The following is a 47,380-nucleotide window of genomic DNA, read 5'->3' as shown; positions in this document are numbered from 1 at the left end:
CTTGGGGCGGGGAACGGGGGGCATGGTGGAAGGCCAGACCCCGACGGAGTGGGCGATCGCGCCCGCGGGGTCGGTTCTTCCCGAGGGGACCTTTCTACCGGAGGCTCCGTCGGCGGCGCCTGGTAAAAGCGACGCACCACCGCAGGGCGCGATCCTCGAAACCAGGTCGACAGAGGAGGGCGTTCCCTACATGAGCGGAGGGATCGGCGTCTCCGAACGCGAAGAACTCGCGCAGGTCAAGTCCCAATATAACCTTCGGCTCCTCTTCGCCGTGCAGGGCTCCGGGGAGTATCTGTCCAACATTCAGGTGCGGGTCGAGGAGGTCTCCGGTCGGACACGACTCGCGGCCGTATCCCAGGGTCCTTTTTTCTACGCTCGCCTTGCGCCGGGGCGCTATAACCTGACAGTCGACGCGGCCGGGCAGGTCCAGACCCGGCAGGTCACAGTGCCGGCGAACGGGGCGACCGAGCAGTCCTTCTATTGGGCATCCCACTATACAATCGGTGATGCGCCGCGCTGAGGCCGATCTAGATAGGAAGGTCGAAGAGCTTTATCGTCGGTTCGCGTCTTGGTCCGGACGACCGGTTCAACTATCTTAGACGCGAAGATTGCAATTGGACGTGCATAGGTGCAGAGGAAGCTAATAAAGCAACGACTCATTGAGTGGTTTTTTGCAATCTTTCGGCGATCAGTGTTTCGCTAGCAACGGATTGAATTTTTTGCGGTCTTCGCGGTTCGGCTGTTTTTTTAGGTTAGAACTCGGCAGGACGTACGCGGACCATCTGTACTCGCCCTTCAGCGGACCGAGGAGGCCAGGCCATGACCCAGGTTCACGCACGATTTGCTCGATACCGCGGCCGGGCGGCGGCGTATTCGCAGTCCGAAATCGACTGGGTGGAGCAACTGTCGATCCTTTCGGGCGTCTGGCAGGAATTTCAAAGCAGCCGGATCGGATTGGCCCTTCTCGACGTAGCCGTCGGTCGTGAGTCAAGCCTGGCGGTGATCTTGCAGCCAGCCGTGGCCGAAATGCGTCAAGCGCATCAGGCCCTACGACAGGAGGCGCTGGGCTTGCTGGATCGGCTTGCGGCCCTCATCGATGAGATGGGTCCTGCAACCGGCAACAACGACCAACCCCAGACCAATCTGCGTCCGAGGACTAGGCTCGATGTCGATCCTGCGACCCGGCGATTCTGGTCCCGGGATCAGGGCTCCGCGCATGAGGTTGCCCTCATTGACCGCGTGGAGTGGCGGGCCTTGTTGGCTCAGCCCAGGGGTCACCTGGTATCGGTTCAAAAGAAACGGGTGCATTTGTCGGGTTAGCGCAGCGTAACCCGACCGGGGGCCGAGTTGTAACGCCTATTGGTGAATCGTTCCCTAGAGAGTCGTAACTATTTACTTGGCCCCCTGAACGACTAGCCCCCAATTGGCGCCCTATGATGTCCCATGCTGTTGCGACCGACCAGGCAAGAAGAGGCTCGCGCAGAGACGCAGAGGCGCAAAGTGAAGAAAGCGCATTGGTCGATGTCACCAGTGCGCTTTTCTTCTCTCCTTCATGCTCCGCGCCTTTGCGTCTCTGCGCGAGCACTCTTTTTCGCGGTCATGCCCCCGTCATTCTTCCAGCCCGTTGACGCAGCGGACGGCTCCTTCTGTACGGATTTGAGCTCCAGCTTGAACGGATTGGGTTGTCTGCGTGATATGGCGCTTCCTGATGTACATTATTGTGCGGTCGCGCCCTCATTGCAGTCAGGATTTCCCACGAGAGAACATAAGAGATCGGGTGAGTTGTGCAAGCTCGGGACCTGATGTGTCAGGTATGGTGCTCGATGCGCGCCGTGACCGGACGTCGCCGCGGCCACCCTTGCTCCGTGGGCTTGCCGAAACCCCGTTCATCATGAGAACGCTCCTTAAGTTCGCTAGCGCACTGACGGCACGGCCCGTTCGGCATAGAGTTCGCATCACCGGGTGCAATCGTCGGTAGACAGAGGCGACAAGGCAAGACACGGAAAATAGGAGACCACGGCGACGTTGGGTTACGGCGCGCATCCAACGCTGTACGAAGACCTTAAGGCCCGAGATGGCGCGCCTAACCCAACCGACGTGGCACGTTATTTCGCGGGCCTTGCCTAAGCGCTCACCCTCGGCCCCACTCGATGCCACTGCAAGCGTCCTACTCCGCGATGAGCGAGACCGGCGCCAGTCTCGCCAATAGGCTTGGCGGCGGTGGCTCGGGAGCCGATGATCACCGGGCGGATAGGCTGTGGCACAAGGACATCGGATGGCATAGACACACGACTGGAGAAGGTGATGAACACTGTCATAGCACTGATTCTAGTGATCGCGCTCGGTGGGTTGAGCGCCTGTAATACCATCGAGGGCGCCGGTCAGGATATCCAAAGCGGCGGTCGAGCCGTGAGCGATACGGCTAGGGACGTCAAGGACGAGATGTGAAGCGCCACGGAGGCCAAGAAACATCCTAAACCACTGGAGCAATGATCATGAATTTCGATTTCACTAAGCACAACGTCGGCAACATCGATCGCCTGATCCGAGCGGCTCTAGGCGTTCTACTGATCGCCAGCGTCTTCTTCGGCAGTAGCTGGGTGATCGGGCTGATTGGCGCAGTGCTGCTTGGCACCGCCTATTTCCGGTTCTGCCCGGCCTACGCGCTCTTCGATTTCAGCTCCAACAAGGATGCGGCGCCCACGGGCAAGTAGCCCACCGCGCCGCCCACCGACCGGGCCATCGCGCCCGGTGGTGGTTAGACCTAGGCTGAAGTTCCAGAGCCTATCTCTGTAAATTGCCTTGTAGATCAATGCGGAGGTGTCGTCTTCGCTGCATTCCTCTGGGTACTGTACCCATGAATCGCTCGAATTTTGACCAAGTAGAGTTTATAGTCGGAACGGCGAATCAGAAGCTTAACTGGACCCAGGCGCGTGCGCGATAAAATCAGTTAATAGCTTGATTAAAAAACGATTTTTCTATTCAGCCTCTGGAACTTCAGCCTAGGCGGGAGACCGCCGAGGCCGATACTCCAAGAGCAGGGTTCACACTAGGAGGTGCCCATCCCATGACCAAAGAACGAAAAAGCAACAAAGAAGCGAAAAAGAAGCCCGGCCTCACCCTGAAAGAAAAGAGGGATGCCAAGAAAGATAAGCACGAAGCCAAGACCCTGCTGGGAAACGTCAAAGCCGGCTTGGTCTGATGCGCGAACGGAGACCGGCTCGGGTCTCCGCGTCACCCGCCGTCCGGCACACGAGCCGCTTCGAGCCTTTAGGCGGCACACGGAAAATAGGAGGCCACGGCGACGTTGGGTTACGGCGCGCATCCAACGCTTTGCCAAGACCTTAAGGCCCGAGATGGCGCGCCTAACCCAACCTACGTGGCTGCCGGCTTAATGATCGCGGCCGGGGACCGTTTCCTCGTAAGCGAGGCCGCTGGCTGGGTTTCCTTTCTCAAGCCCAGCCGGCGCCGGCGGGGTCCGTGCGCGGGCTCGCGGCTTAACCCATGCGCCCGCGCCCTCCAAGTTCTTCCAGGATATCCTTCACCTTTTCATGGCACTCGCAAGCAGATGCCTGGAGGCCTTGCCGATCCAGGAGCTGGATGTCGCCATGGCGGTATTGGATCAGGCCCCGTTGTTGAAGATTGCCGGCTGCCTGGGTTATCCCAACCCGTCTCACGCCCAATAGATTTGCCAGCCCATCATGCGTAAAGTGAAGCGAATTCGAATGGAGTCGCGCGCTCGCTAGCAGCAGCCACTGGGCCAGGCGTCCCTCCACCTGGTGGAACTGACTGCAACAGACGCTCTGGCTGATCTGGGCGATCAAGGCATGGGCATAGCGCCCGAGGGCGTGTTGCAATGCGGGATAGGCGTCGACGGCGGCACGGAAGTGCGGCCATTCCATCGTCATGGCCGTCCCCGTCGTCTGCACCACGGCCCGGTGGATGGATCGGCGACTCCCGAACGCCAAGGGCAGACCGACCATCCCCTCCGAGCCAACCTGCGCGACCTCGACCCGTTTGCGGCTGTTGTGGCTATTGCTGCCGTTCAGGGTCAATAGAGAAATCAGAAGGTCGTCGTCTGGAAAGTAGATACTGCGAATGAAGACCCCGGGCTCGAGGAGCACCTCTCCAATGTGGAGCCTGACCTGCTCGAGGCCGGTCAATAGGCACCCGTGATCCTCGCGGCAAAGGGTCGCCAGGAGCAGGTTGGTAGAGGCTCCAGCCTGAAAATTTGGCACGGCCCCCCCGTCGAAGACGTGATCGTCAAGGACGCAATGCGTCCGGTCCCGGCTGGTGCTGGCAGAGGGATACCTCGATTCCTGGACCCCGGGCGCTGCAGAATCCCAGCAATACCGATCAGTCAGCCAGACCAGGTTCTCGCCGTAACGCGCAAGCTGCGCGAGATCCAGCATCCGGCAGACGTCGAAATTATGAGCGCGAAATTCACCCCGCTCTGTGCGGCATCACACCTAAAGGCCCCCAGAAGAGTCAGCAGCGCCAGGTACGATCGGCGACAAAACCGGGCGGAGCATAGTAGGGACGCGGTTGGGGCTCGCGTCGGGGGTGCCGCCGGCGCCGTCCTGACGGAATGACGGACGGCAGCGCGCGCGGCATGATCGGTGGGGCCGCGGGTTGGCGGTGTCATCAGCCAAGAGGTCGGTTAGGGCGGGAACTGAGCCCTAAAAGGGCGTGTGGCCGCACGCACCCGAAGGGGTGCTGGCCGAGGGGAGAAGACTTGGCATCCCGGGCGCGGCTTTCGGGATGACGGGGATCGGCCTTGCCCGTACCCGGCTCCGACTGTCCGATATCGAACATATCGTGCGACAATCGAGTCACAACTGCGCGCTTTGAGGGCGTCCAGTGTCGGCGGGCGGAGACGTCCCTCGCCGGGATCCGACCAGCCGACGCCTCATGACCCCGGCGCAGCCGGAGGCAGGCTTGGCCGGCCTCGCGCGTGGGGGTGACCTTGACGGGCGGAGGCCGCGATCTAAGCTTCTCTTGATGGTTATTGGGATGCGGCTGAGAGGAGGCGGACAGATGAACTTGGAGGCTCATCATGACACCTATACTTGGTCCCCCTCCCCACGCACCGGGTCACGCGGGCCCAAGGCAGAACCATCTGCTCGCCGTGCTCCCCGAGCCCCTCTACGAGCGACTGCTGCCGCATTTGACTCTCGTGTCTCTGCCGCTTGGTGAGGCCCTGTACGAGTCGGGTGGGTCGTTGACGCACGTCTATTTTCCTACCACCTCCATCGTGTCTCTACTGTATGTGATGGAGAGTGGAGCATCCGCGGAGATCGCCGTGGTCGGCAAAGAGGGCCTCGTTGGCGTCGCCATCTTGCTGGGCGGCGAGACGATGCCGAACCGCGCCGTGGTTCAGAGTCAGGGCTGGGCCTATCGGATGAAGTCCGAGGTGTTCAAGCAGGAGTTCAACCGCTCCGGGCCCTTGCATCGTCTGTTGTTGCGCTACACCCTGGCCCTGCTGACACAGATGGCGCAGACTGCCGTCTGCAATCGCCACCATACGGTGGATCAACAGCTTTGTCGCTGGCTGTTGCTCAGTCTCGACCGGCTACCGTCCAACGAACTGACTATGACCCAGGAGTTGATCGCCAATATGCTGGGGGTGCGTCGCGAAGGCGTGACCGATGCGGCCGGGCGATTGCAGCGGGCCGGCTTGATTCATTACAGCCGGGGCCACATCCGAGTGCTCGATCGACCGGGCCTGGAGGCGCGGGTGTGCGAGTGCTACGAGGTCGTCAAGACGGAGTTCGATAGGCTCCTGCCCAATACGACCGCGGAGTGATCAGGCCGATCGGATTCTATTGGCGATCTTATCCGTGAACCGCCTGGTTTCCTCCACCTGGCGCTCGCTCGGAGGGGATTCCTTGCCGTCGGCCAGGCCGTTGGCGTGGCGACATGGGTCGGCGGGCGAGGATTCACCGGTGCGTATCCTCCGAGTGAGGTCCAGCCGATCGGCCTACAGACCGATCTTGGGTACCTCGGGAACTTGTTCTTCGCGTCCCGGCAATGCTACTTCGCCGAGCCAGGCGAGGAACAGCTTGTAGCTGAGCACCAGGACGACAGCCCCCACGAACAGCCCGATGATGCCGGAGCTCAGGAAGCCACCAAAGGCGCCGATGAAGACGACCGCCATGGGTACGGCGACGCCGCGTCCAAGCAGCAAGGGCCTGAGCACATTGTCGATGTTGGTGACAAATAGGCTCCAGACGAGAAAAAGCACGGCAGTGAGGGTGTCGGCGTTGAAGAAGACATAAATCACGATGGGGACCACGACCAGGAAGACCCCCAATTGCAGCACGCCCAAGAGCAGCGACAACAGCGCCCAGAGGCCGGCCGCGGGTACGCCGACCGCCAGGAAGCCGAGCCCGGCCAGCGTCGACTGAATCAAGGCCACCCCCAGGATGCCGCGGGTAACGCTGCGCACCGTGGCCTCTGCGAGTTCGGCATACGCCTTTCCTGGCGCTCCGGCCAACCGTCTAGCGATGGCATAGGCGATGTGTTGCGCCGATTCCGCATTGATCATGATCAGGCCGCTGATGATGATGGCAAAGAAGAATTGCAGGATGCCGAGACCGGCCCCCGCGGCCGCCGACAGGAGCCATTTCCCTGCGGCCTGGAGTTGGGGCGCAAGATCGATCAGGGCCGCCGAAAGGTTGCTCGATGCCTGCTCCCATAAAGGCTGAAGCCAGTCTCCGATGAGCGGCCATTCGCCAACGCCGGGCGGGGGCGGGGGTACGCCAATGGTGCCCGTATCCAGGCCCGCCACCAGGTTGCGGGCACCCTCAACGAGCGTGCCGCTCAGGAGAATCGCAGGGACGATCAGGCTGATCAGCGCGATCAGGATGAATGCCACCGCGGCGGCTATCCGGCGTCCGCCGAAGATCCCGCACAGTCGGGCGTAACCGGGATAGGCGGCCACCGCGATGATGATGCCCCAGACGATGGGAGCCCAGAAGGGACGGACGATGTCGAGACACCAGGCGACCAATAGGACAATAAGCCCGATGCGGATGGCGGACTCGACCATCTGCGACACGAACAGCCTGCTTTCTTCCTGGCGCGTTGCCTCGGTCATGGGGCGCTCCGGTGGGGACCAGTATCGTGCCAATCATAATGCGGCTTGGCGCCGACGATCCAGCCCAATAGGGACCTGATCAGGGTGGCGGCGTCTTGCCCAACCCTGTCCCAAGTCGTACGCGCCTAGGCCGCTGGACAATGAATGCTGCCGGGCAGGCTGGATGACGATGAAAATGCCCTGAGCGCCCCGGTCGTCGTAGTCGGTCCTGCGCGAGCAAAGGCAATGTACGACACCGCACAGACCGCGCTTGACCATGCGACTAGGATCGTCCCCGCATCGGACGTCTACTCTGGCGGTGTATCCGGGTGTCGTCACGCGATCTTCCCCAAGGGTCGTCTCGGCTCGAGGAGTGGCGGCGCTGAGGGTTGGCTGTGGGAGACGGCGATGCGGTCGGGTATTTTGTCAGTCATCCAAGTAACCTACCTTTGTGGATGGGGAATCAAAATGTATATAATGCCACGTAATCTTTTCGCGCTCGTGTTGGCAGTCGTCTCGATGAGCATGATGAGTCAGGCGATTGCGGCCACCGCCGAGGATCTAGATAAGGATTCCATGCAGGCATTGGAGCGGCTGTATGAAGCTGTGCCCACTGCCAAGACCCTGTCGCAAACGGCCAAGGGCGTGCTCGTCTTTCCGAACGTGGTCAAGGCCGGTCTGGTGTTCGGCGGCAGCTATGGTGAAGGCGTGTTGATCAAGGACTCGAAGGTCGTCGATTACTACAACTCCGTTACTGGATCCTGGGGTCTGCAAGCAGGCGCCCAGTCCTATGGATATGCGGTGTTTCTGATGACCGAAGAGGCCGTCAGCTATCTTGAAAAGTCGCGCGGTTGGGAGCTTGGCGTAGGTCCGACTGTGGTCGTCGCTGACGAGGGGGTCGCAAGGAATCTGTCGACATCCTCGCTGCAGAATGACGCCTATGCGTTTATTTTCAGTCAGCAGGGCTTGATGGCCGGCGTCAGCATCGAGGGAACCAAGATTTCCCGCATCGATCGGTAGGCCGACAATGGACGGCCGGGCCTTCGTAATAGGCCCGGCCAAGGTCGACTGCCATGATGGGGTGTCGGCGAGAATGCCTCTTAAGAACAGCGCGTTACCTTGGTCCGGCGGCGGGCAGCTCGTCCGGTGGGCAACGGCGTCATGAAGGACGATCGGTATCGAACTGGATCTGCATGCGGTGCTCGTCATGGCGTTCCGTTTTGCTTGATCTGGACGAAGGGCAGCGGCCCCCCGGCCAGGGCTTCGCGCACCCGCACCAACCTTTGCGCCAACTGATTGCGGTCATGTGGGGATCTGATGCTGCGTTCGGCCGTCTCGGCGATCTCGTCGACCTTTTGTCCGAGGGCTCGCCGCCTGCGTGGGCTTTGGGTCACACAGGCGATGGTTTGCAGTGCTCCAAGTAGCCGTAGCAGGGTGGCGACATTGCCTCCGGCGTGCTGTCGGATCTGGTCGAAGGCTTCGCCCAACAGGCCCTCGAAGCTCGGGCCGCGGCCAATCACGCGCACCGCCCCCTGATGCAGCCAATATGGAGGGGCAATCCGGCGTGTCGCCAGTCGGGTCAGGATCGCCGCCAACTGGTCTATGCACATCACCGCGGTCGTGGTGTCGTTGATGCCAGGCGACAGGGCCTTCATGGCGATGTCGACGAGTTGGCGGATGCCGAAGGCGACATCCTGCTCCACCGTGCGCTGGCGACCGATGACGTAGACCGCGTTCAGTCTGGCCGTGGTCGCCTCGTCCAGGTCACCCCGGTCGAGCAGTGAGACCAGCGGCGTGCCCGCAACGACGAAATCGCCGATGCCGTGCTCCATCCGCAGGAGGGTGTCCAGTCCTCGGGCGACATCGAGCAGCGCGTGGGCGTCGAGCGTCTCGATGTAGCCGGTCTTGCTAGCCGGGAGGGCCAGCCAGGGCTGCCTGGTGCGCGCGTTCGCCAGGGTGTCGTCCGCGCCTCTGTCGTCATCGTCTCCCAGCTCGTCGGGAAACAGCTGATCCACGGCCGCGAGCGTCTCCTGCGCGGCCGTGGCAACGATGCTCGACGCCTGGATGCTGGTTGCAATGTGATGAATGAAGTGGATCAGCACCGCGATGCCGACGAACGCCAGCATCAGTCCGGTCAGCACAGCCAGCGTCGGGACGAACGTCCCTCCGTCCCCCTCGCGAATCGTCCGCAGGACCACCAGGCAGTAGGCGAAGATGCCGAGGAAGACGCCGAGCACCCACTGGTTGACGCGGTCGCGCATGAAGTTGCGAATGACGCGCGAGCTGTACTGACCGGAGGTCAGCGACAGCGCCACGAGGGTGATCGAGAACACCAGCCCGGCCACCGTGATCATGGAGCTGGCGACGGTCGTGAGCAGCCCACGGGCGCCGGCCGCGCCAGCGCCGAAGAGCAGCGGCCAGCGCCCCTCGAGATGCAGGTCGACGCTCGAATCCAGGGTGATCAGGAGGATGGCCAGGACCACGGCATCGATCACCATCAGGGCGGGGACGAACCAGAAGCTCGACCGCATCGCTTGCCACCCATGGTGGGGTTTCTTGGTCATGCTCGGAGATGCTCCCGTGATGCGGCTGGCCCGCGCGACCCGCCTGGGTTGGGTGCGGGGTCGATTGTCTTTGAAGTCTTTGGGGCTGAAGGACCTCAAAGACAACAACGACTTCGAGGACAAGCGCCCTAGCGACCACTGAGACGATCGGTCCTTGGAGTCTTCGTGGTCATCAAGACTCACCGCGCCTCCCGCGCTGTCGAGCCCGCTCACCGAGCCGCGCCCGGGTCATCCGCTCGCGCATCCCGCCTTGCTCGACGAATGCCGTCTCGAGCGCCCGAAGCTGCCGACTCAAGAGTACGCTCGTTACCCGAATCAACCCGATGATGACGTTGGCGCAGATGGCCGGGTCGGGATGCTCGATGCCTTTGCGAAAGGTCTCGTACGTGGCGCCAGGATGCGGTTCAAGGCACGCAGACGAAGGGCGTAGGGGTGTTCTCTTGGCCATTCGGCAATCCCGCGCACGCGCAGGAAGTCCCGGTAGTCGGCCAGCAGCTCCTCCTGGCTGGCGCGGGCGACATTGGTCAGCTTGATCTCCATTTCCTTCGAGGTGCCGGATGCCATGCTGCCCTCGATGATGTTCTGCTTGCCTGATCGGGCGGCCTGCACCATCTGGTCGTGGGTACGGTCGCGCTTATCGACAAATCGTTGACAAAAATGGACTGTGGCGTCGTAGACGATCTCGGCCTTTTGATAGGAAAGCAGGTTCTTGTAGCCGCCATGGGGTGGGATGAAGCCGGTCGCCATGAGGTTGCTCCTTGGCAGAAAGGACTGGAAGGACAGTTAGGACTTCAAGGACTTCAAGGACTTCAAGGACTTCATATCGCTTTGTGCGGCACCGCACTGACGCCGGTCGGCGCGGCGACCAATCTATGGCTATATCATGACGTTGGAGTCCGCACCCATGCCGCTTGGTCTCATCGAACTGCCTTGGTGGGGGTATGTTTTGGTCACTCTGGGCTTGACCCATGTGACCATCGCCTCCGTCACCATCTTCCTGCACCGGCATCAGGCGCACCATGCCCTGGATCTGCACCCGATCGCCAGCCATTTCTTCCGCGCCTGGCTGTGGCTCACCACGGGGACCATCACGCGCGAATGGGTTTCTATCCACCGTAAGCATCATGCCAAATGCGAGACCCCCGAAGACCCGCACAGCCCGCAGATCTACGGGATTAACAAGGTCTTGTTCGACGGCGTCGATCTCTATCGCCGCGAGGCCGCGGTGGCGGAAACGCTGGAGCACTATGGGCACGGCGTGCCCAACGATGCACTCGAACGCCACCTCTATGCGCGGCACAGTCGCTTCGGCGTCGCCCTCATGCTGCTGATCGATCTGGTGCTGTTCGGTCCCATCGGGCTCACGGTCTGGGCGGTCCAGATGTTGTGGATCCCATTCTTCGCCGCCGGGGTCATCAACGGCCTCGGTCATTATTGGGGCTACCGCCGCTTCGCGCCCAACGACGCCTCCAGGAACATCGTCCCCTGGGGCATCCTGGTCGGCGGCGAGGAGCTGCACAACAACCACCATGCCTATGCCACCTCGGCCAGGCTATCGAATGCGTGGTGGGAGGTCGACATTGGCTGGCTGTATATCCGCCTCCTGGAGGCACTTGGGCTCGCCAAGGTCCGGCGGATGGCGCCCAAGATGCGCTTCGACCGGACCAAGCGGCACTGCGACGCCGATACCTTGCAGGCCATCGTCACGCACCGCTACGCCGTGCTGGCCCGGTTGGCTCGGAGCCTGGAGCCGACGGCTCGGCAAGAGGTCCGCGAGCGGCACGTGGGTGCCGCACTCGGGTTGAGCGAGAAGAGGACGCTGCGAGCGGTCCAGAATGGGCTGCAGCGGGGCGCGGAGAATCTGCCCGGGACGGAGCGTGTCATCCTCGAGAAGGCGCTCACGGCCAGCCCGCTGCTGCGCACCCTCTACGCGATGCGCCAAGAGTTGGTCGCCCTATGGGGCCGCTCCAGCGCCTCGCGCGAGCAACTGGTCAAGCAGTTGGAGAGCTGGCTCCAGCAAGCCGAGACGAGCGGCGTCATCGCCCTGCAGCAGTTCTCCCGGAAGCTCAGCGGCTTCGGCTGATCATCGAATCTCGACCGAGGCGGCCATGAGCGATTCCCTGCGGAAGGGCCTGTGCTCCTGCTCGGCGTCGTAGGCAACACACGGAAGATAGCAGACCAGGGCGATGTTGGGTTACGGCGCGCATCGAGCCGCGCATCGGCCTTGGCGGGCGCCGCGTGACCGGCCGTCGGGTTAGGCCCCGAGGGGCTAACCCGACATGGCATTTTATCTCGCAGGAGTTGCCTAAAGTCCCCGCATCGAAGTTGGTGGAGTCTGCGTGGTCGAGTGCGACGACGCAGGCGAGGCAGGTTTGTTAGCTCCGTAATTCGACGGATCTCTCTCCCAGATCGCCACAATACCCAATCCTCGACGGCCTTCCTAAGATAATCATCAAAGTCGGGAAAAGGGTTCCTAATCGAGCCCTTTCGGACCGCACCCATCGGCCTGACTGAATTCTAAATCGATGATCTTGGAGGCGGCCATGTCCATCATGCCCAGCCCGATTGCCCGCCCAGCGTGCGTCCCCCGTCCGGGGGCCCCGCATCGCTCAGGTGCCCGCCCGATTGCCGTGCCCGACCCACGCAGGACAGGGTTGCGACTGCGCGCCCCGACACCAGGGCAGAACCATCTACTCGCCGTCTTGCCCGACGCCACTCAGGGACAGATCTTCCCACTGCTCGAACTGGTCCCCTTGGCGCTTGGCCAGGCCCTGTACGAGTCAGGCGAATCCTTGTCTCATGTGTACTTTCCGACCGACGCGATCGTGTCCCTGCTGCACGTTACGAGAAACGGCGCGTCTGCCGAGATCGCCGTGGTTGGCAACGAGGGCCTCATCGGCATTGCCCTGTTCCTCGGCGGCGGCACCATGCCGAACCGGGCCGTGGTGCAGAGCGAAGGCCAGGCCTACCGGCTGAAGGGACACCTATTCAAACGGGAGGTCGCCCGATCCGGGCCGCTGCAGCGTCTGTTGATGCGCTACACGCACGCGATGTTGACGCAGATGGCGCAGACCGCCGTCTGTAATCGGCATCATACGGTGGACCAGCAACTCTGCCGCTGGCTGCTGCTCAGTCTCGACCGGCTGCCCTCGGACGAGCTGAACATGACCCAGGAACTGATCGCCAATATGCTGGGGGTGCGCCGCGAGGGCGTCACCGAGGCGGCCGGGGCATTGCAACGTGCCGGCTTGATCCACTATAGCCGGGGCCACATCCGGGTGCTGGATCGATCGGGTCTGGAGGCTCGCGTATGCGAATGCTACGAGGTCGTCAGGAAGGAGTTCGAGCGCCTCCTGCCAAATGTCATCGCCGAATGATCCGTACCGATACGCTGCGGCGTCTAGCGCCATGATCCGCGGAACGCTGCGGTTCACGGGCGGCCCCGCAGGGTGCCGGTAGCAACGGCCCGTCTCCGTGCGTTGGCGAACCGACCGCCATCCGTCGCGCGCGTATCGTTCCCCCAGCGATGGGAAATCACATTCCGCGCTGGGGCGATGGCTCAGTTCATTGATAGGACAGACCCATGAACGAACACCAAATCAAAGGTCGGCGCGAAGAGGCCAAAGGCAAAGTGAAAGCGGTCGTCGGCGATGTCGCCGGAAATGACGAGTTGGCAGCGGAAGGAATGATCCAGCAGGACGCCGGCAAGGTCCAGGCGGGCGCTGGGGATTTCAAGGCAAAGATCAAGAAAGACAAGAAGGACAAGAAGGACAAGAAGGACAAGAAGGACAAGAAGGACAAGAAGGACAAGAAGGACGGCTAAGGCAAGGCCCGCGAAATAGAGAACCAAGTTGGGTTGGGCGCGCAATCTCGAGGCCCGATGTGTTCGGTGTGGCGCCGGATGCGCGCCGTAACCGCGACCTCGCGGTGGCCTCCGATCTTCCGTGTACTGCCTAAGGGCCGATTGGAGGACAAGTGAACAACCGGCGGCAACGCTTCGCGGCGGTAACCCTCACCATGATGGGGTCCGGCATCTCGGTATGACGGGGTGCGGCCTCGACATGATGTCGCGCGCTGTTGCGACCTGGCAAGAAGAGGCTCGCGCAGAGGGACTGATAGAAGAAGCTCGCGCAGAGACGCAGAGGCGCAAAGTGAAGAAAGAGCATTGATCGATGTCACCAGTGCGCTTCTCCTCTTCACCGCGTCCAATGGAGGGCGTTCGAGTGCGACGATGGCGCGGTCTCGGTGTCAGGGCATGCCTGCGGGCGGTAGTGCTTGGATCCCTGTGCTGCGCGGTAATCTCCTCGGTCGTGGCGCAGGAACCGGTCGACAACGGAGGCACGCCGCAGAAACTGATCACCCCCAACAAGGAGGAGCTGTCCCCGGTCGCCGCCAAGGTCGACGTCACGCCCGTCGCGCAAGACGAAGAGATCCGCCAGCGACTTCAGACCGTGTTGAACGCCACCGATTGGTTCACCGACCCGCAGGTCAGGGTCGAGGAAGGCGTCGTCTTTCTCAATGGTCAGGTGGACTCCGATGAGCTGAAAAAGTGGGCTGGGGATCTCGCGCGCAATACTCAGGACGTCGTCGCCGTGGCCAATCGGCTCGATGTTTCGGAACCGTCGCCCTGGGATTTTCGCCAGGCATCCAGCGGGATCTCTGCACTGTGGCGCGACTTCATCCGTGCAATGCCTTTCGTCCTTTTCGGATTGCTCATCTTGGCACTCTCCGTGGGGGTCGCCCTGTTGGCGACACGAGGGGTCCGCGCCTTGCTTCGCCGAAGGATTCCGACCAAACTTCTGCAGAATGTGATCGCTCGTGCGGCGGGAGGTTTTGTTGTCCTCTGTGGCGTCTATCTGATTCTGAGGGTTTCGGGCCTGACGCAACTGGCATTGACGCTGGTCGGAGGTACCGGTCTGATCGGCCTGATCCTTGGTATCGCATTCCGCGACATCACCGAGAACTTCCTGTCCAGCATCTTCCTTAGCATCCAGCGGCCGTTCGAGACGGGCGACCTGGTCGAGATCTCCGGCGTGACTGGGTATGTGCAGCAGCTCAACATGCGCACGACCATCTTGATGACCCTCGATGGCAACCTCGCGCAGATCCCAAACGCCACCGTTTATAAGACGATCGTCAGCAACTTCACGACGAGCGCCAACCGGCGCGCGGACTTCGTTGTCGGCATCGGCTACGAGGCTGCGATCGCCGAGGCCCAGGAGATTGCTCGCAAGGTCCTGGCGGACCACCCCGCGGTACTGAACGATCCTGAGCCCTCGGTCTTGGCGGACAGCCTCGGCAGCGCCACAGTCAACCTGCGCGTCTACTTCTGGCTAAACGGCCGCGAGCACAGCTGGCTGAAGGTCCGCTCGTCGGTCATCCGGCTGGTGAAGCGCGCCTTTCAGAACGAGGGCATCTCGATGCCCGACGAGGCACGGGAGGTGGTCTTCCCGCAAGGCATCCCCGTCACCTTGCTCGACCAGAAATCGACGGACGCGCGGGGTGGCGCGCCGGGCAAGCGAACCCCCGCCGAGCCGCGGCACCCAGAGCTCGAAGTCGTGTCGACAAAGGCGGAAGCGGGCCTATACAGCGAATCGATCGTCATCGAAGAGCAGGCACGGGAGTCGAGACCCTTGACGGAAGGCGAGAATCTCTTGCCTGTGGCTCCCGATACGCCAGACCCAGAGAAGCCCATGAAAGAACGCAGGCCATAGGGACAAAAGTCGCATTGCCTGATGTCGGTCAAGGGCATACCACAGCCCACTACCCAAGGCCCTGCCCTGTGAACAGGGTATCCGCGGGGCTGAGTTTCGCGCCTTTCGCGCCTTTCGCGCCTTTCGCGTATTTCGGTGTCTCACCGTCCCGAGCCGCCTCCTTCGCATCCGACGCACATGATGAGAAGGCGTCGCCCCAAATGTGGGTAGGGGGCGATACGGAAGACCGCTTGGGGTTCGTCAATAGCCCCGACTGCGTGACAGCAGGGTCATGCGCACCAGCGCCGAGACGGAGTTGGCCTCCAGCTTGCGCATCAGGTTGGCGCGGTGGGTCTCGACCGTGCGCACCACGATTTTCAGTGTACGGGCTATCTGTTTGTTGGAGAGGCCTTGCACCAGCAGGTCCAGCACCTGCCGTTCCCGCTCGGTCAGGGTCCCGAGCAACGCCGCTGTCCGTTGCGGTTGACCGAACAACGCACGGTTTTGCCGATCTCGTTCGAGGGCCTGACGCACCCGCTCCAGCAAGTCCTGGTGATTGACCGGTTTTTCGATGAAATCCACGGCCCCGCTGCGCATCGCGCGGGTCGCCGTCGGCACGGTGCCGTATCCGGTGACCATGATCACCGGCAGGAAGGCGTGACGCGCGCGCAGCTCATCGAGCAGGGCCAGGCCGTCCATCCCGGGCATCCGCAGATCCAGCACCAGGCAGCCGGCCTGATCCGGCGCGAGGTCCCCGAGGAACGCCTGGGCGCTGTCATAGGCCGCCACCGGTAACTGAAGCGATTCGAATAGCCAGCACAGCGAGCGCCGGACATCGGGATCGTCATCGACGATGAACACCGTGGCACGTTCATCCATGGTCATCGGCTCCACCCCCCCCCCCGGTGCACAGGCAGGGAGAAACCGATGACGGCGCCACCCCCGCGCCGCGGTCGCGCCCACATGCGTCCACCGTGGGCGGCGACGATGGCCTGGCCGATGAAGAGCCCGAGCCCGGTCCCGCCGTCCTTGGTCGTGAAGAAGGGATCGAATAGCCGGTCGATGCCCTCGGTGGGCAGTCCGCTGCCACGATCCGAGACCTCCACCTGCACGTGCCCCGCCGCGGTGACGCTGACCCGGACCTGCAACCGGCGGAGCCTGGTCGGGGTCCCGGCCATCGCTTCGACACCGTTCAGCAGCAGGTTGATCAGCACCTGTTCCAACTGGATCGGATCGCCCAAGACCGAGGGTGGGTCCGGATCGCCGAGACGGATCAGCGACACGCCCTGTTCTTGTGCCTCCCCCCGGGTCATCGCGATGGCCGAGGTGAGTACCTGATTCAGGTCCAGGGCGCTCAGCTCCTGTGGTTGCTGGGTCGCGAGACCCCGCAGGTGTCTCAGGATACGGCTGGCACGCTCCGCCAGCCCGATGATCTGGATCAGGGCGTCGCGGGCCACCGTCTGGTTGTCGGGTGCGCGGTCCAGACGTTCGCAGGCGCCACCGGCAAAGGCGCCGATCGCCATCAGCGGTTGATTCAACTCATGGGCGATGCCCGCGGCGAGCGCACTCACGCAGTTGATACGACCAAGCCGGGCCAGGGCATTGCGGTGCTCGAGGAGCCGCTGCTCCAGATCTTTGTTGGCCTGGATGTCCTCGACGATCGCCATCAGATAGGGGGCGCGGCCGACTTGGTGGAGCAATGCGCTGGTCGTCAGGCGGCACCACCGGGTCTCGCCCCCACCGGTCAAGAATCGCACCTCGATGGCCCGATCGGATGCCCCGGCGGGGCGATCCCTGGCCTGATCGAGATGGTGCGCCAAGGCCCCGGCATCATGCGCATGGATCAGCCCGTGACAGGTCCGTTGCCGCAGCTCGGCTTCCGGATAATCGAGGATCGCGCAGAGCCGTTGGTTGGCCCGCAGAAAACCGCCGCTCGGGTCGAGGTGCGCGATCCCGACGGCGGCTTGCTCGAAGGCGGTCCGGTACCTTTCTTCGCTTTCGGCGAGGGCCTGACGCGTCGCGAGCCCGTCCAGGATCTGGCCGAGACGATCGGCGATGGCGGCCAACAGGGCCTGCTCCTCGTCGTCCCAGATCCGGGCGGTGTCGGACCAATGCAGACCCAAGAGCCAGGGGGGAGCGACGGTCGGGCGCACCGCGACGGCGATCAGCGGAAAGGCCGCGAGGGGCTGGCCGGCCGGCCAGCCGACCCGATCGCCGGGATGGGTCACCACCGGTCCGTCCCGCAGGGTCCGCTCCATCAGCGCGGCCAGCGCCGGCGTAGAGGCGATGGAAGGGCCGGTCGTGGCTACCTCCCCGGGTGCCGCGGGGTGGCCTGTCTCGGCGCGCACCTCCAGCGCCGTTGCCGCTCGATCGCAGGGATAGAGGAGCAAGGCGCCATCGACGCCGAACAGCGCGGAGATCTCTTCGAGGGTCCGCTCGAGCAGGGTCTCAGGTGCCGCGCCCGTCGCGGCCGGCGTCGAGATGCGCTCGAGCCCGCCGATCAGTCGCCGGCGGGTCCGTTCCTGGGTCGCCAGCTTGATCAGTCGCTGGCGTTCCTGCTCGGCGTCCCGATGCGCTGTGATGTCGGTTACGATGGTGCGCACCAGATCGCCCTGGTCGTCGCCCTCAGGGATGCTCTCCAGCATCAGGATGCGCTCGCGGCCATCCTTGGCGCGCAGGTGCACCTCGTCGGTCCGGCGGCCCCGCGTGGCGAGGGTCGTTAGGATATGGACCCGCAGGCGCTGGCGGTCCTCGCGGGGCAGCAGGCCACTGAGCGAGCGACCCACGAGCCGCTCGCGCGAGCGCTCGAGCAGGGTGGCGCCCGTCAGGTTGATGGTCTGGATCCGGGAGGCGTGATCCAGGACGAGATAGCCGACGGGCGCGAAATCATAGAGGTCGGCGTAGCGCTCGCGCGAGGCCTCCAGAACCGTCTGGAGTTGCCGCAGCTCCTGGTTTTGCTGTTCCAGCTCGATCTGGTGGACCTGGAGGTCATGGCAAAGCTGGGCCAGCCGGTCGTCCTGGGTCTCGCCCTTCGGCACCCGGGACTCGACCGGTTGAAAACCCGCGCCAGGATCATTGGCCATCGCCTCCGCGGTGGTCCGTACGGACGTGTCCGTCATGGTGGTCCTCCTCGTGTGGCCATCTTGTCGTTGCGCGCGACCTCTTAATGATGAGTCGGCACCCGGCGCCGCTGATCCGGCACGTTTCGTGGCTCGGATCGCGCGTGACAACGCATGCCCAAGCCCTATGCACCCAGGGCGGCAAGTTCCCCGGCCAATTTCTCGGCCGGGATCGGGGCCGAATAGAGAAAGCCTTGTCCCAGGGTGCAGCCCTGTTCATTCAGAAAGCGCTCCTGCCTTTTGGTTTCGACACCCAGGGCGATGACGTCAAGGCCCAGGCTCTGGCCCAACGCGAGGATCGCCCTGGCGATGGCCCCGTCGCGGTCGCTCTCCGGCAGGTTGGCGATGAAGGAACGGTCGATCTTCAGCCAGGTGACCGGTAGGCCCCGGAGGCAACCCAGAGACGAAAAGCTGGCGCGGGACCCATCGATGGCGATCGCGATACCCAGGTCTCGAAGCTCGCTCACGACCACCGCGGACTCGCTCGGATGGGCCATGATCGCCGTCTCCGTGATCTCTAGCCTCAACTGCCGCGGATCCAGTTCCAGTGAGCCCAGCAGGGTGCCAAGCTCGCCGATGAACGCGGGGCGCTTCAGCAGCCGGTTCGAGACGTTGACGGTCATGCGGATCTCGTCGGCCAGCCCGTCGCCTTGCCAGCGCTTGCGTTGCGCGCAGGCCGTGCGCAGGACCCAGGTGTCGATCTCCTGGATCAGGCCGGTCTCCTCGGCGAGCGGGAGGAATCGCGGCGGTGGCAAAAGCCCCAGGCGCGGATGCTGCCAGCGCACCAGCGCCTCGATCCCGACCCAACGCCGCGTGTCCAAGGCCAACTGCGGCTGATAGTGCAGCCGGAGCTCGCCGTTGGGCGCGGCCTGGCGCAGTTCCTGTTCCATGGCCATCCGCTCGCAGATCGATTCGGTCATCCCGGTGGTATAGAACCGGTAGCCGTCGCGTCCCGAACGCTTGGCCAGATACATCGCGGTGTCGGCCTTGGTCAGCAGTTCGTCGACATCGTGGCCGTCGTCCGGGGCGAGACTGATGCCGACGCTGATCGTCAAGGGGATGGTCTGGCCGCCGATCTGGTAGGGTTGGCCAAGGGTGTGGAGCAGCTTTTCGGCAACGATCGCGGCATCGCGACTGGCGCCCAGGTTCGCGATCAGCAGCGTGAACTCGTCGCCACCGAACCGCGACAAGGTGTCCCCGCTACGCAAGTGCCCGGTCAGCCGGGCGCTCACCTGTTTCAGAATCTCGTCACCGGCCGCGTGGCCATGGGTATCGTTGATCTCCTTGAAGCGATCCAGATCGACGAAGAGGACGGCGACCTTCCGACCGGATCGCCGACTCTGAAGGATCGCTTGGCTCAGCCGGTCGTCGAACACCAAGCGGTTCGGCAGTCCGGTCAACGGATCCTGATGGGCGAGACGCTGGAGCTGGCGCTCGCGTTCCCGAAGCTGATCGAGCAGACGCCGCGGTTCGGTGATATCGAGCAGCGCGCACTGGTAGTGAACGCCCTCGTCGGCGCGGGCGAGGTCGCAGTCCAGGCGCAGATGGAGGGCCTCGTCACCGGGCTGCCGGATCATGGCCACCTCGGCCCATTGGTGCTCGCCGGTCGCCGCGACGCGCCGCAGTAGGTCCCGCAGGGCAGGGCGCTGGCCGTTGGGTAGACGGCGCGCCAGCGAGGTGCCCAGGAGTCGCTCACGCGGCACCCCGAACAGGGTTGCGGCGGTCAGGTTGATCTCGGTGATGACCCCCAACGCATCCAGCGTACAATAGCCGACCGGGGCCCGATCATAGAGCTCGGCATAGCGATCGCGGGAGATCTCCAGTGCCCGCTGGGTCTCCCGCAGGGCGATGTTCTGCTGCTCGAGCTCAAGCTGATGGATCCGCAGGTCCCGCAGGGCTCGGTGCAGGGTTGCGCGGTCTTGCGGAACGTCCGCAGCCACGGCCCTGGCCCTGGCCCTGGCCTGGCCCTGCGCGCCTTCGCGGTGAGGATCCATATCGGTTTCCTGTCTCGGAATGCCCCCGTCCGGACGCCGGGATTCAGTGCCGGTCGTGCCGGCACGGCAACCGTACTCTGCTCCTTGGAGGCTAGTCGCCAGCGACGGATGCGCCTATTGGGATGACCCGAAGGCCCCTTCAGTAGTCTTACCGAGACACCGGCCAAGGCGAGGGTCTGCCTGCTTGCTGGCACGCCGTATCGCCAGGGGCACCGCCCAGCGATCTTGGCAAGGGTCCACCGATCTCGACGGGGGAGGATCGAGTCCGGCGCGGTGTGGCACGCAGGCTTCCGTGCGGGCGCGAACAGATGTCCGTTCGCCTGCGATGGTAGGTTCCTCGCGAACGCACCGTTCCCCAAGGAGCCACAACACCATGGCCCGAGTACGCAAGACCGATTCTCCCCTTACCGCGATTCTCCTGAGCGGTTCCCTGATCCTCGGACTCCCAGGCCCGGGACTCGCCCAGTTCACGACAGGGACACCCCCTGCGGTGACGGGTATGCAGGTCGCCCAGGGTTCCAGCACCGTACTGGACATCCAGCGCGAGCTGAATCGCCTGGGCTACAACGCCGGACCCGTCGATGGCGTCATGGGTGCCCGCACGCGCGCGGCGATCCAGGCCTACCAGCGGGACCACGACTTGCTGGTCGACGGCCAACCGACAGCGAGCCTGCTGTCTCATGTTCGCGACACGGCCGGAAGCGGAAGGTCCGGGCCGACGGGTCCCGCACCCGAACCCTCTTCACAGCAGATCGCGGACATTCAGGATGCGCTCCGCACCCTCGGCTACGAAGGCGGGCGCCCATCCGGCCGGCTCACCGCCGAGACCCGGGCCGCCATCCGCAGTTACGAGTCCGCCCACAATTTGTTGGCATCCGGTCAGCCCAGCGCCGCACTGCTAGAACACATGCGCCGAAGCATCCAAACCGCGCCGGGGGCGTCTGCGGCAGTCGATGCCGACACGATCGCCGGTATCCAGGACGAATTGCGCCTGCGCGGCTACCAGATTCCCCGCGTTACGGGCCAGATGGACGCCCAGTCCCGTCAGGCCATCCGCGACTATCAGCAGGGACAGGGCGTGGCCGTAACCGGCGAACCCAGTGCGGCCCTGCTGGCCGATCTCCGCGCCGTTCGCACCGAGCCGGTCCCTGCCACCGGCTTGACCCGCGAGCAACGGGCGGCGGCACAGCGGGCACTGAGCGCGCGTGGCTACCCGGCCGGTCCGCCGGATGGCGTCTTGGGTCCGCGCAGCCGTGACGCGATACGGGCGTTCCAGGCCGACAACGACATCAGGCCGAGTGGCGAACTCACGTCCCGCACGATGGCACAGCTCGGCCTCGGCAGGACAGAGACCGTTGCCGAGCCGCCGGCGATCCAGGCCAGACCTTACCGTGTAAGGGCCCGGGACGACTTCTCGGACGGCGACTACACCCGGAATCCGGCCTGGCGCATCGCCTCCGGCCGCTTCCAGGTGCGCGGTCGGGGGCTGAATTCGACAATGGTCCCGCCTTCGGAACGCACCGAGGCCATGGGCCGGCAGATCCTCGGCAGCCTGTTGCAGCAGCAGCTCGGGTTCACCCTTCCGGGGCAGGAGACGGCAGCGGCGGCCTACCTGCCGACCCGGTTCGGTCCAGAGTTCCGGATCACCACCCTGGTCTCCGGCTCCTCGGAGGCGCACAGTCACATCGATCTGGGCCCCTACCGGGGCGACAAGCTGAACCAGGGTTACCGCCTCAACTACCGCACCAGCCAGTCGCGGCCGCTGCAGCTCATCGTCGTGAACGACAGCGGCATCTCGGTCATTGCCAGCGCCAGGCTCTCGCTCGAGGGTGGCGGACCGCATCGGTTGGTCTGGACGCGTGATGCCGAAGGGCGGATGCGCGTCACACACAATGATGCGATCCTCATCGACCTGGTCGACCGAACCGCAAACGAGACCTTCGATGGCTTTTCGCTGATCAATGCCGGTGGTGACTGGACCCTCTACGAGGTGATCCTCGAGGATCGCGGCTGACGCAGCCGGGGAAACCCTCGCAGCCCACGCTACGCTCCGCGGGGTGCCGGCCCGAAAAAGGAAATGCCCCGTGTGAGCGGGGCATCCGTCGAAGGAATGGCCGACCGGCGCGGGATCAGTACTTGTACATCATGCCGTCGCCGATCCGAACGCGGTCACCGACCCGGAAGTCGGTGGCGTTGGAATGCGCCAAGGCCTGATAGCCACCGTCGTTCATTCGCACCGTGATTCGGTAGACGTCCGCGGACGATCCCCGCTGCCGCTTTTCGATCTCGTGCCCAAGATAGGCGCCGCCCGCCGCGCCGGCGATTGTCGCGACGGTAGTCCCCCTCCCGGAGCCGACCTGACTGCCCGCGAGCCCTCCGGCTACTGCACCGGCCACGGCACCCACGCCGATGCCACCCGGTTCCTGCTGCGTGTGTTCGACAGAAGTCACGACACCATAGCCGGCATACAGGTTTTGATTGACGGTCCGTGCCTGGGCGCCGGACGTGCCGTAACCCTCACCCCCGAAGGGCGAGCCGTTCGTCGTGGCACACCCGCCCAGCGCCAGGGCCGCCGCCACGGCGACGGTTGACCCGATGGCCCATGTCGCACGTACGCTTGTTGCTTTCATCGTATGTCTCCTTGACTCTACTGAGAAGGCCGCACGCCAACGGCGTCGGCGCCGCGATCGTCGAGAGGTGCCGGCTCACGTCAGTTGCCGATACGCATCGCGATACCGCCCCGGCGGCCCCGCCTTCGCTCGGCGTGGGCTTGCGTCCGCGCGTCGCATCGCACTGGATTACCGAGCCTTGGCGTCATCGTCCTCCTTACGGGGAGTCTCCTCTGTACGCTGACGCGCTTTGAGGGATCACTGCGCAAGAGCGCGCTTGACAGTCGAGCCTGTGCGATGGGTAGATGACCGGACATCCGTCCGAGGAATCTGACCATGGCGCGTGAGCAGAGACCGCCGCACTCGAACCCTGGCCCGGGGACCGCCCTCGTGGCCGCCGACACGCCGGATTCGGCGCCGCCGCCCGCGGGCGCTGACACCAGGGATGCGGGACGACCGGGACCGGGCGACGCGCCGACGGGTGCCGACCAAACCGGCGATGGGATCGACCCGGCCCCGTTCCCGATCGTCGGTATCGGCGCCTCGGCCGGGGGGTTGGATGCCTTCCGGCGCCTGCTCCAGCGGTTGCCCGTCGACGCCGGACTGGCCTACGTCTTGATCCAGCACCTGGCGCCGAGCCATGAGAGCCTGCTCGCGCCCCTGCTCGCGGAGGCCACGGCGATGCCGGTGATCGAGGCGCGCGACGGTCGGCCCATCGAGCCAGACCATGTCTATGTGATCCCACCCAATCGCACCCTCGGGGTCCATCACCGGCGCCTCGTGCTGCTCGAACGCGAGCTCGACTCCGGCCGGCATCTGCCGGTGGACTATTTCCTGAAGACCCTCGCCGACGACCTCGGCCGCCAGGCGATCGGCGTCATCCTCTCCGGTACCGCGTCGGATGGCACCCAGGGGCTCAAGGCGATCAAGGCCGCCGGCGGGCTCACCTTCGCCCAGGACACGAAGAGCGCCGAGTATTACGGCATGCCCGGCAGCGCCATCGCCGCCGGGTGCGTCGACCTGGTGTTGCCGCCGGCGGAGATCGCCGACGAGCTGGCGCGGATCGCCGTCCATCCCTATCTGCGGCACCCGCCGCCGGAGGTGTCTGAGGGTCTGACCGAGACGGAGGATGATCTGGCGAAGATCTTCCTGCTGCTGCGCTCGCGGACCGGCAACGACTTCAGCCTTTACAAGCGGCCCGCGATCCTGCGACGTATCCGGCGCCGGCTGGCCGTGCACAAGTTGGAGCGGCTTGCCGACTATATCCACTACCTTCAGACGCAGCCCGCGGAGATCGACCGCTTGTTCGAGGATCTGCTGATCTCCGTCACCGCCTTCTTTCGCGAGCCCGAGTCGTTCGACACGCTGCGCGAGCAGGTCTTTCCGCACCTGTTCGACGAGCGGCGCGCGGGGCGGCGCGTGCGGGTCTGGGTACCGGGCTGTGCGACCGGCGAGGAGGCCTACTCGCTGGCGATCGCGATGCAGGAGTTCTTGGGGGAGCGGGCCGCGGAGATCGGCATTCAGATCTTCGCCTCCGATATCGATGGCAAGGCCATCGCCAAGGCCCGGGCCGGGCAGTTCGACGAGTCGATCGTCGGGCAGGTTTCGCCGGAGCGATTGCGACGCTTCTTCGTCAAGTCTGCCGGCGGTTATCGGGTCACCAAGTCGATCCGCGACCTGTGCGTTTTCGCGGTCCAGAACCTGATCAAGGATCCGCCCTTCTCCAGACTGGATCTGATCTCCTGCCGCAATCTCCTGATCTATTTCAGTGCCCCCCTGCAGAAACGGGCGTTGCAGATCTTCCATTACGCGCTGGAGCCAAATGCCTTCCTGCTGCTCGGTGCCTCCGAATCGATCGGTGCCCAGGCCGACCTGTTCGCGTTGCTGGACAAGCAGCGCCGGATCTATGTCAAGAAGTCCCATGTCCCGCGGGTCGATTACAGTTTCATGCCGACGATCCACCAAGGACCCGACGACGGCGCCACCGCCAGCCCGGCGTCGACAGCCCGTGCCGGGCGGGAGCAGCCCGATTTGGCACGGACCGCCGATCGGCTGCTACTGGCCCATTACGCACCGCCCGGGGTCATCGTGTCGCGCGATCTGGAGATCCTGTACTTCCACGGCGAGACCGGCCCCTACATGGATCCGGCCCCGGGGGCCGCGACCCTGAACCTGATCAAGCTCGCGCACCAGGACCTCGCCGTCGAGTTGCGCACCAGTCTCCACAAGGCGCTGCGCACCGGGCAGGAGGTATACCGTCCTGGTGTCCGCTATCGACGCAATGGGGTGCGGGCCGAGATCAACCTGCGCATCCTGCCGATGAGGACAGGCGACGAGATCGATCACCTGATGGTGTTGTTCGAGGAGGTCAGTCTGATCACGGACGCAGAACCCGCGACCGACGCCGCTGCGCGGGCCGGCGATGACAGACCGCGCGTGGCCGATCTCGAACGCGAGCTGGCCGTGACCCGCGAGCAGCTTCAGGCGATCATCGCCGAGCTGGAGGGCACCAACGAGGCGCGGCAAGCGGCCAACGAAGAGATCCAGTCGGCGAACGAGGAGTTGCAGAGCGCCAACGAGGAGCTGGAGACGGCCAAGGAGGAGCTGCAATCGACGAATGAGGAATTGGCGACCGTCAACGACGAGCTGGAGGGCCGCAACCGGGATCTGGCCGAGGCCAACAGCGATCTCAACAACCTGCTGGCCAGCGTCAACCTGCCGATCCTGATCCTCGGACAGGACATGAGGATCCGCCAGTTCACACCGCAGGCCGGCAAGTTGCTCAACCTGATCGGGGGGGACCTCGGTCGTCCTATAAGCAACATTCAGGCCAATATCCTGGTGCCGGAGCTGGAGACACGGGTGGCGGCCGTGATCGAGGATATGGCGCCCCAGGTTCTCGACTTGCAGGACAATGCCGGCCGCTGGTACTCGGTGCGCCTGCGTCCCTACAAGACGCTCGACAATCGCATCGATGGCGTGGTGATCGCCTTCATCGATGTCGACGGCATCAAGGAGACCGAGCGTCTGCGCCAGACCCTAGCCCTCGAACGGCGGCTGGCCACCGTGGTGCGGGACGCCAACGACGCCATCATGGTACAGGGGTTCGACGGGCGCATCCTGGCCTGGAACCCGGCCGCCGAACGCCTGTTCGGGTACAGCGAGTCCCAGGCCATCGAGAGCGGCATCGAGCCACTGGTCCCGGCCGCCGCCTGGCCCGCCTACCGCGCCCTGCTGGCCCGCCTGGCGCGCGGCGAATCCGTTGAGCCACAGAGGTTGGAGCGGCGCCACGCCGATGGGCGAATCCTGCGCGTCCTGTTGACCGCCACGACCCTGCTCGACGAACATGGCCAACCCTATGCCGCCGCCACCACCGAACGGGTCCTTGGCGGAGAGTGATGCCGGACAGACGTGGGGTCATCGCCGAGACACCGCGTCGCCGCGGCGAAGTCGAGACCTTCGAGGGCCACCTCTCGACCAGTGAACGCCCGGGTCTGTAGCGCCTGTGGGGATGGGTCAGAGGGACGCGCGGCCCCTCGGCAAGCCAGTCGGTCCTTTTGGTCGATGAGCCTTGGGATCAGCCGCCCCGATGTCCCGCTGACGATTCGCACGCCGACCGCTCCCCGGCCCGTGGCTGACCTGAATGGGTCGGTCCTCTCGATCACAGGGGCGCGAATGCGCTCGGCGAGATCCCAGCGGGCGTCATGGCCCTTCGATTCCTGACCAGCAACGCGGCGTCGACGACCTTGTCGCAGGCGTCTGCGAAGGTGAGGGCCGGTGCGGGGTCGGCGCTCCGCCGTGCAGGCATGCCAGGGCCTGCTCACCGCCCGACCTGAACCGGATTGCCGATGCGAGAGACGACGATGATGAACGATGATGGGGTGCCGCAGGTCGGCTTCGTCAGCCTTGGCTGCCCGAAGGCGACCGTCGATTCCGAGCGGCTGCTGACGCAGCTGCGTGCCGAGGGCTACGGCATCTCACCGACCTATGCCGGGGCCGACCTGGTCATCGTCAACACCTGCGGCTTCATCGACGCGGCCGTCGAGGAGTCGCTCGAGGCGATCGCCGAGGCGCTGGCCGAGAACGGCCGGGTCATCGTCACCGGCTGTCTCGGGGCGCGCGAGGCGCTGGTGCGCGCCGCCCACCCGGAGCTGTTGGCGATCACGGGTCCGCACGCCGACGAGGCCGTCATGGACGCGGTCCACGCCCACCTGCCGGCCCCGCACGCGCCGTTCCTGAGCCTGGTGCCGGCGCAGGGCGTCCGGCTCACGCCGGCCCACTATGCGTATCTGAAGATCGCCGAGGGCTGCAATCACCGCTGCCGCTTCTGCATCATCCCGAGCCTGCGAGGCGACCTCGTCAGCCGGCCGATCGGCGAGGTCCTCGACGAGGCCGGGCGGCTCGTCGAGGCGGGCGTGCGCGAATTGCTGGTCATCGCCCAGGATACGGGCGCCTACGGCCACGACCGGCGCGGCCGACCGGGCTTCTGGGGTACCCGTCCGCTCGCGACCGATATCGTCACGCTGGCCCGCACCCTCGGTGAGCTGCCGGCCTGGGTGCGACTGCACTACGTCTACCCCTATCCGCAGGTCGACGAGCTGATCGCGCTGATGGCCGACGGCCTGATCCTGCCGTACCTCGACATGCCGCTGCAGCATGGCAGCCCGGCGGTCCTCCAGGCGATGCGCCGCCCGGCCGCCGCCGAGCGGGTCCTGGAGCGGCTCGCGCGCTGGCGCGGGCGCTGTCCCCAGCTTGCGCTGCGCAGCACCTTCATCGTCGGCTTTCCCGGCGAGACCGAGGCCGATTTCGAGCGCCTGCTCGCGTTCCTGCGCGACGCCCAGCTCGATCGCGTCGGCGCCTTCGCCTACTCGCCGGTGGCCGGTGCGGCGGCCAATGAGCTCCCGAATCCAGTCCCGGAGTCCGTCAAGGAGGAGCGGCTGGCGGCGCTGATGGCGGTGCAGGCCGAGATCAGCCGCGCGCGGCTCGCGGCGCGCGTCGGGCAGCGGCTGACGGTGCTGGTCGACGAGGTGGAGCCCGAGCGGGTCGTCGCACGCAGCGAGTTCGATGCGCCGGAGATCGACGGGGTGGTCATCGTGCCCGGGGCCTGGGAGCTGGAGCCAGGGGACTTCATCGAGGTCGAGGTCACCGCGGCCGGCGACCACGACGTCTGGGCCGAACCGATCGTCGACTGACGGCCGGCTCGGCCCGGCTGGATCGGGGCCTGATCAGAAGGCCGCGCCGGGCTTCTTGCCGAGGCGCTTGAGGATCACGGCCAGCGGGCAGAAGCCGGTGAAGGCCGATTGCAGCAGGTTGGCCCCGACGAAGGCCGTGAACCACAGCCAGTAGGGGCTGTGCAGCTGCGAGAGCGCGAGCGAGAGCAGGATGAAGGAGCCGGCGACGGCGAGGACGATGCGTTCGATGGTCATAGGCGTCTTTCTCTAAACTTGGGTGCGAGGGTTCGTTCGACCGGCGAAGGTTACTGAAGCCGGATGGGCCGATCAACCCGCGGTTCGACTGACCTTTTGGCCGTTCAGGCCGCCACAGCGACAGCGATGACGATGCCCACCACAGAGTTCGAAACCCTGATCGAAGGCCTGCTCGAGCCGGGCGCCTATCCCCATCCGGTGACCGAGGTCGAGCGGATCGAGACCCACATCTCGGTCGTCCTGTTGGCCGGCGATTTCGCCTACAAGCTCAAGAAGCCGCTCGACCTGGGCTTCCTCGACTTCTCGACGCTGGTGCGGCGCCGCACGCTCTGCGGCGAGGAGTTGCGTCTCAACCGCCGCCTGGCGCCGCAGCTCTATCTCTCGGTCGAGCCGGTCACGGGCACGCCGGCGCGCCCGCGGATCGGCGGCGACGGCGAGGCGATCGAATGGGCGGTCCGGATGCGCCGCTTCTCGCAGGAGGCCCTCCTGAGCCGCCGCACGGTGACGATGGATATCGTCGAGCGCATCGCCGTGCGGGTGGCCGACTTTCACGCGCACATCCCCGTGGCGCCGCCCGACAGCGACTACGGCCGCGAGGCGGCGGTGCTTGGCCCGATGCTCGAGAACTTCCGGCAGATCCGCGCGGGGCTCGCGGCCGATCAGGCGGGGCGGATCGACGCCCTCGAGGCCTGGACGCGCGCGCGCGCCGAGGCCCTCCGAGAGGAGATTACGCAGCGCCGGCGCGACGGCCACATCCGCGAGTGCCATGGCGACATGCACCGCGGCAACATCGCGATCGTCGCCGACGAGGTGGTGATCTTCGATGCCATCGAGTTCAGCCCCGAGCTGCGCTGGATCGACACCATGAGCGAGGTCGCCTTCCTCGTCATGGACCTCGACGAGGGCGGCTACGCGGTCCTCGCACGGCGCTTCCTCGACCGCTACTTGGCACTCACCGGCGACTACGCTGGTCTCCCGCTGCTCGATCTCTACAAGATCTATCGGGCCATGGTGCGGGCCAAGGTCATCGCCATCCGCCTCGGCCAGGCGCAGGTCCCGCCGGCCGAGGCCGCCGTCGAGCGGCGCGACCTTGCCCGTTACCTGGACCTCGCCGAGGGCTACACCCGGTCCCGGCGACCGACCCTGATCCTGCTGCACGGCCTCTCCGGGTCCGGCAAGAGCTGGCTGGCAGGCGAGCTGCTCGAGCACCTGGCGGCGATCCGGATTCGGTCGGACATCGAGCGCAAGCGGCTCTTCGGCCTGGCGGCCGACGCCGACTCGACCGCGACCGTCGGCGACATCTACACGGGCGAGGCGACGGCCTGGACCTACGAGCGGCTGCGCGCGCTGGCGCGCGCCGTGCTGGCGGCCGGCTACGATGTGCTCGTCGATGCGGCCTTCCTGCGGCGCGATCAGCGCCGGGCCTTTCTCGCCCTCGCCGAGGCGCTGGGCTGCCCGTGCCGGATCCTCTGCGCGCACGCGCCGGAGGCCGTGCTGCGCGAGCGCCTCGCGGCCCGCCGGCGCGCCGGCGGCGATCCGTCCGAGGCGGACGAGGCGGTCCTCGACTTGCAGCTCAGTGGCCAGGAGCCGCCGGCCGGGGAGGAGCTGACCCACCTGATCTCGGTCGACACGAGCGCTTCGCCGGACCTGGCGGACCTCGCTGCCCGACTCGTTGCCGGCAGCGGCTGAGGACCAGGCGCTGACAGGCGGCGCCGGCCTCGGGTCCCCGGACGGCGCCCTTGCGCGACCTTCGTCACTCGATGAGCTGGCGCAGGGCCTGGAGGTCCTTCGTGTCCAGATCGGCGACGGCCCAGTAGGCCCACTGGCCTTGGCGCCAGGCGATCAGGTTCGCGCCGCCTCGGGTGACACGGCGCAGGGGGCGGTCCGCCTTGGTCGCCGGCATCACGAAGACATTGATGGGATGTCCTTGGTGGCCGTAGACGAGCGCGGCGATGGTGCGGTGCTCGATGAAATCGAGCCGCCCCCCGAGCAACCGATAGCCCGCTCGGTCGAAGTCCGCGACCGGCGGGGCGCGGTCGAGCCTGGCGGCGAACCAGGCCGCGAGCATGGCCGGGTCGGAGGTGGCCAGGTCGGTCAGGTGGTCCTCCAGCAGGGAATGCTCGTGCCGCGCGACGAAGTCCTCGGCGAGGCCGTCCCGAGACGAGGACGCCGCGAAGTAGAGGATCGCGACGATCGCCAGCACCACCGCGGCGAGCGCCAGCCTGGCCCAGGACGCGCGTCGCTCCGCCCGCTGCGCCTGCGCCGTGCGTTCCTCGGCCTCGGCCCGCGCGAGCACCTGGCGCGACATGTCCGAAGGCGCCGGGTGATAGGGCAGGCGCTCGCGGACGCCCTGGCGGAGCAGCTCCAGCGCGGCGAGCCTCTCGCGGCACTTCGGGCAGCCGTCCAGGTGCGCGTGCAGCTTGGCCTCGATCTCCGCGTCCAGCGCCTCGCTGTCGATATACGCCTGCAGCCAGTAGAGGCAAGCGCGGCAGTTCATGTCGTCCATTCGGAAGCCAGTAGTCTGGTGCGTAACATCTCGCGCCCGCGGGCCAGCCGCGACATCACGGTGCCGAGCGGCGTGCCGATCACCTGCGCGATCTCCTTGTAGGACATGTCCTCCAGGTCCTTGAGGACGATGACCTCGCGATAGGTGGCCGGGAGCGCGTCCAGTGTCTGCGTCAGGAGCATCCGGTCCTGGGTTCGGCTCAGCCAGGTCTCCGGCGTCTCCTTGTGCGACAGGCGGGCCTGGTCGTCATCGTCGAGCCCGGTCTCGTCGTCGATGTCGACGAGACGCGGCCCCGCCGTCTTCTTGAGCCAACTATAGCTCTGGTTGCGCACGATCGTGAGCAGCCAGGCGCGTGCATCGTCGCCGCGAAAGCGCGGCAGGGCCTTCAGGGCGCGCAGGCAACTCTCCTGAACCACCTCTTGCGCCGTGGCGTCGTTGCGGGTCAGCCAACGCGCGAGGTTATAGGCCGCATCCAGGTGCGGCACGATCAATTCTTCGAATCGCAATGTCTCGTTCATATTCCCGTCACACAACCACCCGCCGCCGGGTTTTATTCCCGATCACGAAAAAATTTCTTCGTTGGGAATAAAGGCCTCGCCGCCTGGGTTACGGGTTCATGACAGCACACCGACGTGTTCCGTCATGGAGCCAAGGGGTAAGCCAAGACTTGACCACCAGCCGGCGAGACGCTCGAACCCACGGGGTTCGGTCCGGGGCCACCCGCGCCCGGGCAGCGGCGCTCGGCAGGCTCCGGTTCCTTCAACTGTGACGAAGACATTACCGAGGTTTGACGATGAAGACATTGATGACTGCCGCCGCCCTCACCCTGGCCAGCCACGCGGCGCTGGCCGACGACATCTATGGCGGCTTCAACAATCCCGATCTCGACACCCGCTACGGCAGCCAGTTCATCAGGGCGGTGCCGAAGACGGCGTCGAGCGATGTGCAGGTGTCGCTGTACACCCTGTACCGGGGCAATCCCGACCTCACCACGGAGATCGAAGGCTATGTCCCGCGCGAGTCCTCGGACGGATACCGGCTGACCTCCTACGATACCTTCATGCTGGACAACCCCGACGCCAGCCCGCTGCCGCGCTCGGCGGTCATGCGCAACGAGTACCTCAATCAGCGGACGGCCGCGGCCGAGTCGCGCGAGGACGGCGAGATCTGAGTGCCGATGTCGGGCTGCACGGCCGTGCGGCCCGAGGCTCGAACCCCGGATTCGTCCGGGGTTCGGGCGCGAGGGGAAGCGTCGTTCGACCCGGGCCGGACGTTCTCGGGCCTGCCCAGAGGAGGCGAGCCCTGCCAAGTGGAACGCCAAGGATGATCCGTCGCTTCACCCCGGCGGGAGGCGCTCGGCCGCGCCGTCTAATTCGATCTCAGACGCCTGGCCATATCGGCCTTGCGGGCGATCATCTTGTCGGTCAGCCGGCGACTGCCGCCGCTATCGATGATGGCTTGGCGAATCGAGTCGTCGGGGATCCGCACCACGACCGCGATGGCCTCTGCGATGTCGTCGGGACCCATGTCGGCGAAGAGTTTGACGGCGTGTGGGTTGCGATCATCGCTTCGCATGACCTCGATCTCGTCGACCTGGATGCCGAACGCGCGACCCTTGGGGTCGCCGCGCGCCCGAAAGGCCAGCGCTCCGCCCACATCGAGCGTCAGCACCCGTCCGGCGACGACACCCTGATTGTCGCCATCGAAGCCGGCGGCGTCCCAATTGGCCGTCCAGGCATGCACCCCGAACCATCGCTGCGCCTGTTTGCGTTCCCCTTCGGTGAAATGGGCGATGCGCCTCTTCTCGAGCAGGACCCATTCCGTCGCGATCTGGTCGGGCTGGGCCGTGCGCACATAGGTCAAGGTCGGGGCGCCCGTCAGTTGGTAGAGCCGGGCGGCGACCGCCTCGTTGCGGGCGTGCTCTGGTGACTCCAGCGTCTTGACGTAGTAGCGGCGCCCGCGGTCGTCTTGAAAGACGCCGGCCGGGTTCGTTCCCAATTGTCCGCCGACGCGCTGCATGGTGGCGGTATCGATCGGCGGCAGGCCGCTGTGCATCCCCGGTCCCCGCTCAGCGACTGGGCAAGGTTCGACGCACCACCGCGAGTTGCGACGGCGTCTCGATGGCGCCCCGGCGTTCGCGGCGGACGTAGCGGATGGCGTCCTCGGGTTCCATGCCCAGCTCGACGAGCAACCGCGCGGCGATCATGCCCGCCCGGCCCAGGCCTCCCCGGCAATGGACGAGCACATCATCCCCGTTGCGCAACAGCGTGCGGATCTCGCGGCCATCCGTCGCCCACTGCCGTTCGAACGCCTCGGTCGGGACCGAATAGTCGGCGATCGGCAGATGACGCCAGGCGATGCCTCGGCGCTCGATCTCCCGACCGAGCCCCGGCACCTCGAGGGTCACCAGTTCGGCCGGCTCGACCAGCGTCAGCACCAGCTTGGCCCCCCAGGCGGCGATGGCGTCCAGATCGACGCCCAGATCGCGCTCCCAGGCCCCTGTGCGGGCGAAACGGTCGCGCTTGCCCGGGCAGAAGGTGATCCCGATCCGGCCATGCGCCGGGCTCGCGCGGACCACCGAGATCTGCAGGGGGTGTGTCAAGCTGGTCCGGGCCGCCGCCATGGGACATCTCCCGCCGAGAAATTTCCGTTTATGGAACAGATTCTTGGGTGATGCCTTGACGTCCTGCGCCGACCCTCGTCGGTCAGTCGCCCGGGTGCGAGGCCCCCATCTTCGGCCTCGTCAGGCGCCGGAGGACTACCCGGCCGCCGGATGCTCCGGACGGAGGACGGGATCGATCAGGGGGCCTTCGGGGCGTCGCGGCACTGAACTCAAAGCAACAGCAGTGCCGTCAGCAGCCCGACCCCCACGCCGCCGATCAGGACGGGCAGGCAGCCGGAAGGGGCGCGGCCGGCGCGGGGCTGGGTTTGCTTCGTCGGGGCCTTGGGTGGCGCGGCCGGTGCCGGCGGTGTCGCCTCCGGTATCGGTTCGGGCTCGTTCGTTGAGGCGGACGGGGCGGTCTCCGTCTCCCGGGGCTCGCTTGCCGCCGATGCGGCGTGCGGCGTGGGCGCCGGCGGCGCGATGGGATCCGGCCCGGCTGGGCTGGTCGAAACAGGCGGGGTCGGGGTCATCGGGGGCGCCGATTCGATCGCCACCGGCGCGATAGGCGGTGGGGCCTTCGACCGTCTCTCGGCGCCGGCCTCCTTGACTGCGGCGCTTTCGGCCCTGGCATCGCTGGTCGGTGACTGAGTCGCGCCGGGTGCCGCCGTCTCGTTCGTGTCCGGCGGGGCCTTCACGGTCTTTGGGTTGGCGCCCGTCTTCTTGGGTGTCTTCTTGGGCGCTGCTGGCTTGGTCGATGCCTTCGCGGTCGCCGGCTTCGGCTTGGGCGCCGTCGAGGATTCGGTCTCGGTGGCCTCCCCGGCGGCGAGCCGGACCGATTCGACGAGGGTTCCGTCGGCCTCGGCCTTCGCGCGCGCCTCGTCGGCGGTCGCGGCGACGTAGGTTCGCTTGCGCTTGCGATGGGTCTCTCGGCCTTCGCCCTGTATCTCAAAACGCGGCATGCCCCCTCTCCTCGGATTGATGGGTGGATGGGTTTGAACGATCTTGGGTACAGGATTCGGTGCGGCCAGTGGTCATCTCCGTGCCCGTGAGGCCCGAATCTGTGCGCTGTCGGTGTCGACTCGGGAGACGCTCGCCCCCTGGCGTGCCTGGAGGTGGACGACCAGATTCCCGCGATGGTAACCCTCGGGAAATCCGTGGGCAACCGACCCAGGCGGCGCGGATTGCTCCGCGCGCGTCCTGCGGCCTGGCTTACGGGCGAAGGATGGGCGGGACGCGCTGGCCGCCGTTCAGCGCCGCGCGATCGATCTGGCCGCTGCGCCGATAGGGCAGAGGGAGGGTCAGGCCCGCGGCGCGGATCCAGACGGTGCCGGTGACGGTCCAGTCGAGCGGTTCGCCGGCCAGCAGGCGTTGCGGCAGACCGGGGAGCGCCGTCAGCAGGTTGCTCTGGACCGGGAAGTCGACCTGCTCGGTGCCCCCGGGCGGGATGAGCCGCTCGAGCTCGGTCCGGCCTTCGGCCAGTTGCCGTCCCTCGAGCTGGATCCGGTAGCTCATCGCGGTGACCGGCAGGGTCCGGTCGTTGGGATTGCGTAGCCAGAGGCTGACGAGGAAGGCCTGTCTGCCCAAGGCGATGGCCCTCGGTTGCACCCGGGCGAGTTCGACCTCGGGGGGGATCCAGGCCCCGCCGAGCCCGGCGCAGCCAGACAGGGCGAGGAGCCAGCCGGCGAGCGCGAGGAGGCCGGCGGTGCGCGCGAGGTGGCCGGCCGGGATGGCCCTGCGCCCTTCGTTTGCGGGTGTCATGGCAAGCCAGTCCACTGGTGCGTTATAGGTTCCTGATCGCGGCCGTCCGCGCGGTTCGATTATCGATGTCCGCGTCGTCGTCCGGCAAGGCGCACGGGGCGGGCGGCGACGCGTTGGCATTTCCCCGTCGGCGCCGCCGGTTGCGACCGGCCGGCCCATCTCCAGTATCATGCCCGTCAACGTCACCCAGCACAGCGAGAGCCGATCCCATGCTCGTCCTCCGGGGCGCCCCCGCCCTCTCCGCATTCCGTATCGACAAGATCGAGCGTCGCCTGGCCGAGGTGCTCGGTCGGTCCATCCGCGTCTATGCCGAGCTGATGCACTTCGCCGACCTGGCCGAGGCGCTCACGGGCGCCGAACGGGAGGTGCTGGAGCGGCTGCTGCGCTACGGGCCGAGCATCCCGGCGCACGAGCCCACCGGGCGGGCGCTGCTGGTCGTGCCGCGCCCCGGGACCGTCTCGCCCTGGTCGTCGAAGGCGACCGAGATCGCCCGCAACTGCCGCCTCGCCAAGGTGCGCCGCCTGGAGCGTGGGACGGCCTACTATCTCGGCGGCCTCGAGCCGCACGAGGAGCTGCCGTCGATCCAGGCCGCCGCGGCCCTGCTACACGATCGGATGACGCAGAGCGTCCTCTACGATCAGGAGGAGGCCGCCTGCGTCTTCGAGCGGTCCGAACCGCGCCCGCTCGAGCGCATCGCGCTGCACGCCGCTGGGCGCACCGCGCTGACGGAGGCCAACGCGCGCCTCGGTTTGGCCCTCTCGGACGAGGAGATCGACTACCTCGCCGAGAGCTTCCAGGCGCTCGGACGCGACCCGACCGACGTCGAACTGATGATGTTCGCCCAGGCCAACTCGGAGCACTGCCGGCACAAGATCTTCAACGCCGACTGGGTCATCGACGGCAAGCGTCAGCCCCAGTCGCTGTTCGCGATGATCCGCCACAGCACCGAGCATGCGCCGGACGGGGTCCTCTCCGCCTACCGCGACAATGCGGCCGTGATCGCCGGCTGGCCCGGCCGGCGCCTCGTCGTCGACCCGGCGAGCGGCCACTATCAGGAGCGGGCCGAGGACATCCACATCCTGATGAAGGTCGAGACCCACAACCACCCGACCGCGATCGCCCCGGATCCGGGCGCGGCGACCGGTGCCGGCGGCGAGATCCGCGACGAGGGGGCGACCGGCCGCGGCGCCAAGCCCAAGGCGGGCCTCACCGGCTTCTCGGTCTCGAATCTGCGCCTGCCCGGGGCCGAGCAGCCCTGGGAGCGGGACTTCGGCCGGCCGGGGCGGATCGTCTCGGCGCTGGAGATCATGCTCGAGGGGCCGATCGGCGCGGCCGCCTTCAACAACGAATTCGGCCGCCCCAACCTGGCCGGCTACTTTCGCACCTTCGAGCAGGAGGTGCCTGGGCCGCGCGGCCCGGAGCTGCGCGGCTATCACAAGCCGATCATGCTCGCCGGCGGCCTCGGCAACATCCGCGACGGGCACGTCGCCAAGAAGGCCTTCCCGGCCGGTACGCCGCTCATCGTACTCGGTGGTCCGGCGATGCTGATCGGCCTCGGTGGCGGCGCCGCCTCCAGCCAGGCCACCGGCACCTCGGCCGAGGACCTGGACTTCGCCTCGGTGCAGCGCGCCAACCCCGAAATGCAGCGTCGCTGCCAGGAGGTCATCGATCGCTGCTGGGCGCGCGGCGCCGACAACCCGATCCTCTTCATCCACGACGTCGGCGCCGGCGGGTTGGCCAACGCGCTGCCCGAGCTGGTCCACGACGCCGGGCGCGGCGGGCGCTTCGCGCTGCGCGCGGTACCGAGCGACGACCCGGGGCTCTCGCCGCTGGAGATCTGGTGCAACGAGGCCCAGGAGCGCTACGTGCTGGCGGTCGCCGCCGAGCGGTTGGACGAGTTCCGCGCGATCTGCGCGCGCGAGCGTTGCCCGTATGCGGTCGTCGGCACCGCGAGCGAGGCCGAGGAGTTGGTCGTCGAGGACGCGCACTTCGGCGACCGGCCGATCGACCTGCCACTGTCGCTCCTGTTCGGCAAGCCGCCGCGGATGGTCCGCGACGTCACCCGGCTCGCCGCGCCACGCACGCTGCTCGATCGCGCCGCGATGGATCTCGAGGAGGCCCTGCTGCGGGTCTTGCGGCTGCCGACGGTCGCGAGCAAGACCTTCCTGATCACGATCGGCGACCGCACGGTGTCGGGCCTCGTCGCCCGCGACCAGATGGTCGGCCCCTGGCAGGTCCCGGTCGCCGACTGCGCGGTGACGCTGAGCGACTACCACGACTACACGGGCGAGGCGATGGCCATCGGCGAGCGCACCCCGGTGGCGCTGCTCGATGCCCCGGCCTCGGGGCGCATGGCGGTCGGCGAGGCGATCACCAACATCGCCGCGGCGCCGATCTCGGCGCTCGGCGACATCAAGCTCTCGGCGAACTGGATGGTCGCCGCCGGCCATGCGGGCGAGGATGCACGCCTCTACGATACGGTGCGGGCCGTCGGCGCCGAGCTCTGTCCGGCCCTCGGGATCGCGATCCCGGTCGGCAAGGACTCGATGAGCATGAAGACGGTCTGGCGCACGCCGGGCGGCGAGGCGCGCACGATGACCGCGCCGCTCTCGTTGATCGTCTCCGCCTTCGCCCCCGTCGGCGACGCCCGCGGTACCTTGACGCCGCAGCTGCGCACCGGCTGCGGCGCGACCGATCTGGTCCTGATCGACCTCGGCAAGGGCCGCAACCGCCTGGGCGGCTCCTGTCTGGCGCAGGTCTTCGCCCAGCTCGGCGATGAGCCCCCGGACCTCGACGACCCGGCGCAGCTCCGCAGCTTCTTCGCGGCGATGCAGGATCTGCGCGTCGCCGGCCTGTTGCTCGCCTATCACGACCGCTCCGACGGCGGCCTGCTCATCGCCGCCTGCGAGATGGCCTTCGCCGGGCGCTGCGGCCTGACGATCGACCTCGACCGCCTCGGTCCGGACGACCTCGCCGCCCTCTTCGCCGAGGAGCTCGGTGCCCTGGTGCAGGTCCGCCACGAGGACACCGATCGGGTCCTCGCGATCCTCGAAGGGCACGGGCTCGGCCTCTACGGGCGGGTCGTCGGCACCGTCGAGGCCGGCGACCGGATCCTCGTGCGCCGTCGCGAGATGACCGTCCTCCAGGCCGAGCGCTCGCGCCTTCAGCAGGTCTGGTCCGAGACCACGCTGGCCCTCCAGTCGCTGCGCGACGACCCGGCCTGCGCCGCCGAGGAGCACGCCCGCCTGCTCGATGCCGCCGATCCCGGTCTCTGCGCGCAGCTCCCCTTCGACCCGCAGGAGGACATCGCCGCCCCGTTCATCGCGACGGGCGCGCGCCCGCCGGTCGCGATCCTGCGCGAGCAGGGCGTCAACGGCCAGGTCGAGATGGCGGCCGCCTTCCGCCGCGCCGGCTTCGAGGCCGTCGATGTGCACCTCTCGGACATCCTCGCCGGCCGCATCGACCTCGCCGCCTTCCGCGGGCTGGCCGCTTGCGGCGGCTTCTCCTACGGCGACGTCCTCGGCGCCGGCGAGGGCTGGGCCAAGACCATCCTCTTCAACCCGCGCGCCCGCGAGCAGTTCGAGGCCTTCTTCGCCCGCCCGGACACCTTCGGCCTTGGCGTCTGCAACGGCTGCCAGATGCTCGCCAACCTGCGCGAGCTGATCCCCGGCGCCGAGCATTGGCCGCACTTCGTGCGCAACCGCTCCGAGCAGTTCGAGGCGCGCCTGGTGATGGTCGAGGTCTGCCCGTCGCCGTCGGTGCTCTTCGCCGGGATGACCGGCGCGCGGCTGCCGGTCGTCGTCGCCCACGGCGAGGGGCGGGTCGAGGTGCGCGACGACGCGCACCTGGCCGCGGTGCGCGATCGGACCGTGCTGCGCTACATCGAGCACGACGGGCGTCCGGCCGAGCGCTACCCGGCCAACCCCAACGGTTCGCCCGAGGGGATCACCGGGCTCGCGAGCGCCGACGGGCGCGTCACCATCCTGATGCCGCACCCGGAGCGGCTGTTCCGCACCGTCCAGCACTCCTGGCACCCGCGGGAATGGGGCGAGGACGGCCCCTGGCTGCGGCTCTTCCGCAACGCCCGGGCCTGGGTCGGCTGAGCGATGGCCCGCCGGCGCGCGCTTCATCGAATCGCCGCGCCGGCGTGCTAAGATCCGCAGCCATGCTGACCTACCCGAACATCGACCCCATCGCCCTGTCGCTCGGCCCGCTCCAGATCCACTGGTACGGGCTCATGTACCTGATCGGCTTCGTCGCGGCCTGGCTGCTCGGGCGCTGGCGGGCGGCGCGGCCCGGGTCGGGCTGGACCCGGGAGATGGTCGACGACCTGATCTTCTACGGCGTCATCGGGACCATCGCCGGCGGGCGGCTCGGCTACATGCTCTTCTACGGCTGGGACAACCTGGTCGCCAACCCGCTCAACCTGCTGCGGGTCTGGGAAGGGGGGATGTCGTTCCACGGCGGCCTGATCGGCGTCATGCTCGCGTTCTGGCTCTTCGGCCGGCGCTACAAGCTCGGCTTCTTCCGCGTCGCCGACTTCGCCGCGCCGCTCGTGCCGCTCGGCCTGCTGGCCGGGCGCATCGGCAACTTCATCAACGGCGAGCTTTGGGGGCACCGCACCGATGTGCCCTGGGGGATGAGCCTGCCCTGCTGGCGCTTCCCGGAGCAGTGCCGGGACCTGCCGGCCGGCGCCGACTGGAGCCTGCCGGTGCACGCCTCGCAGCTCTACGAGGCGGCCCTCGAGGGGCTGGTCCTGTTCCTGATCCTGTGGTTCTTCTCCAGCCGACCCCGGCCGACGATGGCCGTGTCCGGCCTCTTCCTGATGGGCTATGGGCTGTTCCGCTTCGGCGTCGAGTTCGTGCGCCTGCCCGATGCCCACATCGGCTATCTGGCCTTCGACTGGCTGACGATGGGGCAGGTCCTGACGCTGCCGATGGTGCTCGGCGGGGCGGTCCTGCTGGCGCTGGCCTATGGGCGGCGTAGCGCCTGAGTCGCGCGGCCGTGCCGGCCGTCGCCGGGCCGTAGGCCGTAGGTCGGGTTAGGCGCGCCAGCACCGCGTTCGCTGCGAATGAACAGGCTCGCGCGCGCCGTAACCCGACACCGGCCCTGAGGTATCCCCACGAGATCGGCCGCGACGGCGAGTCGGTACGAACTGGGAGCGCCGGCTTTCGGCCGGCTTCGCGCGCGGGGGCTCGATGACCCCGGCGCGCGACCTTCGGCGCTGGAGCCAGGAGATCACCGATAAGCGCCACTGGATGGCCGCTGCGCACGTGCCCTTCTACCGTTCTACCGGCCCAGACGCCGCCAACGTGGCATCGAGCCGCGACGGCGACGAGCCGGCTGGAAAGCCGGCGTTCCCAGTGAGCCGCACGACGGCGAGGTGGCTCAGATTGCGAGAGCCGGCTTCCGTCGGTCAGTCGACCTACGCCACTGCGGATGCCTCTTATCCGGGGATACCTCAGACACCGGCCTCGGTAGGCGCCGCGTCGCCGGCCGTCGGGTTACGCCCTGAGGGGCTAACCCGACCTACGGGCCGCGTCGGCGGGTGGTGTCGGGAGCGGCGCGCCGCGACCGTAGTGCCGCCATGTCTGGCCGTCCCAGGCCTCCAGCGGACGGAAACGCCCCTTGTAGCGCATCTTGCGGCAGTCCTCGATCCAGTAACCCAGGTAGACCTGGTCGAGGCCGCGCCGGCGCGCCTCGGCGATCTGGCAGAGGAGGGCGAAGGTGCCGAGGGAGCGCTCGGCCTCGTCGGGATCGAAGAAGGTGTAGATCGCCGATAGGGCGCCCGGGACGACATCGGTGACGGCGACCGCGACCAGCCGCCCAGCCCGCGGTGCCGCGGTGCGCAATTCCAGCAGCTCCGTCTCGCCGCCCCAGGGGTCGAGCAGGAAGCGGCAGAAGTCATTGGCGTCACCCTCGGCCATCTCGCCATCGGGGTGGCGGGTCGCGAGGTAGCGGCGGTAGAGCGCGAAGTGTTCGGGGACGAACTCCGCGGGTCGCAGCGCGATGCGCAGGTCGGCGTTGCGTCGGGCGCAGCGGCGCTGGGCGCGGTCCGGGGCGAAGGCGGCGACCGGGACGCGCACCGCGATGCAGCGGCGGCAGCCGCGGCAGGCGGGCCGGTAGACGAAGCGCCCGCTGCGACGAAAGCCCTGTGCGAGCAGCCAGCGGTAGTGCGCCCCGTCGAGCCGCGCGAGCGGGTCGACGAAGAGCGAGCGGGCCTGGCGTGCGGGTAGGTAGGAGCAGGGCTGCTCGCCGGTCAGGTAAAGGCCGAGTCCCGCCGGGCGGTCGCCGTCGCGGTTCATGTCGCTGTCGCCCCGCCGGCGGCCTCGGCGCTCGGGTAGTGCAGTGCGCCGTCGTCCCAGAGGCCCGGGCGGCCCGGCAGCTGGCACCCGTGTTCGAGTAGTGCGGCAAAGTCCTCGCGGGCCAGTTCGTCGGCACCCAGGCGCACCAGGTGCGCGGACATCACCTGGCAGTCGATGAGGCCGAAGCCCCAGTCGGCGAGCTGTCGGCAGAGGTGGACGAGGGCGACCTTGGAGGCGTCGTCGGCGCGGCTGAACATGGACTCGCCGAAGAAGACTCCGCCCACCGCGACCCCGTAGAGCCCGCCGACGAGCTCGTCGCCGCGCCAGACCTCGACCGAATGGGCCAGCCGATGGCGGTGCAAGGCGCGGTAGGCCGCGACCATCTCGGGCACGAGCCAGGTGCCGGCGCCGTCGCGGCGTGGTGCCGAGCAGGCGGCGATCACGGCGTCGAAGGCGCGATCGAGGGTGACCCCGAGCTCGCGTCGGCGCAGGCGCTTGCGCAGGCTGCGCGAGACGTGCAGTCGCTCGGGGAAGAAGACGGTGCGCGGGTCCGGCGACCACCAGAGGATCGGGTCGCCGGCGTTGAACCAGGGGAAGATGCCGTGGCGATAGGCATTGACCAGGCGCGTGACGCTGAGGTCGCCGCCGATCGCGAGCAGCCCGTTGGGCTCGCGCTCGGCCAGCGCGATATCGGGGAAGGGGGCGGCCGGATTGTAGGGGTCGAGCCGAAACAGCATGGCGACTCAGCTGGCCTCGGCCCGGGAGTCGACGCCTTTGTAAGGGCTGTGTGTGTACATCTCGGCGAGATAGTCGCGCATCCCGGCGCGCTCCTGGGCGAGGAAATCGCCGATCGCCCGACGGAAGCGCCCGTCGGCGATCCAGTGGGCCGACCAGGTCGGGGTCGGCAGGAAGCCGCGGCTGACCTTGTGCTCGCCCTGGGCGCCGGGCTCGAAGCGCGCCAGGCCGCGGGCGATGCAATAATCCAGACCCTGATAATAGCAGGCCTCGAAGTGCAGGCTGTGATACTCCTCGAAGCAGCCCCAGTGGCGGCCGTAGAGGGTGCGCGCGCCGATCAGGTCGAAGGCGGCGGCGACCAGCCGCCCGCCGCGGTAGGCGAGGACCAGCAACAGCTGCTCGCCCATCGTTCGGGCGATCTCGTGGAAGAAGGGCAGGGACAGGGTCGGGATGCCGCCGCGCTTGTCGAAGGTGCCCTCGTAGAGGCGGTGGAAGAGCGCCCACTCGGCCTCGCTCGCCTCGTGACCGTGGCGCAGCCGGATCTCGATCCCGGCCTCGGCGACGCGGCGCCGCTCGCGCCGGACCTTCTTGCGCTTCTCGGCCGAGAAGGCCGCGAGGAGGTCTTCGAAGTCGCGGTAGCCCAGGTTGTGCCAGTGGAATTGGCAGCCCATCCGGCGCAGCAGGCCTTGGCCCTCGAGGAGCTGCGTCTCCTCCTCGGTCGGGAACAGCCAATGCAGCGACGAGACCCCGAGCCGTTCGGCGAGCGCCTGCGCCGCCGCGGCGAGGGCGCGCCGGTGCTCGGCCTGGCCTGGGCCGGGCGCGGCGAGCAGACGCGGACCGTTGGCCGGCGTGTAGGGGCAGGCGACGACGAGCTTCGGGTAGTAGCGCAGGCCGGCGCGGTGGTAGGCGTCGGCCCAGGCCCAGTCGAAGACCAGCTCGCCGTAGGAGTTGTGCTTCAGGTACATGGGGGCCGCGGCGACGAGGCGCCCCGCCTCATCGTGCAGCGCGAGGTGTCGGGGGAGCCAACCGAGCGCCTCGCCGACGCAGCCGTGGCGCTCCAGCGCGGCGAGGAACTCGTGGCGCAGGAAGGGGGTATCGGCATCGACGAGCCGGTTCCAGTCGGCGGCTGGGATCGCCTCGATCCGGGGGTGGACGGACGGCGTCAGCATTGCGATACGGCGGGACCTCGGGCGCAGTCGGTAGGGGGCGGGTCAGAAACAACCGACACAAGCGCACGGACGATAAGGAACGGCGACATGCCGGAAGTCGCCAAAAAACGGCAAATGCCCCTGCGTCTATTCGCGCTCTTTCGTAGTTCCACGAAGATGTACCGGTCGTTCTCGAATCGTCGGCAAGGAGCGTCGAGCGGTGCGGCGGGGGCCCTGCCGTTCGCGGTGGAGGATCGACGCTTCGCCGTCCCGAGATGAGGGCGGCCTGTGCGGAGCCAAGCCCCGTGCTGGTGAGGGGGCGTGCGGCCTCGGCGATCAAGTGCACGAGTGGAGGGGACCTTGAAAAATTGCCATTCGGGCAATTTTTCAACACGCGAAGCGAAAATGCGATTTCCGCTTCGCTTCATTTTCAGTCGCTTAGGCGACTGAAAATGGACGCCGCTTGCCGAATGACTCGAGGCGAGGACCACGTTACTTCAAGGTGCCCGGACATACTGCGGCCGGCGTCTCGCGGAGGGTGGAAAGCTCGAGGCGATTGCCGGAAAAAGCATCCCCGATGCGGCCGGATTTTCGTTCGTCTTCAAGGGGCGAGCGCAGGAGCATAGCCAAGCTATGTGACCGCAGTCGCGACACAGAAGACGGGCGAAAGGACAAGTCAGACCGTATGTTGACAGAGATCGCCTAAGTCCAGGATCTGATCATTCAGCCGGTCTTCGATCCAGTCCATCTTGCAGACGCCGCGCCGCATCTAGCAGGCGAGGCCCATGCACGCTTGCGGCGTCCCACAGGATTTCCGTATCGAGACCGAAATACTGGTGCACGATGATGTCGCGGAGACCCGCCGCGCCACGCCAGTTGACTGTCGGTTCCGCTTCGCGCAGCGATCGAGGGATCTGTTTGGTGGCCTCTCCGATGGCCAACAGGCTGAACAGGATCGCCTGACGCAAGACTTCGTCTTCTTCGAAGTCATCCCATTCCCGGCCGCGCAGAAGGCGCGCCACGCGCTCGCCATGCTCGACGATATCGGCCAGATAGAGCGGCCAGATAGAGCGGCCAGTCACGGGACACGGATCAGGTCCTGTTCGACGCTGGCCCGCGCCAATGGCTTCAGTCCACGTTCGGTGACCAAATCCACCGGTTGCCCGAGGGCCTGTTCCAGGTAGCCCTTCAGTCCGAAGTAGCCGTCGAGCGTGGCCCGCCCACGGAAGGTCACGAGCAGGTCGATGTCACTGTCGTCGCGCAACATATCGCGCGCAGCGGAGCCGAACAATGCGATACGCTCGACCGCGAAGCGGTCCGTCAACTCGGGCCGCAGTCGCCGCAGTTGTTCCAGAATGCTGTCGCGACTCGAGCGTCTCTCGGGCATGGCATCGTCTCGATGGGTGCCAAGTCACAATTCAAGGAGAACCGGTAAATGTTCTTGGAACTACGAAACACGCGAAGTACATAGTTTCTCGTCGACGGCGCGCTCGTGTCGGTTGTTTCTGAAACGTTCCTGGCGAAGAACGGATTGATCGGCCGTGCTGGCCGAAAAATAGACGGCAGCGGAGGGGCGGTCCCCTGCTTTCTTCATTTCGGTTGCTGAGGCGCCCGACGACGGCGGCGCATCCCGCCCCACGCGGGAGGCGCTGATCGATCAGCGCCTCCCGAAGGGCTTCATCCCGCAGACCGGCGCGTGCATGTCGGCGAGGCGGCAGACCTCCTGGGATGCCGCAACGCCCTCTCAGCCCCCGGTGACGGCCAAGGCGTCGAGGTATTTTTCGGCGTCGAGTGCCGCCATGCAGCCGGCCCCGGCCGAGGTGATCGCCTGGCGGTAGACGTGGTCCATGACGTCGCCGGCGGCGAAGACCCCAGGCAGCGAGGTGGCGGTGGCGTTGCCGTCGCCGCCGCCCTTGACGCGGATGTAGCCGGCGTTCATCTCCAGCTGCCCGTCGAAGAGCGCGGTGTTCGGCTGGTGGCCGATCGCGATGAAGACGCCATGCAGCGCGAGCTCCTCGGTGGTGCCGTCGGCGACGTTGCGGATGCGGATGCCGGTCACGCCGCTCGCATCGCCGAGCACCTCGTCGAGGACGCTGTTCCAGGCGATGCGTACATTGCCCGTCTGCGCCCGCTCGAAGAGCTGCTGCTGGAGGATCTTCTCGGCGCGCAGCGCGTCGCGGCGGTGTATGAGCGTGACCTCGGCGGCGATGTTGCTGAGATAGAGGGCCTCCTCGACGGCCGTGTTGCCGCCGCCGATGACGGCGACCTTCTGGCCGCGGTAGAAGAAGCCGTCGCAGGTCGCGCAGGCCGACACGCCGCGGCCGCGGAAGGCCTGCTCGGAGGGCAGCCCGAGGTACTGGGCGCTGGCCCCGGTGGCGATGATCAGGGCGTCGCAGGTGTAGACGCCGGAGTCGCCGGTCAGGCGGAACGGGCGCGTGCCGAGCTCGGCCCGGTGGATGTGGTCGTGGATGATCTCGGTGCCGAAGCGCTCGGCATGGCGGCGCATCCGCTCCATCAACTCGGGGCCCTGGACGCCGTCCGGGTCGCCGGGCCAGTTGTCGACATCGGTCGTCGTCATCAGCTGGCCGCCCTGCTCCAGGCCGGTGACCATCACCGGGTTCAGGTTGGCCCGCGCGGCGTAGACGGCCGCCGTGTAGCCGGCCGGTCCGGATCCGAGGATCAACAGACGGCAGTGTTTGGTATCGGACATCGGTGGGCTCCTGCGATACGGGCCGACGGCTCCGGGCGGGAGCGCGATCGGGGGACTCGGCGCCGCGCGCCGCCGGCCATGGTACCGGCTCGCACGGACCTCGGCAAAGGCCCCCGCTTGCCAATTGCAGAAAATGCCCGAAGAATGTTGGGGAAGGCTATAATCTGCTGAATTTATCGGAGGCCGTCTCTACCGTGAATCAGGCGACTCGTCAGGGGCATCTCTCGCTCGGCGACTATCTGGAGCGGGCACTGCGCGAAGGGGCCATGTGGTCGCTGGTGTGCGCGGCCGTCTACTTGGTCATCGCGCTGGCCAGCTATGCGCCCGAGGACCCCGGCTGGTCGTATCTGGGGACGCACGAGGAGGTCGCCAACCTCGGTGGCCGTTTCGGCGCCTGGTTCGCCGATGTGACCCTGTTCCTGTTCGGCCTCTTCGCCTACCTGATTCCGCTGATGGTCGCCTGGAGTGGCTACCTGCTGTTCCGTCGGCGCGAGCCCGAGGTCAGCACCCACGCCTATCTGCTCGGGCTGCGGTGGGTCGGTTTCCTGCTGACGCTGGCAGCCGGCTGCGCCCTTGCCGCGACCCATCTCTCGGACCTGGGGCTGGCACTGCCGAACGGCGCCGGCGGCGGGCTCGGCCAGTTGATCAGCGGCACGCTGACCGCCTCGTTCAAACCGGCCGGTGCGACCATCTTCACCGTCGCCCTCTTCCTGTTGGGCTTCGGGCTCTTCAGCGGCGTCTCCTGGCTGAGCGTCGTCGACGGGGTCGGCGATCTGGTCCTGGCCGCGGCGCGCTGGTCGAGCCGGCGGCTCGGGCCGCTCGTCGCACCGCTGTTCGCCGGGCGTCAGCGGCGCGAGGCGACCGCACCGCAGGTCGAGGCGGCGTCGCCGCGCGGGGCCGGCCGCAAGGCCCCGCGTGTCGCGGCAGACGCGCGGCGCGAGCCGGCGCTCGGGCTGCCCGAGGGGCCGTTCGCCCCGACCCAGCAGGCCCCTGGTCTGACCGCGAACCCTGGCGCGGACCCTGGCGCGGACGTCGGGGGCGGCGAGTCGGGCTGGATGTCGGCGGAGGCCCTGCTGCGGCTCGTCAAGGGCGGGCGCTCGGCGCCGCCGAAGGCCAAGGCCCGACCCGCGCCC

The 47,380-nt window shown here is 66.8% G+C and carries 41 protein-coding genes; 19 read left to right on the top strand and 22 right to left on the bottom strand.

The genetic code is table 11. The features are described 5' to 3' along the window. Window positions 1–190 precede the first annotated feature (190 nt). The 5 genes from CKO41_RS11000 to CKO41_RS18930 all read left to right on the top strand — a co-directional run bounded on the left by CKO41_RS11000 (window position 191) and on the right by CKO41_RS18930 (window position 3,202). Complete coding sequence (locus CKO41_RS11000) at window positions 191–520, top strand: peptidase associated/transthyretin-like domain-containing protein (RefSeq protein WP_200382266.1); 330 nt, start codon at window positions 191–193, stop codon at window positions 518–520. A 299-nt stretch (window positions 521–819) separates the two neighbouring features. Next, window positions 820–1,320 (top strand): hypothetical protein, encoded by a 501-nt coding sequence (locus CKO41_RS10995; protein WP_200382265.1) that lies wholly within the window; start codon window positions 820–822, stop codon window positions 1,318–1,320. Between the two features lie 984 nt (window positions 1,321–2,304). Next, window positions 2,305–2,448, top strand: coding sequence for an entericidin A/B family lipoprotein (locus tag CKO41_RS10990; protein ID WP_200382264.1), 144 nt, complete (start codon window positions 2,305–2,307; stop codon window positions 2,446–2,448). Between the two features lie 47 nt (window positions 2,449–2,495). After that, window positions 2,496–2,714 (top strand): YgaP family membrane protein, encoded by a 219-nt coding sequence (locus CKO41_RS10985; protein WP_200382263.1) that lies wholly within the window; start codon window positions 2,496–2,498, stop codon window positions 2,712–2,714. 353 nt (window positions 2,715–3,067) lie between these two features. Further along, the gene (locus CKO41_RS18930) at window positions 3,068–3,202 is read left to right on the top strand and encodes a hypothetical protein (protein ID WP_276568938.1); all 135 of its coding nucleotides are present in this window, start codon (window positions 3,068–3,070) and stop codon (window positions 3,200–3,202) included. Window positions 3,203–3,497: 295 nt separating this feature from the next. Here the strand turns inward: CKO41_RS18930 and CKO41_RS10980 are convergent, their stop codons facing one another. Beyond that, the gene (locus CKO41_RS10980) at window positions 3,498–4,412 is read right to left on the bottom strand and encodes a Crp/Fnr family transcriptional regulator (RefSeq protein ID WP_200382262.1); all 915 of its coding nucleotides are present in this window, start codon (window positions 4,410–4,412) and stop codon (window positions 3,498–3,500) included. A 644-nt stretch (window positions 4,413–5,056) separates the two neighbouring features. Between CKO41_RS10980 and CKO41_RS10975 the strand changes: the two genes are divergently transcribed. Continuing rightward, window positions 5,057–5,806, top strand: a complete 750-nt coding sequence (locus CKO41_RS10975; RefSeq protein WP_200382261.1) for a Crp/Fnr family transcriptional regulator — start codon at window positions 5,057–5,059, stop codon at window positions 5,804–5,806. Window positions 5,807–5,980: 174 nt separating this feature from the next. On the opposite strand, the gene CKO41_RS10970 is transcribed toward CKO41_RS10975, so the two are convergent. Next, window positions 5,981–7,099, bottom strand: coding sequence for an AI-2E family transporter (locus tag CKO41_RS10970; protein ID WP_200382259.1), 1,119 nt, complete (start codon window positions 7,097–7,099; stop codon window positions 5,981–5,983). A 144-nt stretch (window positions 7,100–7,243) separates the two neighbouring features. On the opposite strand from CKO41_RS10970, the gene CKO41_RS18675 reads away from it, so the two are divergent. Then, window positions 7,244–8,098, top strand: a complete 855-nt coding sequence (locus CKO41_RS18675) for a lipid-binding SYLF domain-containing protein (protein ID WP_242464265.1) — start codon at window positions 7,244–7,246, stop codon at window positions 8,096–8,098. A gap of 185 nt (window positions 8,099–8,283) precedes the next feature. On the opposite strand, the gene CKO41_RS10960 is transcribed toward CKO41_RS18675, so the two are convergent. The 3 genes from CKO41_RS10960 to CKO41_RS10950 all read right to left on the bottom strand — a co-directional run bounded on the left by CKO41_RS10960 (window position 8,284) and on the right by CKO41_RS10950 (window position 10,389). After that, window positions 8,284–9,642: a DUF2254 domain-containing protein gene (locus CKO41_RS10960; RefSeq protein ID WP_200382257.1), complete on the bottom strand. Its 1,359-nt coding sequence runs from the start codon at window positions 9,640–9,642 to the stop codon at window positions 8,284–8,286. A gap of 172 nt (window positions 9,643–9,814) precedes the next feature. Next, complete coding sequence (locus tag CKO41_RS19130; protein ID WP_420826473.1) at window positions 9,815–9,937, bottom strand: four helix bundle suffix domain-containing protein; 123 nt, start codon at window positions 9,935–9,937, stop codon at window positions 9,815–9,817. A 20-nt stretch (window positions 9,938–9,957) separates the two neighbouring features. Beyond that, window positions 9,958–10,389 carry a four helix bundle protein gene (locus CKO41_RS10950; protein WP_200382255.1) on the bottom strand — a complete coding sequence of 144 codons (432 nt, stop codon included), beginning with the start codon at window positions 10,387–10,389 and terminating at the stop codon, window positions 9,958–9,960. A 157-nt stretch (window positions 10,390–10,546) separates the two neighbouring features. Between CKO41_RS10950 and CKO41_RS10945 the strand changes: the two genes are divergently transcribed. The 4 genes from CKO41_RS10945 to CKO41_RS10930 all read left to right on the top strand — a co-directional run bounded on the left by CKO41_RS10945 (window position 10,547) and on the right by CKO41_RS10930 (window position 15,356). Next, a complete protein-coding gene (locus CKO41_RS10945) occupies window positions 10,547–11,725 on the top strand; it encodes a DesA family fatty acid desaturase (protein WP_200382254.1) in 1,179 nt (392 codons plus the stop codon). Window positions 11,726–12,185: 460 nt separating this feature from the next. After that, the gene (locus CKO41_RS10940) at window positions 12,186–13,019 is read left to right on the top strand and encodes a Crp/Fnr family transcriptional regulator (RefSeq protein WP_200382253.1); all 834 of its coding nucleotides are present in this window, start codon (window positions 12,186–12,188) and stop codon (window positions 13,017–13,019) included. Between the two features lie 206 nt (window positions 13,020–13,225). Beyond that, window positions 13,226–13,465, top strand: coding sequence for a CsbD family protein (locus tag CKO41_RS10935; protein ID WP_200382252.1), 240 nt, complete (start codon window positions 13,226–13,228; stop codon window positions 13,463–13,465). Window positions 13,466–13,952: 487 nt separating this feature from the next. Further along, on the top strand, window positions 13,953–15,356 hold the full coding sequence (locus tag CKO41_RS10930) for a mechanosensitive ion channel domain-containing protein (protein WP_338115568.1): 1,404 nt from the start codon (window positions 13,953–13,955) through the stop codon (window positions 15,354–15,356). A gap of 240 nt (window positions 15,357–15,596) precedes the next feature. Here CKO41_RS10930 and CKO41_RS10925 read toward each other — a convergent pair whose 3' ends face one another. The 3 genes from CKO41_RS10925 to CKO41_RS10915 form a co-directional block, all read right to left on the bottom strand. Further along, on the bottom strand, window positions 15,597–16,214 hold the full coding sequence (locus CKO41_RS10925; RefSeq protein ID WP_200382251.1) for a response regulator transcription factor: 618 nt from the start codon (window positions 16,212–16,214) through the stop codon (window positions 15,597–15,599). A gap of 2 nt (window positions 16,215–16,216) precedes the next feature. Further along, on the bottom strand, window positions 16,217–18,454 hold the full coding sequence (locus CKO41_RS10920; protein ID WP_200382250.1) for a PAS domain S-box protein: 2,238 nt from the start codon (window positions 18,452–18,454) through the stop codon (window positions 16,217–16,219). Between the two features lie 125 nt (window positions 18,455–18,579). After that, the gene (locus CKO41_RS10915; protein WP_200382248.1) at window positions 18,580–20,394 is read right to left on the bottom strand and encodes an EAL domain-containing protein; all 1,815 of its coding nucleotides are present in this window, start codon (window positions 20,392–20,394) and stop codon (window positions 18,580–18,582) included. Between the two features lie 553 nt (window positions 20,395–20,947). Here CKO41_RS10915 and CKO41_RS10910 point away from each other — a divergent pair. Next, on the top strand, window positions 20,948–22,462 hold the full coding sequence (locus CKO41_RS10910; RefSeq protein ID WP_200382246.1) for a peptidoglycan-binding domain-containing protein: 1,515 nt from the start codon (window positions 20,948–20,950) through the stop codon (window positions 22,460–22,462). Between the two features lie 115 nt (window positions 22,463–22,577). Here CKO41_RS10910 and CKO41_RS10905 read toward each other — a convergent pair whose 3' ends face one another. After that, the gene (locus CKO41_RS10905; RefSeq protein WP_200382244.1) at window positions 22,578–23,078 is read right to left on the bottom strand and encodes a glycine zipper 2TM domain-containing protein; all 501 of its coding nucleotides are present in this window, start codon (window positions 23,076–23,078) and stop codon (window positions 22,578–22,580) included. Window positions 23,079–23,393: 315 nt separating this feature from the next. Between CKO41_RS10905 and CKO41_RS10900 the strand changes: the two genes are divergently transcribed. Both CKO41_RS10900 and rimO read left to right on the top strand, forming a co-directional pair. Next, on the top strand, window positions 23,394–26,456 hold the full coding sequence (locus tag CKO41_RS10900) for a chemotaxis protein CheB (protein WP_200382243.1): 3,063 nt from the start codon (window positions 23,394–23,396) through the stop codon (window positions 26,454–26,456). A gap of 464 nt (window positions 26,457–26,920) precedes the next feature. Beyond that, on the top strand, window positions 26,921–28,249 hold the full coding sequence (gene rimO, locus CKO41_RS10895) for a 30S ribosomal protein S12 methylthiotransferase RimO (protein WP_242464261.1): 1,329 nt from the start codon (window positions 26,921–26,923) through the stop codon (window positions 28,247–28,249). A gap of 33 nt (window positions 28,250–28,282) precedes the next feature. Here rimO and CKO41_RS10890 read toward each other — a convergent pair whose 3' ends face one another. Further along, a complete protein-coding gene (locus CKO41_RS10890) occupies window positions 28,283–28,483 on the bottom strand; it encodes a YgaP family membrane protein (RefSeq protein ID WP_200250813.1) in 201 nt (66 codons plus the stop codon). Between the two features lie 132 nt (window positions 28,484–28,615). Between CKO41_RS10890 and CKO41_RS10885 the strand changes: the two genes are divergently transcribed. Then, window positions 28,616–30,172 carry a bifunctional aminoglycoside phosphotransferase/ATP-binding protein gene (locus CKO41_RS10885; RefSeq protein WP_242464260.1) on the top strand — a complete coding sequence of 519 codons (1,557 nt, stop codon included), beginning with the start codon at window positions 28,616–28,618 and terminating at the stop codon, window positions 30,170–30,172. Window positions 30,173–30,236: 64 nt separating this feature from the next. On the opposite strand, the gene CKO41_RS10880 is transcribed toward CKO41_RS10885, so the two are convergent. Both CKO41_RS10880 and CKO41_RS10875 read right to left on the bottom strand, forming a co-directional pair. Continuing rightward, complete coding sequence (locus tag CKO41_RS10880; RefSeq protein WP_200250816.1) at window positions 30,237–30,980, bottom strand: anti-sigma factor family protein; 744 nt, start codon at window positions 30,978–30,980, stop codon at window positions 30,237–30,239. Continuing rightward, window positions 30,977–31,507, bottom strand: a complete 531-nt coding sequence (locus CKO41_RS10875; RefSeq protein WP_200250819.1) for a sigma-70 family RNA polymerase sigma factor — start codon at window positions 31,505–31,507, stop codon at window positions 30,977–30,979. Before CKO41_RS10875 ends, CKO41_RS10880 begins: the two co-directional genes overlap by 4 nt. A 287-nt stretch (window positions 31,508–31,794) precedes the next feature. Between CKO41_RS10875 and CKO41_RS10870 the strand changes: the two genes are divergently transcribed. Continuing rightward, window positions 31,795–32,160, top strand: coding sequence for a hypothetical protein (locus CKO41_RS10870; protein ID WP_200250822.1), 366 nt, complete (start codon window positions 31,795–31,797; stop codon window positions 32,158–32,160). Between the two features lie 197 nt (window positions 32,161–32,357). On the opposite strand, the gene CKO41_RS10865 is transcribed toward CKO41_RS10870, so the two are convergent. The 4 genes from CKO41_RS10865 to CKO41_RS10850 form a co-directional block, all read right to left on the bottom strand. After that, window positions 32,358–33,044 carry a hypothetical protein gene (locus CKO41_RS10865; RefSeq protein WP_200250824.1) on the bottom strand — a complete coding sequence of 229 codons (687 nt, stop codon included), beginning with the start codon at window positions 33,042–33,044 and terminating at the stop codon, window positions 32,358–32,360. 13 nt (window positions 33,045–33,057) lie between these two features. Next, entirely contained in the window at window positions 33,058–33,591 is a 534-nt protein-coding gene (locus CKO41_RS10860; protein ID WP_242464259.1) for a cyclin-dependent kinase inhibitor 3 family protein, read from the bottom strand. A gap of 230 nt (window positions 33,592–33,821) precedes the next feature. After that, window positions 33,822–34,550, bottom strand: a complete 729-nt coding sequence (locus CKO41_RS10855; protein ID WP_200382242.1) for a hypothetical protein — start codon at window positions 34,548–34,550, stop codon at window positions 33,822–33,824. A 250-nt stretch (window positions 34,551–34,800) separates the two neighbouring features. After that, entirely contained in the window at window positions 34,801–35,349 is a 549-nt protein-coding gene (locus CKO41_RS10850) for an LEA/WHy family protein (protein ID WP_200254846.1), read from the bottom strand. A gap of 209 nt (window positions 35,350–35,558) precedes the next feature. On the opposite strand from CKO41_RS10850, the gene purL reads away from it, so the two are divergent. Next, entirely contained in the window at window positions 35,559–39,452 is a 3,894-nt protein-coding gene (gene purL, locus CKO41_RS10845) for a phosphoribosylformylglycinamidine synthase (protein WP_200382241.1), read from the top strand. A 62-nt stretch (window positions 39,453–39,514) separates the two neighbouring features. Continuing rightward, a complete protein-coding gene (lgt, locus tag CKO41_RS10840; RefSeq protein WP_200382240.1) occupies window positions 39,515–40,342 on the top strand; it encodes a prolipoprotein diacylglyceryl transferase in 828 nt (275 codons plus the stop codon). A 526-nt stretch (window positions 40,343–40,868) separates the two neighbouring features. On the opposite strand, the gene CKO41_RS10835 is transcribed toward lgt, so the two are convergent. The 6 genes from CKO41_RS10835 to trxB all read right to left on the bottom strand — a co-directional run bounded on the left by CKO41_RS10835 (window position 40,869) and on the right by trxB (window position 46,247). Continuing rightward, window positions 40,869–41,654, bottom strand: a complete 786-nt coding sequence (locus CKO41_RS10835; protein WP_200382239.1) for an arginyltransferase — start codon at window positions 41,652–41,654, stop codon at window positions 40,869–40,871. Next, window positions 41,651–42,391 (bottom strand): leucyl/phenylalanyl-tRNA--protein transferase, encoded by a 741-nt coding sequence (gene aat, locus CKO41_RS10830; RefSeq protein ID WP_200254419.1) that lies wholly within the window; start codon window positions 42,389–42,391, stop codon window positions 41,651–41,653. The genes CKO41_RS10835 and aat overlap by 4 nt, the downstream gene beginning before the upstream one ends. 6 nt (window positions 42,392–42,397) lie before the next feature. Next, on the bottom strand, window positions 42,398–43,558 hold the full coding sequence (locus CKO41_RS10825; protein ID WP_200382238.1) for a GNAT family N-acetyltransferase: 1,161 nt from the start codon (window positions 43,556–43,558) through the stop codon (window positions 42,398–42,400). Window positions 43,559–44,256: 698 nt separating this feature from the next. After that, window positions 44,257–44,619, bottom strand: a complete 363-nt coding sequence (locus CKO41_RS10820; RefSeq protein ID WP_200382237.1) for a HepT-like ribonuclease domain-containing protein — start codon at window positions 44,617–44,619, stop codon at window positions 44,257–44,259. Beyond that, window positions 44,616–44,924 carry a nucleotidyltransferase family protein gene (locus CKO41_RS10815; protein WP_200382235.1) on the bottom strand — a complete coding sequence of 103 codons (309 nt, stop codon included), beginning with the start codon at window positions 44,922–44,924 and terminating at the stop codon, window positions 44,616–44,618. The genes CKO41_RS10820 and CKO41_RS10815 overlap by 4 nt, the downstream gene beginning before the upstream one ends. 357 nt (window positions 44,925–45,281) lie before the next feature. Continuing rightward, a complete protein-coding gene (trxB, locus tag CKO41_RS10810; protein WP_200254428.1) occupies window positions 45,282–46,247 on the bottom strand; it encodes a thioredoxin-disulfide reductase in 966 nt (321 codons plus the stop codon). Between the two features lie 194 nt (window positions 46,248–46,441). On the opposite strand from trxB, the gene CKO41_RS10805 reads away from it, so the two are divergent. After that, window positions 46,442–47,380, top strand: a 939-nt coding sequence (locus tag CKO41_RS10805; protein ID WP_200382233.1) for a DNA translocase FtsK 4TM domain-containing protein, incomplete at its 3' end; no start/stop codon positions are given.

The sequence above is a fragment of the Thiococcus pfennigii genome, from assembly GCF_016583835.1.
GTDB lineage: Bacteria > Pseudomonadota > Gammaproteobacteria > Chromatiales > Chromatiaceae > Thiococcus > Thiococcus pfennigii.
The sequence above is the reverse complement of the archived record's forward strand: the minus strand, read 5'-3'. Positions and strand labels throughout refer to the sequence as shown.

What these genes read in the sequence shown, in the direction of transcription:
- CKO41_RS11000 (WP_200382266.1), top strand. Translation starts at nt 191, where the DNA reads ATGAGCGGAGGGATCGGCGTCTCCGAACGCGAAGAACTCGCGCAGGTC.
- CKO41_RS10995 (WP_200382265.1), top strand. Translation starts at nt 820, where the DNA reads ATGACCCAGGTTCACGCACGATTTGCTCGATACCGCGGCCGGGCGGCG.
- CKO41_RS10990 (WP_200382264.1), top strand. Translation starts at nt 2,305, where the DNA reads ATGAACACTGTCATAGCACTGATTCTAGTGATCGCGCTCGGTGGGTTG.
- CKO41_RS10985 (WP_200382263.1), top strand. Translation starts at nt 2,496, where the DNA reads ATGAATTTCGATTTCACTAAGCACAACGTCGGCAACATCGATCGCCTG.
- CKO41_RS18930 (WP_276568938.1), top strand. Translation starts at nt 3,068, where the DNA reads ATGACCAAAGAACGAAAAAGCAACAAAGAAGCGAAAAAGAAGCCCGGC.
- CKO41_RS10980 (WP_200382262.1), bottom strand. Translation starts at nt 4,412, where the DNA reads ATGCTGGATCTCGCGCAGCTTGCGCGTTACGGCGAGAACCTGGTCTGG.
- CKO41_RS10975 (WP_200382261.1), top strand. Translation starts at nt 5,057, where the DNA reads ATGACACCTATACTTGGTCCCCCTCCCCACGCACCGGGTCACGCGGGC.
- CKO41_RS10970 (WP_200382259.1), bottom strand. Translation starts at nt 7,099, where the DNA reads ATGACCGAGGCAACGCGCCAGGAAGAAAGCAGGCTGTTCGTGTCGCAG.
- CKO41_RS18675 (WP_242464265.1), top strand. Translation starts at nt 7,244, where the DNA reads ATGCTGCCGGGCAGGCTGGATGACGATGAAAATGCCCTGAGCGCCCCG.
- CKO41_RS10960 (WP_200382257.1), bottom strand. Translation starts at nt 9,642, where the DNA reads ATGACCAAGAAACCCCACCATGGGTGGCAAGCGATGCGGTCGAGCTTC.
- CKO41_RS10950 (WP_200382255.1), bottom strand. Translation starts at nt 10,389, where the DNA reads ATGGCGACCGGCTTCATCCCACCCCATGGCGGCTACAAGAACCTGCTT.
- CKO41_RS10945 (WP_200382254.1), top strand. Translation starts at nt 10,547, where the DNA reads ATGCCGCTTGGTCTCATCGAACTGCCTTGGTGGGGGTATGTTTTGGTC.
- CKO41_RS10940 (WP_200382253.1), top strand. Translation starts at nt 12,186, where the DNA reads ATGTCCATCATGCCCAGCCCGATTGCCCGCCCAGCGTGCGTCCCCCGT.
- CKO41_RS10935 (WP_200382252.1), top strand. Translation starts at nt 13,226, where the DNA reads ATGAACGAACACCAAATCAAAGGTCGGCGCGAAGAGGCCAAAGGCAAA.
- CKO41_RS10925 (WP_200382251.1), bottom strand. Translation starts at nt 16,214, where the DNA reads ATGGATGAACGTGCCACGGTGTTCATCGTCGATGACGATCCCGATGTC.
- CKO41_RS10920 (WP_200382250.1), bottom strand. Translation starts at nt 18,454, where the DNA reads ATGACGGACACGTCCGTACGGACCACCGCGGAGGCGATGGCCAATGAT.
- CKO41_RS10910 (WP_200382246.1), top strand. Translation starts at nt 20,948, where the DNA reads ATGCAGGTCGCCCAGGGTTCCAGCACCGTACTGGACATCCAGCGCGAG.
- CKO41_RS10905 (WP_200382244.1), bottom strand. Translation starts at nt 23,078, where the DNA reads ATGAAAGCAACAAGCGTACGTGCGACATGGGCCATCGGGTCAACCGTC.
- CKO41_RS10900 (WP_200382243.1), top strand. Translation starts at nt 23,394, where the DNA reads ATGGCGCGTGAGCAGAGACCGCCGCACTCGAACCCTGGCCCGGGGACC.
- rimO (WP_242464261.1), top strand. Translation starts at nt 26,921, where the DNA reads ATGATGAACGATGATGGGGTGCCGCAGGTCGGCTTCGTCAGCCTTGGC.
- CKO41_RS10890 (WP_200250813.1), bottom strand. Translation starts at nt 28,483, where the DNA reads ATGACCATCGAACGCATCGTCCTCGCCGTCGCCGGCTCCTTCATCCTG.
- CKO41_RS10885 (WP_242464260.1), top strand. Translation starts at nt 28,616, where the DNA reads ATGCCCACCACAGAGTTCGAAACCCTGATCGAAGGCCTGCTCGAGCCG.
- CKO41_RS10880 (WP_200250816.1), bottom strand. Translation starts at nt 30,980, where the DNA reads ATGAACTGCCGCGCTTGCCTCTACTGGCTGCAGGCGTATATCGACAGC.
- CKO41_RS10875 (WP_200250819.1), bottom strand. Translation starts at nt 31,507, where the DNA reads ATGAACGAGACATTGCGATTCGAAGAATTGATCGTGCCGCACCTGGAT.
- CKO41_RS10870 (WP_200250822.1), top strand. Translation starts at nt 31,795, where the DNA reads ATGACTGCCGCCGCCCTCACCCTGGCCAGCCACGCGGCGCTGGCCGAC.
- CKO41_RS10865 (WP_200250824.1), bottom strand. Translation starts at nt 33,044, where the DNA reads ATGCACAGCGGCCTGCCGCCGATCGATACCGCCACCATGCAGCGCGTC.
- CKO41_RS10855 (WP_200382242.1), bottom strand. Translation starts at nt 34,550, where the DNA reads ATGCCGCGTTTTGAGATACAGGGCGAAGGCCGAGAGACCCATCGCAAG.
- CKO41_RS10850 (WP_200254846.1), bottom strand. Translation starts at nt 35,349, where the DNA reads ATGACACCCGCAAACGAAGGGCGCAGGGCCATCCCGGCCGGCCACCTC.
- purL (WP_200382241.1), top strand. Translation starts at nt 35,559, where the DNA reads ATGCTCGTCCTCCGGGGCGCCCCCGCCCTCTCCGCATTCCGTATCGAC.
- lgt (WP_200382240.1), top strand. Translation starts at nt 39,515, where the DNA reads ATGCTGACCTACCCGAACATCGACCCCATCGCCCTGTCGCTCGGCCCG.
- CKO41_RS10835 (WP_200382239.1), bottom strand. Translation starts at nt 41,654, where the DNA reads ATGAACCGCGACGGCGACCGCCCGGCGGGACTCGGCCTTTACCTGACC.
- aat (WP_200254419.1), bottom strand. Translation starts at nt 42,391, where the DNA reads ATGCTGTTTCGGCTCGACCCCTACAATCCGGCCGCCCCCTTCCCCGAT.
- CKO41_RS10825 (WP_200382238.1), bottom strand. Translation starts at nt 43,558, where the DNA reads ATGCTGACGCCGTCCGTCCACCCCCGGATCGAGGCGATCCCAGCCGCC.
- CKO41_RS10815 (WP_200382235.1), bottom strand. Translation starts at nt 44,924, where the DNA reads ATGCCCGAGAGACGCTCGAGTCGCGACAGCATTCTGGAACAACTGCGG.
- trxB (WP_200254428.1), bottom strand. Translation starts at nt 46,247, where the DNA reads ATGTCCGATACCAAACACTGCCGTCTGTTGATCCTCGGATCCGGACCG.